Below are 57671 nucleotides of genomic sequence, written 5' to 3'. Positions count from 1 at the left end.
CTCAATACCATAAGCTGCTGCACGTTCATTTCGCCAATTACCGTTCCAAATCGCTGATCCCTGTAGTATAGCATCTGGTAAAATCGTATTTACTCGAATACCAAACTCTCCGCCTTCTGCCGCAATACAACGAGCTAGATGAGCTTCAAGCGCTTTGGCTGCACTATAAGCTGATGCATTTTTTCCAGCGTAAACCGAATTTTTAGATCCGATAAATACCATATTACCGCCGACACCTTGTTGCTTCATCAATTTGAAAGCTTCACGTGCTACAAGGAAATATCCTGTACCAAGTACGTTCATATTCAAGTTCCACTCTTTAAGTGATGTTTCATCGAACGGACTTGATGTTGCCAAGCCTGCATTGTTAACGATAGTGTCCACACCACCGTAAGCAATAGCCGCTTCATTATAAGCTGCTTGCACCAATTCTTCACTCGTAACATCTACTTTAACAGCTATCGCACGGTTTTGTCCGTACTGCTCGTTAATTTCGTTTGCGATATTTTGCGCACCTTCCAAGTTCAAGTCGGCAAGGACAACGTGTGCACCTTCTGCTACAAGACGTCTTGCTGTTGCGCTACCGATACCACCTGCACCACCTGTAATAAAGGCAACTTTACGAGAAAACTCAGCTTCCGCTGGAGCAAGCGATAATTTGTACAATTCTAGTGGCCAGTACTCTACATTAAACGACTCATTTTCGCTCAAAGATACGAAATTACCTAGTGCTGTTGCTCCGCGCATAACCGCTATCGCTCGGTGGAATAATGCTCCACTCACTTGCGACATGAACCAGCTTTTTCCTGTATTGATCATGCCGACACCTGGGATAATGATGACGCGCGGTGCTGCTTCAAACATAACGTCGCCTTCATTTTTGTTGCGCTCAAAATATTGCTTGTATTGCTCTTTATAACTTGCCACACCTGCAACTAGCTTTTCTTTCAATCCTTCTATATCATCAGCATTCGGCACCCAATCGATAAATAGAGGAACAACTTTTGTATGTACCAAATGATCTGGGCAAGCTGCACCAACTTGTGATAGTTGAGCAGAATCACGACCGCTAGCAAATGCTAGTACGTCTGCTTCATCATCGTAGGACAAAATCATTAGCTTCTCATCGCTTACTGCTCCACGAATAACTGGCATAACTTGAGCTGCAACATTACGTCTAACTTCTGGAGCTAATGCGTCATATTTTTTACCGCCAAATATTTTATCAACTTGTACACGAGCTTCAATAAATTGCTCTGCTTCATTAATTATTTTGATCGTTTGAGCATAAGTTTCCTCAGAAGTTTCTCCCCAAGTAACTAAACCATGCTTTTCCATCAGCACACATTCTGCTTGTGGATTTGCAAGTACACCTTCTGCAATCATTTTGGACAGTGTAAAACCAGGACGTACATATGGAACCCAAACAAATCGATCACCAAAAATTTCTTTGGCTAGTTCTTTACCGTTATCTGCACAGCACAGACTAATAATCGCATCAGGATGCGTATGATCAACATGTTTAAATGGTAGAAATGCATGCAACAACGTTTCAATAGAAGCACGAGGATGTTTTGCATCGATCATACAATTAGCCAAATAAGCAACCATATCTTCATCGGACATTTCGGAACGCTCAAACAAAGGACGAATATCATCCATGCGTAGCCCTGTAAAGTTACTTGCTTTCATAGAAGCTAAATCTGATCCACTACCTTTAACGTACATAACTTCCACATCGCGTCCACGGAAATCTTGTTCGATTACTTTGCTTGATGTATTACCTCCGCCGAAATTACAAACACGACGATCTTCTCCAATAATATTAGAACGATAAACGAGTTCATTTAATCCTGCTTGTAAATTATTTGCAACTTCTTTATTCCAAAGTGATTGTACCATTCCCAATTCCTCCACCAATTTGTAATTTCTAAAATAATTGCTCTAGATTATTTAGGTTTACTTCTGTTTCATCCAGTATATCATCTTTGTTTGTGTTTGAATATACATTAAAACAAAAATAATCGGGCATTTTTTTCTTATTTCAAATATTATCAATAGTAAAATAACATTTATTTGCCAACTCTATTTTTCAACGGTTATACTGAATATAGTCATGAAACCAATGATATTGTTTATAGGAGGAACTGCGATGAGACAAGCTTGTACTCAAAGTGTCGCATTAAGCAATGGCGTTAAGATGCCACAACTTGGTTTAGGTGTTTGGAGAGTGACGGAGGAGGGATTGGCAGAGCGGAGCGTTTTAACTGCGCTAGAAGTGGGCTATCGCCATATCGACACAGCAGCGTCTTACAAAAACGAGCATGAAGTGGGTGCCGCCCTTGCAAAAACTAGCGTTCCACGCGATGAAATCTTCGTTACGACAAAAATTTGGAACGATGACCAAGGGTTTGAAACAACGTTGTCAGCATTTGAACGAAGTAGTCAAAAACTCGGAGTAGATGTCATTGATCTTTTACTTATCCACTGGCCTTTGAAAGATAAATTCATTGATACTTGGCGAGCATTAGAACAGTTATATAAAGCTGGTAAAGTTCGCGCGATAGGTGTTAGTAATTTTCAAATCTATCATTTGGAAGACTTGTTCGCTCATGCAGAAATTAAACCGATGGTTAATCAGGTCGAATATCATCCGTTACTTACACAAGTGCCTTTGCTTTCCTTTTGCAACGACCATCAAATTAAAATCACCGCTTGGAGTCCATTAATGCAAGGCAATCTAGAGATCCCGTTACTGCAAGAGATCGCCGCCAAATATAATAAAACGGCTGCTCAAATTATATTGCGTTGGGATCTACAAACAGGGGTAATTACGATACCAAAAACGGTGACACCTGCTCGTATGATTGAAAACGCTACTATTTTCGATTTTGCATTGACAGAAGATGAGATAGCTCGTATATCTAGTCTAAATGAAAATAAACGGTTTGGGATTGATCCAGATACATCTCTGCTTTAGCAGACATAGAGCAAAATAGTCATCATATATCTCATTTTAAAAAAAGCTATCGATTTGCCAAATCCATTTTCTAACGGCTATACTAAAAGATAGAATTAACGATAGAATTATTCCATCCATTTCTACATTTTACTTTTCAAGGAGGATTTATAATGACACAACCTTTGACACAAAGCTTAACACTAAGCAATGGAATTACTATGCCTCAGCTTGGTTTAGGTGTTTGGAAAGTTGCAGAAGAAGGACAAGCAGAACGTACTGTTTTAGCTGCACTAGAAAACGGATATCGTCATATTGATACAGCAGCTATTTATCAAAACGAAGAAGGTGTAGGAGCTGCACTAGCAAATACGCCAGTACCTCGGAACGACATCTTTGTTACAACAAAAATTTGGAACGAAGATCAAGGGTACGAATCAGCGTTAGCTGCCTTCGAACGAAGTCAAAAGAAACTAGGATTAGATGTTATTGATTTGCTGCTTATCCACTGGCCAGTAAAGGGAAAATATAAGGACACTTGGCGAGCATTAGAGCAAATTTATAAAGACGGAAAAGTACGGGCAATTGGTGTAAGTAATTTTCATATTCATCATTTGGAAGACATATTTGCAACATGTGAAATTAAACCAATGGTCAATCAAGTAGAATATCATCCACTACTTACACAGGAGCCACTCCTTGCATTTTGTAATCAACATCAAATCAAACTAACGGCTTGGAGCCCGCTCATGCAAGGTAATTTGGACATCCCACTGCTTCAAGAAATCGCTGCAAAGTATAATAAGTCCGCTGCCCAAATCGTGCTGCGCTGGGATATTCAAACGGGAGTGATTACCATTCCCAAAACAGTTACACCAGCTCGTATGATCGAAAATGGAGACGTTTGGGATTTCGAGTTAACTACAGACGAGATCGCTCAAATTTCTGCGCTTAATCAAAACAAACGATTCGGTGCAGATCCAGATAACTTTAATTTCTAAATAGTAAAAGCAGCATGACAGAAAGCAATTTCCTTTGCTTCCACCATGCTGCCTTTTTTATTCGCTTATTCCTTTGTTTTCGCCTGTTCGTTTTATCCGCAAGACAGTATAACGATTAGGTCTAATTTCATGAGCTGTTCGCAAACTGTTTTCTAGTATTGATTTGTCTATGCCAAGTTGCTCAACAGTAGCTGGTCCACCAACTTGTTGGAGCAATTGTTCTAATTGGTGCTGTGTTGGTAAAGATGCTACTAAAGATGTTAAAACAGCTCTATCCTCTTTAGATAAGGCACTTGTCTGCTCATCAGTAATCAGCTTATGATACAGTTCACTAATTAACGTACAAGCAACCCCCACTTTTGCACCATGTAACAATTGATTTTTAGTCGCTTCCAAATACGCCATTTCCCAGCTATGCGATAGATGATGTTCTGCTCCCGAAGCAGAATGTGAGTGACCGAATTGGAGCATAGCAAAACCTGACAATAATAATGCTTCTAACAATAATTGAATAGCTTTCTTCTCACCCGCTGCAATAGCTGACACTTCCAGCACACATGCCAGCAATGCTACCTTCGTCTTATCCGCCACCTGCTGATCATAAGGTTCTCCATAGCGTAAATGTCCGAATTTCCAATCTAGTAAAGATGTATATTTACCTAACATATCGCCAAACCCCGCTGCAATCATCGCACGTGGCGCAGCTACTAAGACGTTAATATCTGCAAACAAAGCAGTTGGTCCAATCGCAGCTATCGTAATTTTTTGCCCTTGAATAATCAGTGGTGCACCTTTAGAAGTGAATCCATCGACAGAAGGGGCTGTTGGAACAGATATAAACGGTATTTTACTAGCAAACGCAGCATAGCGAACAATATCATGAATCGTTCCTGCTCCAACCGCAATAACAACATCCGCTTGATGCCCTGTAATGGCGAGTAATGCTTCCACTACCGCTGCTTCGTCAGCAATAACATCACCATTTTGTTTGGCAGTAATTAGTTTAACAGCTACAGCTTTTCCTTGTTTTTGCAATTGCGTCTTCACAGCCTCATTAATACCCGTCACTTCATCAATCTTCTGATCACTAATTAAAACGATCCGTCCGTAACCTTTTGCTACAACAAAATGAGCGAGCTGATCTAGCGCATCCTCGCCAATAGCTAACCGCTCTAATCCATTACTTTCTCCATACACCCATTCCTGCCACTGCTTAACATCTACCTTTTCCTTCATCTGGTCTACTCCTCATTTCTGTTTTCAATCTCATAATGAAGTGCTACATTTCCAGCAAATCGATCACCTGTAATAACAATAACAGTTTCACTAAAATCGTATAAGTTCAAAATACTCTCTTTATCCTTTTTTTCTCCACGCTTTTATTTTATTCACTATACCAAATTTTAGAAAATGTTACATCTGTTTTTGTAATTACTCATCATTCTGCTAACCAAAAAAGCAGTCGAATAAGGAATATCCTCATTCAACTGCTCCGTTTCCTTTTATTTGCCATACTCACCTTGATTATCAGCTTGCAGATAAGTCCCTTCACCAATTTCGATAGCTATTGATTTACTAATATCAATATTACTGATTTTAAATATTTTTGTTCCTACTGGGTACTTATTTGAAAATGTTCGTTTATAATTATAAGTCGCTTCTTTTGTAACAAGCTTATCAATCTCACCTAATTGCTGTTCAACATGATCGAGTGTTTGATTAGAAACATTATAAATATTATTTTGATATACAACAAAATTAAATGCCCAATCACTTGCACTATTACTACAACCTATTAACATAAACGTCATCACAAGAAAAATACTCCTATATTTTGCTCGTTTATTCATCTAACCTGCTACTATAACACTATAAAGTTTAACTTCAATTGTTCCAATTTACTTCTTCACATATACTATTTATTAACGAAACGACTCCTACAGAATAGATTAATCTTTTTTCAAACTATTTTGTTCCGATCTTGGAGATGTAATATGAATTTGCAATACCTTTTTGTTCTGTTCCGTCGTGCCAATTTTAACATAAAAATAGCTATTATCGCTCCCTTGCCACATGATGTTTACATCGCTAGCTCCTGAACGAATAGCATGTTCGAGTTTTTCTAAATTATCAGATTTAGGAGAGGGAAAATGCTCCGATAATAGTAAATTCATAGTTTCAAGCAAAGAATTAAACTGGTTATCATCTGTAGTTATGAACCAATATTCCCCGGATATTAGTTGTTCTTCTTCAAAATTATAGATGACTTGCTGTTGCATATTACTATTTGAAAGTAAATCACTTGCTACTATAATCCGATTAGTTTCATTCGATTGAATGGTCTCATTTTTTAGCTGGTCAATGACTGCTTGTTTATTAACTGACCATGGAAAGTTCTCAAAACTGTAAACTTCTATTTCAGCCATCGTTATCAGTTGTTGCTTTAGATCGTTTTGAATAATGAGTTCATTGTTTTCCTTTACTTTAGTACAACCGCTTACAATAAATGTGGAGATCAATAAGAAGACTAAACCATACAACAATATGCTAGCGTTTTTCATCCTATATCATCCTTTTCTTCATTATATAGTATATCCTACTCGATAATGGAGTGCTATGTTTGTACGTTTTTTCTTATAAAGATGGATTCCAATCATCACAATTGTGGTTGTTTATTTGTTTTATCGTATAAAATCCTTACGTTCAATCTAATATCGGGGTCAATTTATATGATTTTTAGTATAAACTTGATCTCCTCCAGTACTTATTTGAATGTTTGTACGTTTTTTCTTACAAAATGCTTCTATATTCTCTATTACTAGATGATGAGATTTTAGATTGCGTTGGATAGTTTTAGTTAAAGATGGAGCTATACTGTATGGGTACACTTAAAAAGCCAGATAGAACATTTTACGTTCTTTCTGGCTTTTCATCATTATAGAAAATTATTTTTAGTTATTATTTCACTACGCCTTTTTTCAATATCAAGTTAGCATAAAGTGCTTTTTCGCCTGTAGCTACGATTGCATAAGCTTTTTTAGCTCGCTCATAAAACGCAAACCGTTCCATCTCTTCGAATTTTCCTTCGCTAGACTCATGCTTGTCAACGATTGCTTTGTATTCATCCCAGATTGGTGTTGCAATAGGATCGCCTGGCGTTACCGCCATTAAGGCAGCTGGTTGATCGACATATTGATCTAATGGGAATACTTGCATAACAGCATCTAGCAAATCAGGAATCGAATGCCCATCTGCACGAATTAACCTTTGCGCATGGCTTGCTGCCGGAAAGTTACCATCTGCGAAAACTATCTCATCGCTATGTCCCATTTCCATTAGTACTTTCAACAGTTCAGGTGAAATGATAGCTGGAATTCCTTTTAACATTGCGTCACCACTTTTCATAAATATACTCTTACTATGCTTCTATTCATTATGGCAGGATTGCTCGATTATTGCATCTTTTGTAGCAGTTGTACGCGATAAGCTTCACTTTCCAGTGATGCTATTTCTTCGTATTCTGCATCTGTTAACACTTTAGGTTCTTTGATCGCTTTGGCAATCAAAAATATTTTTGCACTTTCCTCTACAACTTCTGTTCTATAATAAGCTTCTCGCAAATTACGTCCCGTTGTTACAAGTCCATGATTACCAAGTAATACTGTACTTGCTTCATTTACAACAGCTGCATAAGCATCCGCTAATTTGTCTGTCGTTGGCAGTACGTATGGTAAATATAATGTTTTGCCTACTAGTGCTGCTTGGTCTGGGAACATAATTGGCAGTTCTTCTTCCACTAATGTAAAGGCAATACAATACGGTGGATGAGTATGCACAATAGCACCAATATCCGGATTAGCACGATATGCATACAAATGCATCAACACTTCAGACGAAGGACGGAACCCCGTATCAGTAATCGCTCCTGTTTCTATATTCACTTCTACCCATTGGTCAGGTTCAATTTCATCAAGAGCAAAGCCACTTGGTGATAAGTACATAAATCCTTCAAACTTTGCACTTAGATTACCGCCCGGACCTACGACTAATTTATTTGCTACTACTTTTTTGGCATATTTACAAAGTTCTTCTCTAATCGCTTGACTGCTCATCGTTAACACCTACATCTTTCTACTTATATAAAGGACCAAAGTTAGTACATGCTCTAAAGTCAGCTGCTTCTAGTTGTTCTGTACCAAACAAGCTCCAAGCACGTGGACGGAATATTTTCTCATCCGCAACGTTATGCATACTTACTGGAATACGTAACATGGAAGCAAGCGTGATAAGATCTGCGCCGATATGTCCATAGCTTATCGAACCGTGGTTAGCACCCCAATTGTTCATTACGTCATAGACAGAAGTAAACGCACCTTCGCCCGTAACAATTGGTGCAAACCATGTCGTTGGCCAAGTTGGATCGGTACGATCGTCTAATACATCATGTACTTCTTGCGGTAGCTCTACCGAATATCCTTCGGCAATTTGTAATACAGGTCCTAAGCCTTTTACAATATTCAAACGTGACATTGTCATTGGCATACCGCCTTTGGACAAGTAATCGGAGGAATATCCACCGCCACGAAAGTAACCTACGTTAGCTGGACGCCACGAAGTAGCTTCCAAACATTTGTCTGCTTCTTCTTGCGTAATTTCCCAGTGTGGCTTCATAACAGGCTCGCCATCTCTAGATTGCTCTCCTGTACCGTCTAATGTCGCTGATCCAGAGTTAATTAAGTGCAAAATACCATTGGCTGCAGCACCTGGCAGTTCATAACCAGTCACACGTTTTACGGATTCTGCTCCCCAATATGTACGCACATCCGCAAATATTTGGGCTGTATTCGTCAGCAAGTTTCCGAACAACATTACCGCACCATTCAAGCTATCATTTTCTGTAGCTACCATATATGGCGCTCTAATTCCGTTCCAATCGAACGAGGAATTCAGCATTGCTTCCATAAAGTCACCGTTCGGGAAATGATCCGTCCACTGACGTTGTCCTTGGAATCCAGATACTACCGCATGGTGTCCCATTGCTTCTTCTTCAAAACCAAGCTCAGCAAGACGCGGATTACCAATCATTAAGTCACGAGCAATTTGCGTCATTTTTACAACTGTTTCCCAGTTCTCATCTTTTTTCTCACGAGATTGCTGAATTGCTGGATCGTTAATATCAGATCCTTCAATACAGTTTTCTTTAACCCATGCCATTGCTTTTTCAAACTCTTGATCATCATATATACCTTCATTGATACGACGTACAAATTCTGACATATCGATATACTCATTACGCATACCAAGATACTCTTGGAAGAAACTATCATCTACAATAGAGCCTGCAATTCCCATGGAAACAGATCCCATGGACAAATACGCTTTGCCGCGCATGTAAGAAACCGCTAATCCAGCACGAGCGAATGAAATGATTTTCCCTTTCACATCATCTGGCACGGAAGTATCTGTCGCATCTTGCACTTGTTCTCCATAAATACCGAAGGCAGGTAGACCTTTTTGAGCATAACCAGACAATACAGCAGCTAAATAAACCGCACCTGGTCTTTCCGTTCCATTGAATCCCCATACTGCTTTTGGAATAGATGGATCCATATCCATCGTTTCCGTTCCATAACACCAACAAGGCGTTACTGTTATCGATACCCCTACATTTTCTTTAGCAAATTTATCAGCACATGCAGCAGCTTCTGCTACGCCACCAATAGTAGTATCTGCAATGACACATTCTACAGGCTCTCCATTCGGATAGCGTAAATTTTCTGATATTAAAGCAGCAGTAGCTTTGGCCATATTCATCGTTTGTTCTTCAAGCGACTCACGAACACCTCGACGACGACCATCAATCGTTGGTCGAATACCTATTTTCGGAAATCCACTTGCAAACCTATGTTTTTCAATTGACATTGTAAGCCCTCCCATATGATAATAAATGTTACCGATAACTTTAATCTAACAACTTATTCTCTTGCTGTCAACGATAGATTTTGAGTATGATAATAATTAGGAATGATTAATAAGGAGCTAGACAGATGGTTACAATATATGATGTAGCAGCAAAAGCGAATGTTTCAGCAATGACGGTTTCCAGAGTTATCAATAACACTGGAAAAATAAGCGAAAAAACAAGAGCGAAAGTAAAGCGAGTAATGGAGGAGATGAACTATGTACCTAACCAAACTGCTCGTAATTTAGTATTACAACAAACGAAATTACTTTTTTTATTAATTACAGATATTACCAATCCTTTCTATATGACGGTAGCGCGTGGTGCAGAGGATGCTGCCAAAAAGAATGGATATCGCCTTCTATTTGGAAATAGTGATGAGGATTTAGAAAAAGAAGCTGACTACATTTCGACCATTTTAACGATGCGGGTCGATGGTGTACTTATTGCTCCAACAGGTGACCCTTCCTTAGCCAATCTCGAAGCACTACACAAACACAAAGTACCACTGGTATTACTCGACCGAGAAGTACCTGGTATCAATTGTGATATTGTACTTGGAGACAGTAAAGAAGGAGCACGTGAACTAGTAGAACATTTGATCGAAAATGGTCATCAACGAATCGCACTAGTCAATGGTGACTCGTCCATCTCTAGTGCTAGGCTCCGACTGCAAGGCTATCGTGAAGGATTATTACTAAACCAAATCGAGCTGCACGAAAATTATATTTATGAAGCAAGTTTTGGAGCAAAGCATGATCTTTCTCGTTTGTCTGAATGGCTCAAGCAACTAACGCCACCTCCTACTGCCATTGTTGCTGGTAACAACATATTAGCAGTAGAAATTTTACGTGTATTAGAGGAGCAAAATATTGATGTTCCAGAGCAATTATCGCTCGTTTGTTTTGACGATTTGGGACCATATTCCGAAAGCAAGCCATTTTTGACCGTTGCAGCACAACAAGCCTATCAGTTTGGATATTTGGGTATTCAGATGTTAGTGGATCGTATTCAAGAACGGGAAGCAGAGCTCCCATACCGAAAAATTGTGTTACCAGCTCATTTGCAAAAACGTCGTTCCGTAAAAAAGTTATCCACATCAACTTAATAGCGATGCGACCAAATGATTATTGTTGTTGCTGTTGCAGCCGAAATGCAGTTGGCGTCATTCCACTCCATTTGCGAAACTGTTTACTAAAAAATAACGGATCACTATAGCCGACGGATGCAGCAATTTGCGTAATAGTTAAATCTGTGAGAAGCAGTTCTTCTGCTTTTTTCATTCTTACTTTAAATAAATATTGTTGAGGCGACATTCCGGTCGCTTCTTTAAACAACTTCGTTAAATGTGCCCGATGATAACCAAGTGTATGAGCAATGGTTTCAATGGATAAGTGCCGACCGTATTGCAAAGAAAACATTTGAATCGCTTGATCCACAACTTTAAAAGACTGTGATGCGGATCGAACAGGCTTTTGCAGCTCTTTTCCAATAGCAATATCGTTACGTGCTTTTTGTGCGCCAAGTTCATACAAAATCGTACGTAATAAAGCAGCAGATCGCATATTTCCTAACTCAGGAGTCAGCTCGATTTCCAAACTTTGGCGAACTTCTTTCATCAATAATGTGAATGTTTCGATGGAGCAATTACCAATTACTGCTTGATCCGGTGTAATACCAACACTTTGCAATGCTTCTTCTACTACGTCTCCACTGAATGCTACCCAGCTATATGTCCATGGGTTTTGTGCATCTGCTTCATATTTCATTAGTATATCTGGAAAAGTAACAAAAACATCTCCTGCACTGCAAATCGTGGTTGTCCCAAGTGTTTCAAACACGCCGACACCCGATTTAACAATATGAAGCAAATAATAATCATGCACTGCAGGGCCAATGTAATGTCGTCCAACCGGTTCACCTTCACCGCTAAACAAGACAGACATTTCTTTTTTTAATGGAACTGCATTTAACGATACTGAAAAATAATGATGATCTTGCATTTAATTACCTCCAAAATTTGCGACATTACTCCATATATAGATGCGTTACTTCCATGTTCATAATAGCAGCACTCCACTATACTAAGTGTAAATAGAGCTTATAACAACAAGCATATTTAAATAACAATACGTATTACCCCTAATTCTAAAGGAGGATGTTTAAATTGTCCAAAATTACATTTATCGGAGCTGGAAGTTCTGTCTTTGCCAAAAATATACTTGGTGACGTGATGCAAACACCTGCATTGCAAGGGTTTGAATTAGCACTATTTGATATTGATTTAGAGCGATTAAAAGATTCTGAGCAAATGCTACTCAATTTGAAAAAAACAAGCAATAGTACTTGTACTATTAAATCTTATACAGATCGTAAAGATGCACTTCGCGGCGCTAAATATATTGTTAATGCTATCCAAGTAGGTGGCTATGATCCATGTACGATTACCGACTTTGAAATCCCTAAAAAGTATGGTTTACGACAAACGATCGCTGATACAATTGGAATTGGCGGAATATTCCGAAATTTGCGAACAATTCCTGTAATGCTTGACATTGCTCGTGACATTAATGAAGTATGCCCTGACGCTTTATTTTTAAATTACACTAACCCTATGGCTGTGTTAACAAATGCGATGATTACTTATGGTGGAGTAAATACAGTTGGTTTGTGTCATAGCGTTCAAGTATGTGTGCCAGAATTGTTCAAGTCACTCGACATCGACACAACTGGTGTAAAATGGAATATTGCTGGTATTAACCATATGGCTTGGTTGCTTGATGTTAGTAAAGACGGCGTAGATTTATATCCAGAAATTAAAAGAAGAGCTTTACAAAAACAAGCAGAAAAACATCCTGATATGGTTCGTTTCGAAATGATGTTGAAATTTGGTTATTACATTACGGAATCATCGGAGCACAATGCTGAATATCATCCGTATTTCATTAAACGTAACTATCCGGAATTGATCGAACGATTCAATATTCCGTTGGATGAATATCCACGTCGCTGTGTGGAGCAAATCGAAAAGTGGAAAACAATGCGTGAAGAGCTAGTTAACAATGTTAACTTGGAGCATCACCGTAGCCATGAATATGCATCTTATATTTTTGAAGCAATGGAAACAGATATACCATTCAAAATTGGCGGAAATGTCATGAATACAGGTGGTCTAATCGCTAACTTGCCGCGTGAAGCTTGTGTCGAAGTACCTTGTTTAGTAGACCGCAACGGCGTACAACCTACTTATATTGGTAATTTACCTCCACAACTAGCAGCACTTAATCGCACGAACATTAATACGCAATTATTAACATTAGAAGCAGCAGTAACGCAAAAGAAAGAGCATATTTATCATGCAGCTATGCTTGATCCGCATACATCTGCTGAGCTTTCAATGGATGATATCGTAGCAATGTGCGACGATTTAATTGAAGCACATGGTGACTGGTTACCACAATATAAATAATCAATAAAGAACTAGCTAAGTTATCTATGGCGAAAAGCCTAAAATAACTTAGCTTTTTTATTTTTTTAAAAAAATACAAGATATACGAATAATTCATTCACTAGCGATACATACTAGCTTCAGAAGGAGGTTGATAAACATGGCTAACAACAATTCTCTCGTAGTACCTCAAGCACGAGCAGCTCTAGAACAAATGAAATATGAAGTTGCACAAGAACTAGGTATTTCCCTTCCACAAGATGGCTACTATGGCAATATGACTACACGTGATATGGGTTCTATTGGTGGTTCAATTACCCGTCGTCTTGTACAAATGGCACAACAGCAACTAGCTGGACGTAGTTAACAACTTCTTCCGCTATTTGTTTTGATAGCGATCTCAGATTAAATAATAGTAAACCTTTCCACAACAATCGTAACACCTGGGCAGTTATATAAGTCCCCAAAATCAAAAAGTTGAGCGGGAAAATGTAATTTTTCCGTTCAACTTTTTTTATACTGTTTCGAAGGAAAGCAACGAGGCGGATCTTAATTTTCATACGATAAATCGTACAAAGCTTGTATTCCAAGGGTCTGTTCATGACTATTTATACGATAAGTCGTACAAAGCTTGCAATCCAAGGGTCTGCCCATGACCGTTTATACGATAAATCATACAAAGCTTGCATTCAAGGGTCTACCCATAACCGTTTATACGATTTATCGTACAATCTACCTTTCCATGACTTTCTGTACAGCCCTTTATTATTATCCCTTCCATTTGACAGATAATATCGGTAAAATAAAGGGGATGGATGAACATAACTACATATCCAATTATATTTGCTACGGAAAGGATAAATTTCTCATGATAATAAAACCAAAATCACGTGGATTTATATGTACAACAGCACACCCTGTCGGTTGTGCCAAACAAGTAGAACGTCAAATCAATTATGTAAAAGCTCAGCCAGCTATAAGCGGACCCAAAAATGTACTCGTAATCGGTGCATCGACTGGTTATGGGCTTGCTTCACGTATTGTAGCTGCTTTTGGATCTAATGCTAATACAATTGGTGTATACTTCGACAAAGCCGCGGAGGGCACTCGTACCGCTTCAGCGGGCTGGTATAATTCAGCTGCCTTTGAACAAGCGGCTAGTGAAGCCGGATTAAAGTCTTACAGCATTGTTGGTGATGCATTTTCCGATGAAATTAAAGAAAAGACAATTAATCTTATTCAATCTCAATTAGGAAAAATTGACCTAGTCGTCTATTCCGTTGCTTCTCCAAGAAGAACGCATCCTAAAACAGGAGAAACATTCTCTTCCGTTATTAAACCTTTGGGCGAGACTTACAGTAACAAAACGGTTAACTTCCATTCGGGTGAAGTTTCAATTGCAACAATAGAACCTGCAACAGAAGATGAATTAAGACAAACCATTGCAGTAATGGGTGGCGAAGATTGGCAAATGTGGATAGAACAGCTGCAAGCTGCAAATGTATTAACGGAAGACGCTACAACGGTTGCCTACTCCTACTTAGGACCAGAAATTACTCACGCTGTCTATTTAGATGGGACGATCGGTGCGGCAAAAAAAGATTTAGAGGAAACAGCAAACAGATTACATGAACAATTATCATCAACTGGTGGTCGTGCATATGTGTCCGTTAATAAAGCACTCGTAACACAATCGAGTTCTGCCATTCCAGTTGTGCCATTATATATATCTGCTTTGTATAAAGTAATGAAAGAACAGCAAATACATGAAGGTTGTATTGAACAAATGTATCGTTTGTTCGCAGATCGTTTGTATAACGAAGCTGGTACGGCTGTAGATGAGCGCCGTTTAATCCGTGTTGACGACTGGGAAATGAAAGCTAATATTCAAGCGGAAGTTGCTGAGATTTGGGAACAATTAACTACTGAAAATGTTTATGATTTGTCCGATTTAAAAGGATATCATAGAGAATTTTTCCAACTATTTGGTTTTGAAACAGATGGTGTCGATTATGAAGCAGAAGTTGATCCATTCGTAGACATTATTAATTTGCGATAATAAATGCTTTACTCTACAAATAATTAGAGACTAGATTGGAGAGGATGAACGAAATGCTCAAAATTTTTGCAGGTTCTTCAAACAAACCACTCGCTGAACGTCTATGCGAACATCTTCAACTATCACTAGGTAAAGTGACGATCGAAACGATGGAAAGTGGTGAAATATATGTTTCTTATCAAGAAACTGTACGTGGTTATGATGTATTTATCGTTCAATCACTCTCCCATCCTGTCAACGAACTTTTAGTAGAGCTACTCATTATGATAGATGCAGCCAAACGTGCTTCTGCCAAAACGATCAATATTATTATGCCCTACTATGGCTATGCCCGCCAAGAGCGTAAATCAGCGCCACGTGAGCCAATATCAGCAAAGATGGTAGCAGATATTATAACAACTGCTGGTGCAGATCGAATTATTACAGTAGACTTGCACGCTGCACCGATACAAGGATTTTTCAAAATTCCCGTTGATCATCTTACAGCGCTTGATAGCATTATTGATTATTTGCAGAAAAAAAATATTGCTCATCCTGTCGTTGTCTCCCCAGATGCGGGACGTGCCAAAACAGCTGAAAAACTAGCTGATTTATTAGATTGGCCATTTGCAATTATGATCAAAAATCGCCCTAATCATAATCAAACAGAAATCACCCATATTATTGGAGAGGTAGAAGGTAAAACTCCGATCATTATTGAAGATTTAATTGATACGGGTGGGACGATCGTTAATGTGGTCGAAGCTTTAAAAAAGCGTGGTGCTAACGATGCTTTAATCTGCGCAACACACGGATTGTTTTCTGATCAAGCACTTACTAGACTGCAACATCCCAATATTACAGAAATTGTAGTTACCGATACGATAGCATTAGATCAACCAGCACATGACAAACTTGTTATCTTGTCGCTCGCTTCCTTACTGGCAACTGCGATTGAAATTATTACTAACGGCGGTTCCATTGCTACACTTTTCAAAACGGAATAAACAAAAACCAATATTATATGCGCCTGCTTTGGAGTAATCAAGCAGCGACAAATAATATTGGTTTTTTTATATTAATTATAGTTCAGGAGCACGGTTAGTTAAGTCTAACCAATCCATTTCTGTTTTAGTTAATCTAATTTTTGCTCCTTCATCGCATGATTTTAATTCTTCTACATTTTGTGCACCAATAAGTGCGCAAGTAGGAAACGGTTGATTTAATACGTAAGCTAATGCAATTTGAATTGCCGTTACCCCTTTTTGAGCAGCTAGCTTGGTAGCTCTATTCAAACGCTCCCAGTTATCATCGCTATAGAAGACACGAACTAGATCAGCATTGTCACGATCTTCTGGTGTGAAGCGTCCTGTAAAGAAACCACGAGCTTGTGATGACCAAGAAAACAATGGTAATTGAACTTCTTCATGCCACTTAGCAGTTTCATCATCAGCAGATACACAACCTGTCCAAAATGGTTCATTCGCTTTTGCTAAACTAAGGTTAGGGCTATTAAATGTAAAGCCAACCAACCCATTCGACGCAGCGTACTCATTAGCTTCTTTAATTCGTTGCCATGTCCAGTTCGATACACCGATAGCTCCTACTTTTCCAGCTTTAACATGCTCATTAAGCGCATCTATAATTTCGCTAACTGGTCTATTGGGATCATCACGATGTAGACCATACATATCGATAAAGTCTGTTTGTAATCTACGCAAACTGTCTGTTAAATCTGCTTCAATATCTTTTTTGGTTACTCGTGGTCCATGTTGATCATGGTGAGCCCCTTTCGTCAATATGACTAGTTTATCACGATTACCGTGCTCTTTCATATAACGACCAAGTACTTCCTCACTTTGCCCCCCGCAATATATATGCGCGGAATCAAAACAATTTCCACCTATTTCTAAGTACGCATCAATATTAGTTTTCACTAACTCATAACGATCATGATAAAAATAATCTGTACCTTTCATCAAGTTACTAACTGGTTTATCTACACCATCTACCTTAATATACTCCACCGTAACTTCCTCCTATCCGTTGTAAAAGTCAATTGCTATTGTATAACTACACGAATTCTTTCCTCTGCTGACTTCAAACAAGCATCAATGACTTTCATATTTTTTACTGCATCATCTATCGAGAAGGAAAGTGTGCTTTCACCCTTTACCGCTCTTGCCAAATGGTCTGCTTGCAAAGCATAAGCATTTTTATGTTCTACGACAACTTCTCGTTCTACGCCGTCTGCTTCTACGAAGAAGTTTCCACTACCAGGAGATCCTGTAACGAAAGCAGATGGAACTCTAATTTTCCCTTTTGTTCCGAGTATTTCAAGCGGATTACGGAAAGCTGCCCACATCCCACAGTCAAAGCTCAGTGCAATATGGTTAGGGAATTCTAGCAAACCGGCTGCCATCATATCGACATGATCATGTTCAGGTGACAACAGTGCATGTACTGTTGCTGCTTCTGGCTCAGCATCCAACAATAAACGAGCGACATTAATTGGATAACAACCTACATCATAAATCGATCCGCCACCCCACTCTTTCTTGTAACGAACGTTTTTAGAATCACCAGCATTATTAAAGGTGAAGGAACTATAGATATGACGCACGTCACCAATTTCACCTGATGCCATAATTTGTTTGATCTGCTCATAACGAGGATGATAACGATACATAAATGCTTCTGCTACTAATTTTCCGGTTTTTTCACTTACTACTGCTATTTCTTCCGCTTCAGCAGCAGTCAACGTAATTGGTTTTTCACATAATACGTGTTTACCTGCTTCTAGCGCTTTAATCGTCCACGGTTTATGGAGATGATTAGGAAGCGGTATATATATAATATCTAGCGTTTCATCCTGCAACAACTCTTCATAACTACCATACGCTGTAGCAATATTAAACTTGTCTGCTGTTTGTTGTGCTTGTTCTAAATTTCTACTTGCAATCGCTGCAACTTCGTTCAGTTCGGAAAGTTGTACACCTGGTATTACAGAGCCACGAGCAATTCCTGCGTTACCCATAATTCCCCATCTTAGCTTCTTTGTGCTCATCCAACTATCACCTCAAAAAAATATTAATATTATTTAATTAATAATATATTGTTATTATAAAGCGATAAGTTTAAAATTAAAATGATATTATTTTGATGTTCATTAAAACTATTTTGTCATTGGAGGTTTCGTGCTTGTATAAGCGGCAAACACACTTACTTACCTTGCTCGATAGTCGTTACTTTTGTATGCCAGAATCCATTGGGCACTATATTAATTTTCCCGATCATTACGTCAATCGTTCCAGCGGAGCGCTCAACAATTTTAATATTCATTTCGTCGTTTCTGGAAAAGGGTTTATTGAAATAGATGATCAAGTGCTTACTTTAACTGCTGGAGATGCTTTTCTTTATTTTCCGCTGCAAAAACAACATTACTATAGTAGCGAAGACGATCCTTGGGATATGCGCTGGATTCATTTTTACGGGGACAGTTTACCGGAATATTTTATCGCTCGACAATTGCATCGTCATCCATTATGGCGCTTAAGACAACCAGAACTTTTTATCGATGCTCATGAGCAGTTACTTGAAGAATCCGAAAAAAATAGGATGATTAATTTAGGTAAATTATCCACACTTACTTATGCTTTAATAACAACGTTTATCGAATATGCCGTACCACTCGGTAATCATCACTCTATTAATTCCGAACAGCGGATACTAGCATTGTTGCCAATTATGCAATTAGAAGCAGCTGAACCTTTTTCCTTAGAACGATGGGCAAATGAGCTGCAAGTGAGTACCTTTTATTTTAGTAAACTATTTCGTTCCATTACGGAAATGACACCTATTGAGTTTATGACCCGCTGTCGGCTACAGATGGCAAAACAACGGCTATTAGAACGTCCACTTGCATCTATTGGTCAAATTGCCAAAGATTCCGGTTATCCTAGTGTTAGTTACTTCAACAAACGTTTTATGGAGCATGAGGGCGTTACACCAACAGCGTATAGACAATTGTTTGTTAACAAATACTAGTTATCATAAAACTTATGTTATTCCGCTTATACAAGGAGGTACGTAATGGATAATCTACAGAGCTATTTATTATTACTAACTAAGAGATCTACTGTTTTTTGTCTACTATGCTTAGTCATCATAACTACTACTAGTTGTAGTACTACTAACGACAGAGACTATAACAATAAGACAGAGCAACATACGAATAATCAAACTGTGGAAACCGAAAAAAATGAAGCTACACCACAACCAACTGAAAATACGATGATACCCAACGATAATGCCGCATCCTCATCCGTAGATAAACTGCTAGCATCGTTAACTACAGAACAAAAAATCGGGCAATTATTATTGTTTGGGATCGACAATCAAACAGTAACGAAACAAACCATTTCCATGCTCCAATCTTATCATTTGGGCGGTATTATTTTATACAAAAGAAACATTGATACAGTCAAGCAAACGAATACGTTGTTGAACGAGATGAAAGATTGGCAGCATACGAATAATGCCATTCCTCTGTGGCTTGGTGTCGATCAAGAAGGCGGCAAAGTAAGTCGACTACCAAAACAACTGTCGGCATTGCCAGAACCAGGAACGCTAGTAAACAACGATAAACCAGATTATGCGACCAATTTCGGTCAAGCAATCGGCTTACAATTACAAGCCGTCGGCTTTAATTTAACGTTTGCACCTGTATTAGATATTAATAGCAATCCAAACAATCCCGTCATTGGGATGCGCGCTTTTGGAACAACGCCTGATCAGGTAATAGATCATGGTATAGCTGTAATGCAAGGTATCCAATCACAACAAATCGCCACTTCTATCAAACATTTTCCTGGGCATGGTGATACATCCGTTGATTCTCATTTGGATTTACCGCTAATTGAAAAGTCTTTAGTCGAATTAGAAAATTTTGAACTACAACCTTTTGCAGCAGCACTAGAACATTATGTTGATATGGTTATGATTGGTCATTTATTAATTCCAGCAATTGATGACACTTATCCAGCTTCGATGTCAACCGCCGCTATAACTGGATTACTGCGTGATAAAATGAACTATGATGGTGTAGTAATTAGCGATGATATGACTATGGGTGGAATAACGGACCATTGGAATATAGGCGAAGCTGCCGTTCAATCCCTTATAGCTGGGACAGATATTATTTTAGTTGGACACCAACCTAAGCTGCAACGAAAAGTGGTACAAGCGATTAACGAAGCTGTTACGGAAGGACGTATTTCGAAGGAACGGCTGGATGAAAGTGTAAAGCGTATATTACTGTTAAAAGAAAAATATAAACTAGATAACGAGCAAACACCAATGCCAAATATCGAATCAATTAATAAAACCGTCAACGAATTATTACAATAATTCGTTGACGGTTTTCCTTTAAGTCATCATTGGTTGTTTCGTATGCTCATATTCCTCTTCTGTAACATGATCCGTAAACTGACTATTATGCAGGTCTGCATAAAACCCATGTTGCGCCATTAACTGTTCATGTGTTCCTTGCTCGATAATTTCTCCATGATTCATCACTAATATCAAATCTGCATCCCGTATCGTCGATAAACGATGGGCAATGACAAAACTAGTCCGATCTTTCATCAGTACGTGCATGGCACGTTGGATATTCATTTCTGTACGTGTATCTACACTACTTGTTGCCTCATCCAAAATTAAAATCAAAGGATTAGATAGAAGCGCCCTAGCGATAGTAATCAATTGTCGTTGACCTTGGGATATGTTGGAAGCATCTTCACCAAGCAACGTATTATACCCATCTGGCAACGTTCGAATAAAGTCATCCGCAAACGCACTTTTTGCCGCGTGCACAATTTCTTCCTCTGTTGCCCCTTCTTTACCATAGGCGATATTATCACGAATTGTCCCTTGGAATAACCATGTGTCTTGAATAACCATAGCAAACCTACTTCTTACTTGCTCACGGCTCATCTGGTTATAGTCGATACCATCTAACAAGATCCGACCGCTGCTCGGTTCATAAAACCGCATTAGCAAATTAATCATCGTTGTTTTCCCAGCTCCTGTCGGTCCAACAATAGCGATTGTCTGCCCTTCATCCACTTCCAAATTCAAATTGCGAATGACCGGTTTTTCTGGATCATAGCCAAATGATATATGGTCGAAGTGTAATCGACCTTGCAGCTTCTCAAGCTTGTTGTACGTCGCCTGCTGTTGCAGTTCTTCTTCCTCATCAAGCAAGTCGAAAACACGCTCAGCAGCAGCTATTGCTGTCTGTAACATGGTTGACAAGCCGGCTATTTGCGACATAGGCTGACCTAACTGTTGTGTATACTGGATGAACGCTTGCACATCACCAACACGAATGCTGCCACTAATAACTAAAAAACCACCAACTAAACTAACAAAAACGTAGCTCAAATTATTAACAAACATCATCAGCGGCATCATAATGCCGGACATAAATTGCGCTTTACGACTTGCTTCATACAGCTCATCATTCATTTCATTAAAAGAAGCGATCGATTGTTGTTCATATCCATATGCTTTCACCACTTGATGACCACTATACATTTCTTCGATATGCCCATTGACATCACCAAGTCTTGCTTGTTGCCCAACAAAATACTTTTGGGATCGTTTCACAACCATCTGGATGATGACCACACTTAGCGGCAATGTTAGCAACACAACTAAAGCTAACCACGGGCTAATGTAAAACATCATCGCCACAATACCAACAACGGTAATAATAGAAGATACAATTTGAGTAATAGCTTGTTGCAGCGAGTTATTAATACTATCAACGTCATTCACTGCACGACTTAAAATATCACCGTATGGATGTTTATCAAAATATTTGAGTGGTAATCGAGTCAATTTCTCAAACACTTCACCACGAATTTTTGCTGAAGTTTTTTGAGCGACCGTTGCCATAATAAATTGTTGGAAAAAACCAAATACGGCTGTAGATAAATATAGAGCGCCTAAACCAATTAATATTTTTCCTAAAAAAGCAAAATCGACGGGCAATCCCTTTGTCACACTATCAAATAAAGACGATGTAGCATCACCAAGTAATTTAGGGCTAATAACACTAAATACTGTTCCCAATATTGTAGCTATAACGACTAATGTGATATTAAATCTTTGGGGATGTAAGTAGGATAATAATCTTTTTAATGATTTTTTAAATTGTTTCGGTTTTTCAACTTGGTGGTGACCTTGATGTTTATGTCCTCCACCTCCTCTGCCCCTATTCATACACTCTCCTCCTCCATCTGCTGAGACTGAACAATTTCTTGATAAATGATATTGCTCTTCAACAGTTGTTCATGTGTGCCTGTACCAGCAACTTCTCCATCATGAAGGACGATGATTTGATCCGCATCGATAATGGTATTTACTCGTTGCGCAACGATAATAACGGTTGATTTTTCTGTCACTTGTTTTAACGCTGCACGCAACTTCGCATCTGTTTTATAATCGAGTGCAGAGAAACTGTCATCGAATAAGTAAATAAGTGGTTGACGCGCTAATGCCCGAGCGATGGAAAGACGTTGTTTTTGCCCTCCGGATAAATTTCCGCCACCTTGACTTACTTCATCCAAAATTCCTTTTTCTTTGCTATTTACAAAATTAGTTGCTTGCGCTATTTCCAACGCTTGCTGCTCCAGTTGATCGGTCGTATGCGGATTACCGAATCGCAGGTTATGTCGAATAGTTCCACGAAATAGCGATGCTTTTTGAGGAATATAACCGATCAAAGAACGTAATTCATCCACATCTAACAAGTTAGTAGCTACACCATTTATCGTTATTTTTCCTATTTCAGGATCATAAAAGCGTGGAATTAATTTAAGTAAAGTGGATTTTCCAGAACCAGTACTACCGATAATCGCTGTCGTTTGACCTGGTTTTGCAGTAAAACTAATATCTTTTAGTGCATGTTTTTCTGCACCTGCATATCGGAATGATACTTGTTCGAATGAAATGACTGCACCTTGTTGCTGCACATCTTCACCTAACACAATGTCACTTTTCACTTCCTGCTTCGCTGATTGTAATGCGAATACTTCATTGATTCGTTTGGCAGAAGCTTGTGCGCGTGGAATGGCTACAAAAGCCATGGACAACATAATTAAAGACATTAAAATCATCATCGCATATTGTAAAAAAGCCATCAGATTTCCGACCTGCATCGCACCTTGATCAATTCTGCCAGCTCCAAACCACACGATCATAATACTGGTGGCGTTCATAGCAATCATCATGATGGGGTAAAGAACAGCCAAAATACGGTTTACACGAATACCAGTATCTCTATAATCTTCATTGGCAGTCTGGAATCGATCTTTCTCAAACTGCGTTCGATTGAACGCACGTACAACACGTGTACCGATCAATGATTCACGAAGCAATAAGTTTAAACGATCCGTCTTTTTCTGTAGCACACTAAATAAAGGTATAACTTTTCGAGTAACAAAGAAAATAATAATAGCTAACACCGGGAGAGTTACCAAAAATACTATCGATAATGTCACATCTCGAGATAAAGCAAGTATTATTCCACCAATCAACATAATTGGTGCACGGGTCATCATACTGAGCATCATCGAGATAACATCCTGTACTTGGCGAATATCATTAGTGGTGCGTGTAATTAGCGAGGCAGTTCCTAATCGATCAAATTGTTCCATCGATAACCCTTCAACATGGGTAAACAACATCCTCCTCACATCACGACTAAACCCTTGCGTTATTCGCGACGACAAGTACGTAACAAAAATCGTTAAACCAACAGCCAATATTGTACAGACAAGCATAATTCCACCAGTACGCCATACATAATTGATATCACTTTTTGCTATGCCGTTATCTACCAATCCAGCCATTAATGTAGGTAAATATAATTCCAACATAATTCCTGCAAACATCATTAATAACACGGCTATAACAAATGTGCGATAAGGCTTCAAATGTTTTAATAACGCGAGCAATTACATCCCTCTCTTTCCTAAATCCGTTCAAACTACTTACAATCATGCCTATTCATTATAATTTTTTTGAGGATGCATAGTCAAATCAAACGCCTTTCCTTGCAAACCGATGCATCCATTAGACCATGAAGACCATTAGACCCATTCTCGAAATATGTATTCATACTATAAACAAAATAAGCAAGCTCATACATGTTAGATAATGTATGAGCCAATTGGACTATTGGACTATTGGACTATTGGACTATTGGACTGCTTACATATTACTATCCTTTTTGCATTTGTAACGTTTGCATTGCTTAATACAACCTTCAAAAAACCAATTTTATACGTTTTTTCGTATGAAACCTTACGTCATTACCCATTGCACAGTCCTTTATACGTTTTTTCATACAAACACTACGTTTCTAGCCACTTGACATGTCGGTTTATACGTTTTCTCATACAAAACCTACGTTTCTAGCCACTTCACATGTACTTTTATACGTTTTCTCATACAAACCGTACGCTATCAGCCACTTCGTACAATAACCAAAAAAGCTGCCCGTTCAGTCAGTTTTTACTGACTTTTTTGGACAGCCCCTTGTTACTATAAGTATTATAAGTACTACGATGATTTATTGTTTTCTAGATCTGCTTTCAGCTTAGCTAGTTCATCTTCTACTGCACTGTCTCGCGTTTCTTTTAGCAACTGATCCATTTTTCGATCTAATTCTTGTCCTTCATTTGCTAATGTTTGTGCCGCTTCTGCTTGATCACGCATTTTCAAGATTTTATCTTCCATTTTTGTAAATACAGCGCCAAGATCTTCAGTGCCTACGTTGGACATCACTTGATTGATTTTCTCTTGTGCTTTTGCCGCTTCTGCTTGTGCAATTAAAGTACTACGCTGCGTTTTCATTTCAGCAACGCGCTCTTTCATATCTTGCAATTGCTGTTTTAGTCTGTCGGAGCTTGCTTTGGCTTGATCGTAGCTTGCTTGTATTTTGGATACTTTGTCGTCGAAACGCTTTTTATCCGTCAATGCTTCACGCGCTAACTGCTCGTCGCCTCCTGATAAAGCTTGTATCGCTTGTTGCTCACGTTTTTCTGCCATTTCTTTAGCTGCATTCAGTTCACGTTCAAAACGTTTTTCAACTGCTATTTGAGACGTTGTAGCAGCTGTCACTTTCTCCAAGTCTTTATCGATCTCACGCAATATTTGATCAATCATTTTTACCGGATCTTCCATTTTATCGATCGCATGGTTTACATTTGCTTTCCCAATTCTAAATAAACGATCAAAAACACTCATTGATATTCCTCCTCATAATAAATTACTTCTATATTGTACGGTGAATAAGTACTATAGTTTCATCATAATCTACTTTGCAGTGTAGGAACAATCCTTATTTATAAATAAAAAAGAGCAATTTATCTATACGACCTCATTGCTCTCCTTATTTTTAGCTAATCTATACTTTTTACGTAATGCTATTGACTAATCGAAGCACCGTATCACGAGTCAATTTATTCCCACCAGATTTTATTAGCTTTACTGTAGCATGTGCCAACGTTAGCGGTATTTTACAAAACGTTCTCGGCTGACCTTCTTTGAGTTCCCGTACATATTCATCAGCGACACTAAGATTTCGCAACGTATATTGTACCATTTGCTGCATGTCCCAACCTACTGGAAAAAAATTAACTCCCCGCTCCATATCTTCTTGTCGATTGCGTAATATGTTAACCGCTTGCAGCCCCCTACCGAAAGCTACTGCTTTGTTGCGATCTGTAATTGTGCCATCGTACCAATACCAAATATCCGATAACATTTCGCCAACCATTCCAGCAACACTATACGTATAGCCATCCAAATCAGCTTCTGTTTCAATTTTCCAATCAACTGCAACCCACTCTGCCATTTGCTTGGACATTTTCGCCGTATGCCGAAAAACAGCTGTTCTTGCTGATTCTGGGCATAAACTAGCCCACTCTGCCATACGATAAGTGACTTCAGGCAATAGTTGTTGTTCTTTAGTAAGTAACTGCTCGATGCGCTCAATCGGTTGATCCGATAGAAATGCTTCGTGAACCTGCATTAGCTTTTCTACTTTGTACGATTCAGGCAGCTCCGGATGATCTTCAATTTCGTCAATTGCTCGCATGCACAAGTAAGCAGATGCTACTGCATCTTGCAGTTGTCCTTTTAACTTGTTGATGGGAATAAAAAATGTGCGGCTAGTGTTTTTCAACATTTTCAATGCGTCATTCAAAGTAATAACTCCTTCGTCAACATATTTTGCTTGCCCAGCATTCTCTATTCTAACTGCCAAGTAAAGCGTGTATGTATATGCTAAATTACGAAAAGAAGAGCCCCAGTCGGTTCTCCTCTTTTTATCTGTTACTTATTATTCTACACGTTCCACACGCTGCAAGCAATCATATAGGAAATCAATAATATGTTCAACTATTATTTCATTATTATTCCCATGTTTATTAACACCTAACTGCATTTGTAATTGACAACCAGGATTACTCGTTATTATTCGATTCGCCATCGTTTCATTGACATCACACATCTTATGTTCCAATATTTGATTAGCCATCTCCGGTTGTGTCAAATTATAAGTGCCCGCTGATCCACAGCAACTACTAGCTGCTTTCATTTCTACCAACTGTATACCTGACACTTGCTTTAACAATTGCCGCGGCGCTTCTCCACCTTTCATTACATTCCGCAAATGACACGAATCTTGATACGTCACAATAGGTAAAGTAGTGGTCTCGCCAGATGTATTGTAGTGATAAGTTAACTTTCTTCCATGCTTCATTAACAACGTACTAACATCTAACACTCGTTTGGCAAACCAAGTAGCGTCTGCTTGATACTCCGGCTCATCTTTTAATAAAATATCATATTCCACTAACAAAGCACCACAGCCACCAGCATTTGAGACGATGAAATCTGCTCCACTATTTCGAAATGCTTTTATATTATCTCTCGCTTGTGCTTTTGCAACATCCACTTCACCACTATGTGCCTGCATCGCTCCGCAGCAACGCTGCGTCTCGGGAATAACGATATCGAAACCAGCTTCACTCAGTAAAGCTATCGTTTTTCGATTCGTTTCATAAAACATCGTATCCATCATACAACCTCGGAACATAGCTACAGTAGCTACTTTTTCCGCTATCCCTTTTGCTGGAATAAACGTCCCTAGCTGCTCGACAACTCCTTTGCCACTTCCATCTGGAATAACCATTTCCATATCTTTCATATGAGCTGACAAGACAGCTGCCGCTCCTGTTTTCTGAACAAATTTTTGTAATCCTGACTTTTTGTATAATTGCAAACCACGCCCAACAAGCTGCATCCGCTTTTGATTAGGTACTACCTTTTTTAGCATCATATAGCGTAATCCCTTTACCCACGTACGATGTTGCGTCGTATGCTTTTCGATGGCATCTTTCGCTTGCTCGATTAATTGACCATATTTGACATCAGCAGGGCAGGCAGGCTCACAAGCACGACATCCTAAACAGTGATTCATTTGATCTTCAAAAGCAATACCTGGCTCCATCAAACCATCAACCGCTGCTTTCATCAAAGAAATTCGTCCGCGCGGTGATTCTGCTTCCATACCAGTAATTTTAAACGTTGGGCAGGCAGGCAAACAAAACCCGCAACGCATACAATTCGTTAATTGATCATAATCCAACTGTACTTTTAACGTTTGGCGGAGCGCCTCTGTCTTACTCTTCTTATCGTTAGATGGTTTTTCTACAACATCTACTCGACTAGTCACGATGTAACACCACTCTTTTTTTCGCTGATTTGGCAAACATTTTTCCTGGGTTAAGTAAATGATCTGGATCAAATACCGCTTTAATTCCTTGCATCAAAGCAACACCACTGCTCCCAACCTTCCACTCCAAATAAGGAGCTTTCACTATACCGACACCATGTTCCCCTGTAATCGTACCGCCCAATGAGATAGCTGCTTCAAATATTTCTGCAAATGCTTGTTCTACTCGTGCTACTTCTTCCTCATCTCGAGCATCAGTCATTGCTGTCGGATGCAAATTGCCATCCCCTGCATGTCCGAACGTACATATTTGCACCTGATACTTCTCTGCAATGCGATTAATTGCTAATACCATATCGGCTATTTTGGAACGTGGGACGGTTGCATCTTCTAATATCGTCGTCGGTTTAAGTCTAGCTAATGCAGTAAAGGCACTACGCCTTGCTGTCAGTAACTTTTCAGCTTCTTCACTAGTTTCCGCAATTTGTATTTTATCAGCATGATACTGCTCACATATTTCAGCAATCGCTGCAATATCACGTTCTACAGTAGATGGATCGCCATCTTGTTCAATAATTAACATAGCCTCTACATGATGCGGCAAACCTAACTTCGCAAAATCATCCACCACTCGAATCGTCGCATTATCCAAAAATTCTAATGTAGCAGGTATTATTCGTTGTTCAATAATAGCAGATACCGTTTTGGCAGCATCGTACAAATCATGAAACATCGCTAACATCGTTTTTTTGTACGGTGGTTTTGGCACTAACTTCAACGTTGCTTCTGTAATAATTGCCAGCGTACCTTCCGATCCGATTAACAGCTTCGTCAAATCATATCCGGCGACATCCTTCATTAATTTACCACCAGTTCGAATAATTTCCCCTGATGCAAGTACTGCTTCTAGACCTAGCACGTAGTCTTTAGTCGTCCCATACTTTAACCCGCGTAAACCTCCAGAACATTCCGCTATATTACCGCCTATTGTTGATATACTCATACTGCTTGGGTCCGGAGGATAAAATAATCCCGCTTGCTCCACCTGTTCAATAAACTGAGCCGTAATTAGTCCCGGTTGTACCGTTGCTGTTAAATTTTGCGTATCTAGCTCCAATATGCGATTCATCCGATGCATCACCATAACAACTCCCCCTTGAATAGGGACAGTACCTCCACATAAGTTCGTACCAGATCCTCTTCCAACGATAGGAATTTTATGTTGAGAAAGCACTTTCATAATTCCAGAAACTTCCTGTGTACTCGCAGGGTATATGACACCGTCAGGCAAGCTTTGTAACATAGGTGTTCCATCAAAGGAATGTGTAATTAACGCTTCCATATCATCTTTATAATATTTACTGCCTACTACTTCACATAATTGCTGTTTGACCGCTTCTGTTAACATGCAGCTCCCTACCTTCCATTCTTGTCTAGAGTGATAAACTCATCATGTCATCAGATGACTTTTGTTTTATTATAGCTTATGATTGAATAGATGTATAGACTTCAGTTGAAGGGATACGATGACCAACATGTTTAATAAACCGCCCAAAGGCTCAGAATATGTGATGGAACATTTAAAACAAGAAATTTTATCAGGAAAATATAAGCCAGGCGAAAAATTACCAACTGTCGTACAATTTGCAGCGCGTTATCAAGTAGGTCGTTCCACAATCAGAGAAGCACTTAGTGCCCTAAAAGCAATCGGAATGCTTCATATTCAACATGGTGGCGGTACTTATGTTGCAGATAGTTTGTCACAAAGTAAAACGCAACAGAATGTAATACAATTGTTTAGCCAGACGATAGAATTACGCGAAATTTTGGAAGTAAGGCAGTATATTGAAGCTGGTTGCGCTCATTATGCAGCTATTAGACGGACCGATGAAGATTTGGAACGACTATGGCGTATATTAACTACAATGCAGCAGCATCTATCTGATGAAATAGAAAGCGAACAAGCAGATATTGATTTTCATCTCACTTTAGCACATGCCTCTCACAACTCTCTATTTATCGCCATGATGGAATCGATTGCTACAAGGTTAAAAGAAAGTATGCGTGATACCCGAAAACTATGGTTTTTTGCTGATCAAAATACAGCGGAAGCATTATACGAAGAACATTTGCAAATTTATAATGCTATTGCACAACAAAATACAACGCAAACAGCATTATTAATAACCGATCATCTTCAAAAAGTAAATCAAGTTATTTTACGTTTAACTCCGTAATTTAATAATAATACAAGGGGAAAAGACTTCCCCTATTCCTTTCACTTCGATATACTATATAAATATGCGAAACAAGCTGTATTACATTTGACTATCGGCAAAGAAGGGATTATATGGAACTTATAGAAGTCACCACTACGCCAGCACAAGATCAAACTCCGATAACGCTCGTCATTGGGAAGTTTGATGGCGTGCACCGAGGCCATGTTCAATTACTTCAAAATGCATTGCAACATAAACAAGGAAAACTAGCAGTTATGAGTTTTTCCGACCATCCTCGCTGGATTTTACGTGGAGAAGATGAATATAGACAACATTTAACACCACTGCAGCATAAACTGGTTTTATTGGAAAGCATGGGTGTTGAAAAATTTTATCATATTAATTTTACGAAGGAATTTTCCGCTATTACAGCAGAACAGTTTGTTCAGCAACATTTGGCAGCGTTGAATGTGCAACGATTAGTTATCGGAGCAGATTTCCGACTTGGTAAAGACGGTAGCGCAAATGCGGAGACATTAAGTAAATTATGCGGTGATATTGGTATTATTGTTGATGTTATTCCTTTACTGCAAGCGACAACCGAAAAAATCAGTAGCACATCTATCCGACATTTTTTGAAAAACGGTCAAATAGAAGCAGCTAATGAGCAATTAGGGCGAAAATATGCCGTGTGGGGAGAAGTTATCCATGGCAATGCACTCGGACGTACACTTGGATTTCCGACAATAAATTTAGGTGGAATGGCGCATGATTATGTACCACCAAAACCTGGTGTCTATATAGGTAGAGTAGAGGTTACCACGGAAAACAATAAAAAAGAACAACTTCCAGCTTTAATTAGTGCAGGGTTCCGACCTACCGTTGATGGCAAACATTATTTGATCGAAGGTTATATTTTAAACTTCTCAGGTAATCTCTACGGGCAACAAGTCGCTATCTATTTTGAGCAATTAGTACGTAATGAGTTGAAATTTGAAAACTTAGATGATCTTATCGCCCAAATGGAATTAGATAGACAGCACGCAGAACATTATTTTCACCGAGTACTACAATAACTAACCATGGCATAAACAATGATACTTTTTCGTCACAAAAAAAAGCGGCACCTTCCAATAACGCATTACTTGGAAGATGCCCTTTATTAATTACATATAAGTTCTACATATATTCCGTAAAAAATTATGATTAATTACATTCACTAAACTCCGTCAATACGGTCATCGTGGTCTTCCCAGCGCTTCGAATAAGCTTTATTTGTAATCCAAAAAGTCATCCATGCTACTCCAATAACGACAATAACTGTGGCAACCCATATACTTGTAGGTACTCCCAGCATAGCGTTCCCCTCCTTACTCTTGCGCCATCTTATTTGTATTATACTATTTAAAACGGAATTGTGAATAAACTTTGAAACTTTGTCGGTGCTTCGTCACATATTAGATTAACTTTTCCAAGATTCATACCACGATGCAATTTCAACAGGCACGTCAATATCAAGCTCTTGTCGCAGCAGCCTGCTCAATTGTCTATAATAAAGTTCTATTGCTTCAGTTTGCCCTAATTTCGCATATAACTTCATTATTTTAAAATATACCAATTCACTTAATGGCTGAATATCAATCATCCGCTGATATATCGATACTGCTTCGGGCAACAAATTATGCGTCACATAAAACTCCGCTAAACTTAATGCGTGATTACGCCATATCCAGCCAAGCCGTTGTCGTTCACTTTCAGCCCAGACATAGTAGTGATCTGCATAATAATCACCGACATAATAATCAAGCCATTGCTGATGCTGATCTACGTTACTTAACGATATTGGAGCTAACTTGCTTAAAGCCTCTTCCCATATATCTACATCAATCGTATAATTTTCAAGCTCTAACGCATAGCCACTATGACCTCCCATATTCGAAATCGTAATAGGTATATTTGCTTCACTTAATGTTTTTCTAATCAAATATATCGTTGTATATAAAGATGTCATTGCTTTTTTCGAATCAACATCTGGCCACAAAATATCGCTTATCATTTCTTTATTCACAAAACCTTTACGATGATGCAGCAAATAAGCAAATAATTCTTCTGCTTTGGAAGTTCTCCAGCGCAGAGCATGAATTTTTCCATTCGCTTGCTCAAATTGTAATCGATTTAGACAGCGAATAACTTCATCAGTCACACTTTTTATTTGTACTGGCATCATATTGTTATGACGGCGTAACAGCTTTTCTACTGTTTTTGTCAATCGTTTGCTTTGAATTGGTTTTAAAATATAATCTAAAGCACTAACCTCAAAAGCTTCTAATGCATACTGATTATAGGCTGTAACAAACACAATATCACAATCTTGCAACATTTGATTCAAATGATCGGCTACTTGTAAACCATGCATCCCCGGCATGTCAATATCTAAAAAGACTAATTCTGGTTTTAATTCAGCAGCTTTACGAATCGCTTCAGCAGGATCTGTAAATGTTTCTAGAACAACAATTTCAGGAAAAACTTTTAAAAGTTGTTGTAAATATAAAACGGCCAATGGCTCGTCATCAATTAAAATCGTTCGTATCATTTATTAACACCGCCCAATTTTCAAAAAAACTGTCTATATAGTTATATCATATGTATCATATTTCACATTCGACATCAAAAGCTAAATTCCTTGTTATTTTCAAAAAAATAACATTGTCTGATTACTCATCTTTAAACTCTTATAATTATACGTCTAATTGAAGGACTACTCCATAGACCTTACATAATTAGTTATTAAAAGTATGTAAAATTTTGATCCAAGTTTAGATAAAGCAATATTATTTTATTTACAATAGTGTGCGCTACACAGTATAATAAATTTAGGAGTTGATAATATGGAACAAGTCAGTGAGCTCGTTAATAGCTTTATGCTAGAGCTGCGTCGCGGAACGATAATACTAGCAGTGCTTGGTCAGCTACGTAAACCAGAATATGGTTATTCGTTAGTCACTATTCTAGAGACCGATGGGTTTACCGTTGAACCAGGTACGCTCTATCCTCTTCTACGTAGATTAGAAAAACAAGGTGTTCTAGTAAGTGAATGGGATACATCTGAAACTAGACCACGAAAATATTATTTGTTAAGCGAGCTAGGAATACAAGTATATGAACAGCTTTGTGTGGAATGGACGAATATGATTCATCATATTGAAACTATTATAAACAAGAAAGGATAATTAGCCATGGATTATACAGAGCGTTACATTCATGCCGTCATCTCACACCTTCCGTTGAGTCAACGAGCAGACATTAAAGCAGAACTTGAAAGTCTTATTGCTGACATGCTGGAGGAAAGATTAGTTGCTGGCGAAAATCGTGAACAGGCAATCGATAAAATTTTACGTTCGCTCGGTGCGCCCGATACATTTGCTGAACAATATGATGCAAAACCTCGTTATTTAATTGGACCTAACCTGTTTGATTTATACAAAACCATTTTGAAAATCGTTATAGTAGCGTCTGTCATAGGAATGACTATATCGTTCGGAATACAACTTGGGCTTGCAATAGATGAAAGATCATTTCCATTCGGTAATTATATTGCTTCCATCTTTTCTGTTGCATTGGAATCTTTTGCTTGGGTAACTATTATTTTTGCACTTATCCAGAAATCGAATATTATTACATCGGAATGGAATCATTCAAATAAACAGTGGGAGCCGTCTATGTTACCCCCGCTTGTTCATGAGCGATTAAAAATTAAACCGTCTAGTGCTATTATTGCTATCATTGTTCAAGTATTTGCTTTTGCATTGTTTACCTTTTCACCAGCATATATCGGTGCTTTCTTAAAAGTGGAAGGGCAATTAAACTGGGAGTTAGTTCCTTTTCTGAATATAGATGTATTTAAAACTTATTTACCTTTCATTTGGATCACCATTTTTTATGCCATTGTTCTAGAAATAATTAAGATGATCCGCGGACAATGGACTACTGGTATTTTTGTAGCTCATGCTATTTGGTCGTTAATCAGTTTAGCCGTTGGTATTGCTTTATTCTCTCATCCTTCCATTTGGAACGGACAATTTATAGCTCAACTCGCTCAAACACCATTATTCGAACATACCGAAGCCAATATCATCTTCGCCACTACCATCTGGGACAACACACGTATTTGGGTTATCCCTACTATAATATTAATTACTGTGATTGATTTGGGATCGTTGGTTTACAAATTTGTAACATTCAGAAAACAAAAGAGTAGCTAGTATTTAGAAGTGCATCGTATTTCATACGAAAAAACGGATAAACGGACTTGTGAAGGGGCTAGTAACGTAGGGTTTGTATGATAAAACGTATAAACGGACTTGCGAAGGGGCTAGTAACTTAGGGTTTGTATGATAAAACGTATAAACGGACTTGCGAAGGGGCTAGTAACTTAGGGTTTGTATGATAAAACGTATAAACGGACTTGTGAAGTGGATAGTAACGTAATGTTTTATACGAAAAAACGGATAAATTGGGTTTTTTGAGGGTTGTATCAAGCAATAAAAGAAACAAAAAGAAACTGGATGGAAAAACGGATTGTTTTTCTATCCAGCTTCTTTTCGTTTTTTATTAGATTGTCCCTCAGATCTATAAGCTGCCTAATAGCGCTTCAGGTCGCATAGCTTTGAACTGTTTTTCATACAGCGAACGGTATACTCCTTGTTCCGCAAGTAACTGTTCATGCTTTCCACTTTGAACTATCGTTCCTTCATCGACTACTATAATTTGATCTGCACGTATGACAGTAGCTAACCGATGGGCAATAATAAAAGTCGTTCTATTTTTCATTAATCTCTCTAGTGCTTCTGTCACTAAATGTTCGGAATCGGCATCAAGTGCAGATGTTGCTTCATCCAATATTAAAATGCGAGGGTCTTTTAGCAAAGCACGCGCTATCGCAATTCGTTGTTTCTGTCCTCCCGATAATCGTACCCCTCGTTCACCAATAACCGTTTCATATTTCAAATCCCATTTTTCGATAAATTCATGCGCATTTGCCGCCGCCGCTGCTGCATAAACTGCTGCTTCCGTTGCATTGGGATGTCCGTAAGCAATATTTTCAAATACTGTACCAGAGAACAAAATATTATCTTGCAGTACCATCGCAATATGGCTACGCAAATCTCCTAAGTCGTACTCTCTAATATCGATGCCATCCATCGTAATACTTCCTTCATCAGGATCGTAAAAACGAGCGATCAAATGAATGATCGTTGATTTACCAGCACCACTAGGACCGACAAGAGCAACGACTTGCCCACTTTTCACTGTCAAATTAATGTTAGTAAGCGCCTTTCGCTTCTCTACCGTAACAGGTGGTAAATCTGGCTTCGTTCTAGGTGGAACCCAATAAAATCGTTTTGGTGGTTTCACTTTGGGCACAATATCTTGACTATAATTTACATTTTCCTTTGCAGGTTTTTCGGGACGCTCCATGATATAAGTAAAATGCACTTGTTTAAAAGCTATGTCTCCTTTGCACACTGGAAACGGAATAGCTTCTTTTTTATTTTTAATTTGAGGATCGATATCTAACACTTCAAATATTCGCTCAACGTTAGTCAGTGAATTTTGAATGGTCATATTAACTTCTGAAAATCGTTGAATCGGTCCATATAGTTGTGCCAAGTAAGATTGAAACGCAATCAGTTCACCAATCGATAGTTTCCCTCGCAATACCATCGTCCCGCCAGCAAACCAAATAATTAATCCACCAGCATCTTGAAACGTCTGACTAAATCTACTTAAAAAGTTTGACAACATATTGGCTGACATCGCATAAGCATAATGTGCATTCACTTGCTGTTTGAATCGCTCCATCTCTGCTCGTTCTCTATTAAACGCTTGCACTATTTTCATACCAGACAATCGTTCTACCAAAATGCCAGATATTCGCTCCATCTGTCGATGTACGGAACGCCATGCAAAGCGCATCCGTACATTTAAGTTAGTAAAGGTCAAGTAGTAGAACGGTAGCAGCCACAGTGCTAATAATGCTAATCCCCAATCCATCCGAAATAACATAAATCCAGCAAAAATAACAAGAAATAAATCAACTGTTAAATTAATAACTCCACCATTAATGAGTTGTTGTGCGCCATTAACATCATTCAGTACGCGAGATATAATTCCTCCTACTTGCCTGCTATCGTAAAACTGTTGCGACATTTTTTGTAGATGACTATATAACTGTACACGAACGTCACGTACCATCGCATTACCCATTTTAGCCGTCATCCACTGTCTGAAAAAACTAACTATAATGCCAAACAAATAGACTGCACCTAAAATAAGAAGTACTTTTCCCAAAGTCCAGCTGCTACCTTCTACTTGTGGTAACACTTCATCAATCATTATTTTGGTCATCCAAGGTACGGTAAGTGGCACTGTAAATTGTAATATCCCTAACAGAATAATTAGTAATAGTGCGCTACGATATGGTTTTAAAAACGAAATATAACGTCGAAATAAAAACGACTTTTGTGGGGCTGACATAATTAGTGTAATCCTTCTTTCTATTTAATTAAAGCACATATCTATCGACTAGATACAGATATCACTTTTTCTTACTGCTGACTAGATTGTTCTTGAATCAATTGATTCGCTTTTTCTTCGGCACTTCGCAGTGCAGTAACTTCATCCATTTTGCCTTGACTTACTTCCATAATATATTTTTCAAAGGCATTTATGACATGCTCATCGTATTGATGATAGTTGCGGCTAGGAGCAATACCATTATAAAATAACGCTTGCAAATTTTTATCTTCTTTGAACGGCGTATCCGCATAAATTTCTGCTCTCACTTGTTCTGATTTTAATGGTGTAATCATTCCTTTGCGTGAAAGAATCATTTGAAACTCTTCTGATGTTAAATAATCGATGACAAGCATAGCAGCATCTTTATGTTTGCTTGTAGCTGTAATTCCAGCACTTCTTGTATAAGCTTGCATGCCGACTTTTGGTTTGTCTTTAAAGGTAGGAACAGAAACAATATCCCAATTCATCGCTAGTGAATCTTCCGCAGTTGCCATCCAAATATCTTGATAAATATACATAGCCACATTAAACTCTTTGTTAAAATCTCCGTGATTGAGCCAATTTTCATTAGCTCTTCTTTGAATTCCGGGATCACTCGTCCATGGAAAAATAACTTCATCAAAAAATTGTTTCCATTCGCTCATATTTACTTTTGCTTTGGATGTTGCTGCATCTACAAAATCTAAAGATAGCGGATTGACACGAATAAAGTGCTTAGGTGATGTCCACAATCCAATATATTGTTTGCCTCCTTCCGATCTTGTTATTTGTTTGGACAATCCAAACACTTCTTCCCATGTCATCCCATCTGTAGGATACGCAACGCCAAACTTATCAAAAATATCTTTGTTATAATACAAAACAAACTTATTATCTAGTAATGGTAACATAAAAAGCGATTCGTCAAACGTACCATCGGCAACATATCCCGCTTCAAACCGATTTAAATCAATGTTATGCTTTTCTACTAAAGGTGTCATATCATAGGCAAGCCCTCTTGGAATATAATCTCGAGTCAAATCACCTACACGATCAATATAAATATCAATTTTAGTACCGGAAGCTATAATATGATCAATTTTTTGGTCTGACGTTTCTCCGATATACGTAATTTTGTAATTGGGAAACTTCTGTTTTATGTGCTGTCCAAATAGTTCTTCAAACATCTCTGGGCTTTCAATTGAAAAAATAGTTAGCTCCGCTTTACTGTTAGCGTAGTCAACATCTTCTCTTTGGTTCACATTACTGTTCTCGTGATCTGTAGCTTTTTCTCTATCGCCAGCATCATTAGAACAGGATGTTAAAACAAGTAATACTACTAACCAATAAAATGGTAGCGCTTTACTTTTCTTGTTCATCCCAATAACCTCCTCAACTCATTTTAATGCACTTCTTTAAGGTAGCCGATATCGCTACCCATTAATTAGGGCTATTACAGCAAAACGATAGGTCTTTTCAACTTATTATTACAAAAAAAAGCAGGTACAACTTTGATTAGTTGTACCTGCTTTAGCAAAACCTATTACTTTTTCAGTTAATTATTAATCATCATAACGATCATCGTCGTCATCATCGTTATCGTTATCGTCATAGTCCACTTTTAATATTTTACCACTATATGCATCTACATCGACATCTACTTCGCCACGTTTTGTTTTTAGTTCTACTTCATATATATAACGACCATCGTCTTTATCCAAATCAATATCCTCTACTTTACCTTGTACATGTTTAGCTGCAATACTCGCCGCTTCTTTAGAAGTCAGTCTTTTTTTCGATTTCTTTTTAGTGCTTGTATGTTTTTTGTTATTTTCTTTCTTTTTTTGTATATCTATTGTCTTCGTGCGTGTATATACTTTTTCTAATTCAACTTTTAGCGTCTTACCGCTGTAGGCATCAATATGGATATCATATAACTTATTATTTATAAGTACTTCATAGTCGTAGTAGACACGACCGTCATCTTTTTCTAGTTCTACACTTTTAATTTTTCCTGGTTTAACAGCTAGTGCTAACTTATTTGCTTCTTCTACAGAAATTCGTTCACTTTTCTTTGTTTCCTTATGTGCCTCTACTGTGCCCATTGTTCCAAAACCGATTGAGCTAACTAATAACATAGCCGCTGTAGTTAATGCAATAATTTTCGCTCTTTTTTTCATTTCTCTCTCTCCTCTGTTTGTTTGTCTAACCTATCTCCTTGACACTTATTAGTATATTGTACCAAGATGAGAAGTCCGCTAAAGTTACATTAGAATTTGATGAGAATTTCATTAATGATTGTTATCATCCCAATCATCGTCATCATCGTTGTCGTCGTTGTTATGATCCCAGTCATCATCGTCATCTTTGTGCTTGTCGTCTTTGTGCTTGTCGTCATTGTGCTTATCACCATCATCATCATCGTTATCCCAAACAACTGACATAATAGCTCCTGAAACTGCATTGACTTGTACAATCGCATCTTTATCTCTATTAATATCTAATTCGACCAAATAATATGCTTGCCCATTATGCGGCTTGTAAAAATCGATATCTTCTATTTTACCTTTCATATGTGCTTTCGCTAACTTACCAGCCTTTTCTTTCGATAACCAAGTAGTTTTATTAACCGTTTCTTTCGTCGATTCTTTATTTTTCACTTTTTCCGTTGCGGCACTCACTGGTTTGTTAGCTTGTTTGTTTGGTTGTTTACTATGTTCTGGTCGTCGTGTAGCTACTGGCTTAGAAGTAGCCGTTGGCTCTTTATTTACTGCCGTTGGACGATTAGTTTCTACACTTGATGTGCGATTTCCATCATCATGATCATCATCTTTATTAGAAATAGATGGCTCTCGTGGTGGTGCGTTTGTTGAAGTTATGTTTGCGATTGGATCATCGTTGTTTTGCAATTTTCCAACTTCTGCTTGGGCAATTTCAATCGCTGTAGCTTCATCAATTCCTTCCACAACTGCTGATTCCAGCAATTGTAACGCAACGACATCTCCATTAACCGCATCCACTTCTACTTCATACATTCCTTGTTTCGTTTGTAACTTCATAATATAGGCATTTCCTGATTTCAAGACATCCTTTACTTCACCAGCATATTGATTAAGTAATGCGTCGGTAGCAGCTTGAGCTGATATTTGCTCTGCATTCCCTTTCCATGGTTTTATAAAGATGACCATTACTACTGCAACTACGATTACTACTGATGTAATAGTCAGCTTGTTCCATTTCATTCGCATCATTAATTGCACACCTCTTCCTATTGCATTTCTTCCTCTGTCTAAATCAAACTATAACAAACGATTATGAGAAATCAGTGAGAATTTCATTAATTTTGTTCTTCATTATCGCTGCTGTTCCACTTCAGAAGAAGACCATAGTAGGGTGACGGTAGTACCAACTCCTTCTAAACTGTCCATCACCAATTGAATATGAAGTGCGTCTGCAATTTCTTTTGCTAAAGATAAACCTAGTCCCAACCCACCTTGTTGTCGGCTCCGTACTTTATCTACTCGATAAAAACGATCAAACACTTTTTCTAGCTCATCTCTCGCCATACCCATCCCACGATCACTGATTCTTAGCCAATTTCCTTGCTCATCATGAGCGACTGTAATCGTAATTGTTTCTTCGCTATATTTATAAGCATTTTCCAAAAATATAAATAACAATTGTTTTAATAATTTAGCATCCGTCATTACGAGACACTCCGCTTCGCTATCCACTACTACTGCACGTTCATAACCGGATTGAAAATCAGCAGCACTTTTTTGAGCAAACATCACTAATGCTACTTCTGTTTTTTCTAGATTCCAATGCTGTTTATCTTTGGCAAGCATAAGCAATTGCTCCGCCATCTCTCGCATTCTAATTGCTTCAGAATGGATCGCTTCAATTGATTCATTGAATAACTCTGGTCGCTCCAGCCCTTTTCTTTTTAATAAACTAGCGTAGCTTTCAATAACTGTTAACGGGGTACGAAGTTCGTGAGATGCATTAGAGACAAAGCTTTCTTGCCTAGCAAAGTTATTTTCTAGCAAATCAATCATTCGGTTAAACGTTTCGCCCATTTCGACTAGTTCATCTTTGGACTTTTCTTCCAACGGTATTCGTTTAAACTTCCCGCTTTTTTGAATATCACGCATCGTACCCGTCATCGCTCGAATCGGCTGCACAATTAAATTACCGAGTAATCGACCAGAGAAAAAGGCAGGTATTAAAGCTAGTAATGTTACAATAATTAAAACATACTTCAACGATCGCAAATTATTCATCGTACTCTGCAAACTTTCCATGAGCTGCAAATTTACCACTTGCCCATCGTTCCAAATGACTGGAATAGAAGCAAATAAGTAACTGCTCCCCGCAAACTCTACTACTTCTAGCTGCTTTTTCGGGTGAAATTGTGTTGACCAATCAATGAGCTTCACTTGTGAAGGTGACGTAACAGGTGTAAATCCACCTTTTTTCTCTCCTACTACTTGCAGCATGCCATCAATCGGTACATAAGCACGTAATAAGTCAGCTACTGGTAACAATTCCGCTTGTTCTTGGATTCCACGAGCAATAGCTGTAAGTTCACGATCAACTCGTTTTTGTTCACTATCTAGTAGCAAATATTGAAATAAAAAATAGATTAATATATTCATTAGTAACAATAAAACAGCAAATAAAACTGATGAATAAATATGCATCTTACTTTTCAGATTTAAGTTTATGTTTAGTTTCATCCTAATTCGCTTCTTTCAAGACATAGCCGATTCCCCGTACAGTATGAATGAGTTCCATCTCTTGTCCTTGTTCAATTTTTTTGCGCAAATAACGTATATACACATCAACAATATTCGTTTCCCCATAGTAATCGAAACCCCAAACGGCTTCCAATATTTGTTCTCTATGTAACACTTGGCGTTTGTTCTTTAACAAATAAACGAGTAAATCAAATTCTCTTGGCGTTAATTCAATGATTTGATTTGCCCTGCGAACGTCTCTCGTCTTTTCATTTACAGTCAAATCTGCTACTTGTAATAAAACCTCGTCAGCTTCCACTACTGATACAGTCCCTTGCTTTTTCGCCAAACTTTGTCTTAACACTGCTCGAATACGAGCAAATAGCTCTTCAATTTGAAATGGTTTGGTAATATAATCGTTAGCTCCATCATCAAGCCCCGTTACTTTATCTTCTACTGTATCTTTGGCTGTTAATAAAATAACTGGGGTGACTTGATCATTCGTCCGAATCCGACGTAACACTTCTATTCCATTCATGTTAGGTAACATAATATCCAATAATACTAAATCAAACGATTGCTCACGAAATGTTGTTAATCCCGCAAACCCATCGTTGCAACAAACAACTTTATATCCTTCTATTTCTAGCTCTATTTGTAATAAGCGTGCAATTTTTTCTTCATCTTCCACAATTAATATCGTCTGTTCCACTGTAATCCCCCTACTCTATCCTGCCACTCCAAGTACTACAATTGCTATGAATGGCAATAATAAACCGATCACTATTATACCTAATAGTAACATGACTTTTGTTATCTCTGTATAAAAACTGAAACTTTTTTCCGCTAATTACTTATTGACACTACACTGTACTACATGCATAATACAGTTATATTACAACTGTACTATAGCTCTAATACAGTAATGAGGTGAGTCGTTTGATTGAGTTAAAACATTTTTATATATTACTTAATTATTATTTTTCAAAATTGACTTATACGCTACTCATTAGTAGCTTGTTTCTACTTGTAACATCTCTCCTACTTATCAATTCCGCTCTATCAACAACAGATGTTTTTTTACAAACTAGGTACGATCAATTATATAGTCATTCTGGAGCGCCTTATCTTTTTCTGCTCAGTTTATTAAGTCTATTTATCGTGTTCGTTTGGAGCATATACTCTCAGCAAGCTGAACATAAAAGCATTTACACTTTATTAACATTGCCCGTGCGGCGTGTGCTTCACTATTTCAGCTCACTATGCGCATTACTTATCGCATTACTCTGTTTATTCGCTGTACAACTGCTGACGTTTTACATGGGCTATTCCATTTTTGAGCAGCAACAAAGTAACATATGGGGACAAGTACCACCTTTACGATCAGCGGACTATTCTTATTTTTTAGCCTTTATTCGTTCCCATTTTATGCGGGTGCTTTTTCCAATGAATGTAGCCAGCTATCACTTTTTAATCAGTGGTTTACTGTATATCGCTACGCTGTTTTACTACAGCATTTTACATATAAAAAATCATTCCAAAGTGCACCACCTTTTGAGTTCTGTAACTGCTGTTATCTTTATACAACTGTTTTTAATTCCCCTACTTCTCCAGCTCGATGTAACAGACAGTATCCATAGTAATCAATTATGGCTACCGATAACAATTGTATATTTATTTTCCTTATATTTTATAAGCTCTAGTCTATATTGGTACAAAAAAGGAGGGATGTCATAATGGATGCGAAAGAATATTGGCAGCACTATAGTCGTCGTATTCATAGACATCTTGCCCTTCCTTGTCTCCTTATCGCTTGTCTTGTACTTGCGTTTCTATTACATAAAACGTTCGCAGCAAGCAAAGATTTTCCTATCTCTATTAACCACTTGAGTGGTGACGCTAGTACGTTAGAACAAGTAGAAATTAATGGTACAACGAGCGATAGTTATCATCGGAATCAGTTTATATGGGACGGCGAGAAAATTGACGTAACAACGACTGTTTTTGATCAAATCCAACCACGTACGTTGTTTGCAGAACGCATTGGTAATGAATATGTAACCCGAACTATCAGCAACGATGCTCCATATACGATATTAGGAACGGCTCTAGGAAATGAATTTACTATAGAGTGGATGGAAGCCTATGACAAAAACAGTGCTGTCCCTGTGCAAGCTACCATTCGTATCCCTACCCTTCCAACGACTAGCTCCGCGTCATTTGCTAATCCAGTAGATTATGGCGTTACCAAACTGGGCAATTCCGTTTATTTCACACTACCAACCTCTACACAATATATAGGGACAAATGGTATTTATAAACTAGTAGCAAACGAAGTACCAGTATCTTTCAATAAACAAAGGGACACTTTTGATCAACCGATTGTAGCGCTCGATTTACAAGTTAACGAAGATAAGGAACATACAGCTTTCACTATATTAGGATTAGAAACGATTGGTGATCATTTACTACTGCTAGCCCATCGTTCAGATCAACTCATACTACAGCGATATTCCATTGCTGGACAATTGGTACAGGAAGCTATCATTGCAGATGTTCCATTAGCAAATCCAACTACTGATTCTTCCGACGGTTTTGCAGCTACTTACGAAATATATAATAATAATCAACTTAATCAAGTAATTTTGCAGTTCTATAACGAAAGTACGGATGAAAAATTGTTTGTCACGATCCAACACCAGGAGCAGCTTACAATAGAAAACATTACCCGCATCTCCTTACAGCAAGAAGATGTCTATGAAGCTCCTATACAGGTGGCAGAGGAAGACAACGTACACCTTATGCCTGATACACGACATGCGCTTTATTATAACGATCGGCTATATTATGTAACTTTAGTTTATAGTGATGCAACAAATGTTATTACTTCCCCCACTTTTGCACCTGTTCACATACAGTTGTTCGTGTATGAAGTAAATGAGTTAACTTATACCGGAAAAGTAGTATCTGATCTCAATAGTGATTTGCAAGGATTAGCAACAACTATTGGCAAGCAACAAAAAACAAGATTAAATGATCGCTTTTTACGTCGCTATAGTGATATTCGCATTCAAATAAAGTAGGTGACCTTCATGATGGTACAATTTCAGTCCTTACAATTAAATAACAAAGACCCGGTCTATCTACAGCTAGCTTTGTATGTCAAACAACAAATTTTGCTAGGTCATGCTATTACTGGTTCCAAACTTCCTTCGCGACGCGAAATTGCTGCACAACTCAATATTAACCCGAACACTGTACAAAAAGCGTTTCGCTATATGGAGGAAGCTGGATATGTAAAAACGACATCGACGCACGGCAGTACGATTTACTGTGATACGACTATATTTACACAAATCGAAACAGAGCTAACAGAAGAGTTAGTAGCTAACTTTGTCCAATCTGCACAAGATGTCCATCTATCCGTAGATAAAGTAGTAGAACTAATCCGTAAGATGTGGGATACAACAACGACAACCAAAAACGAAGAACCTTAAGGAGGTATTATGAAACGTTTTTATCGATTACTTCACTACGAAGTATATCACTTACTTAAATATGTAGCAGTTATCAGTATAGCATTGATAGCATCAAGCTTGTGGCTGATTGGGTTGGAGCTGAAAAACTACTCCTTCTCCAACACCTTTGAACGTTATGAACATTTATATACGAACAGTGGAAGTGTCTGGCTCTTTACACTTGCTTTTATTGCGCTACTTCTCGTAATTGCTTATTCTTTTCAAGTTCCGTTCTCAAAACGAGGTAGAAGCATCTACACTTTGCTAACCTTACCATTACATCGTTCTTTTATTTATTTTGCTAAATTACTTGCCGCTTTTATAGCGATACTCCTTCTATACTGTGCCCAACTTATTACGTTTATTGCTGGTTATTATATGATGGAAATGGCGTTGGGTAACTATAATAATGGAATATTATCAATGGATAATGGGCTGTATCTTGCTTTTTTACGATTACCGCTCTTCCACCTACTATGGCCAAAAACGCCGCTAGTTCTCTTCGTCGTTGTAAGTAGTTGCCTTGTACTCATAACAGCCATTATGCGGACGATATTACATTTCATTAGCGATCGCCATTTAACAACGCATTTATTTTTATTGCCTGTTATTATTAGCTTCACTCATCTATTTTTAGATTTAAGGGTCTTTCCAATTTATTATGACGAACGATCGATGATCATTAATGCTATTGTGTTGACGTTAGCTTCCCTCTTTTTTATATGGGATAGTTTACAATTGATTCGGAAAGGAGCAGTCGTCTAATGTCACGAATGCCACGCTGGATAAAAAAACATTTTATTGTTATTATACTTCTCTGTTGTGGGGGATTACTTGGCTCTTTTTACATCTTTCAAGCCAATGCCTCACAGCATTTTCCCGTAGTACTCGTTAGCCAAGTGGGAGAGGAAGATACGGTGAAAGAACTACAGCTAGACGGAACAATGACCGATAACTTTCATCAAACAACATTTACTTGGCAACAAGATGAAGTGATGGCAAAATTGACACCTTTCAAAAAATACGAGCCAACACCCTACTCGATACGACCATCGTTCCATGCCGAACATTACCAGATGGATATTTGGCGTGAAGGTGATATAACAAAGCTGTTCACAACGCTTATTGATCAACAAAATAACCAAAGACATAATTTCCCAGCAGTTAAAGTACCGATTGCATTTGTAGAAACAAATGAAGATTATTTATATAGAAATGTAGAGCATTATGGGGCTACTATCGTGAACGGCATTGGTTATTTTACGGCATTAACATCTGGTGCAGATAGCGGAACAAATATTATTTATCGATTAACTTTTCCTGAATCAGAAGCCTTTTATAATGACAATAAGCCCCATTATCCCGAGCGTATAGCAAAGTTTCCACTTGCAGTAGCTGGTGCAGTTAGTGACGAAGCAAATTTAGCTGTGCTTGGACTGGAGTCGTTGGGCGAACACCTATATATTATCGGGCTACAACATCACAACGAATTAATTGTGCAGCAATATACATTGGATGGACAACTGGTGCAAACAGAGGCGTTAGATGTAACACCTTATATCGATCAAAAATTCTTCCGACAATCGTTCAATAGTAAATACACTACTTTCGTCCATAAAGAAAACAAACAATTGACCATTGCCTTCACCCACCACAACGAAGAGCAGCAATTTTTTGTAACGATTGATCAGCAACAGTCCGGTGATGGCAAGCTAATTGCTAACGTTGCTGAACTAACTTATTTTGATACATCTTACGGTGTTGACAGTTTTCGAGATGGCTACGTGCAAGATGCTTTACTAGTCAATGACCGCTTGTACTATGTAGCAGCTATGTATGAGAAGAGCGAGGCTAATCGGATCGTCGATATCGCGCCTATCCGCATCATGTTACATGTAATCGAAAACAACGAACTCATCTATGCTGGCTATTTCCAAACCCCACTAAATGACGACAAATTACGCTGGCACAACCAGTCATTAGAACAACGGATGGAAGATACTATCTTGCAAGGCAACTTGGATTTTCGCAAAGTAAAACAGCTTCGACTGAGCTATCTAGATGGAAAGGAGAATGAGTAACATGATCGAGTTAAAATTTGTCGCCAAACTATACCCCAATAACGGTTTAAAATTAAATATTAATGAACTAATTATTCCCAAAGGTGAAATTGTAGCTATAGTAGGAGCGAACGGTGCTGGAAAAACAACATTACTTAAAGCGATGATGGGACTTGGTAATCCGAGTTATAACTACGGGCACATTCTTGTCGATGGTAAACCAGTCGAAAAACAATACGAAAAGCTAGCCTTTATAACGGAAGAAGGTAGCTACTTTCCCTCGTTTACACCCAAACAATATGCACAGTTTTTAGCTGATTTTTTTCCAAAATTCGATTATCGGCATTTTACTAAGTTGTTAGCTTACTTTAAATTAGATGAGAATCAAAAAATTAAAACGATGTCTACCGGTGAAAAGTCCAAATTAGAAATCAGTGCTGGCTTCGCTAAACGTGCGGAATATACAATAATGGATGAACCGTTTAACGGAAAAGATATGTTTACCCGCCGAGATTTTTTAAAGCTAATGGTTTCGCAAATGCGGGAAGATGATTCGATCATTATGACTACCCATATTATTGATGAAATTGAAAATGTCATCGATCGAGCTATAATACTACATAAAGGACTAATTAAAGCAGATGTCACGATGGATGAACTCCGAGAGGAAGGTAGGTCATTAGTCGAGCTGATGGCAACTGTGAGTAAATATAAACCAGCAGATGTCCAACAATTTCTCACAGACTAATCAAATAACCTCTACTAACTAGCACGCTAGATGCAAGCACAGCTGCTTTACCATTCTAGGGTTGATAGAAGTAGAGGTTATTTCAGTTTCCCATTTAATTATCAGAAATTTTAACACTTTGATGTAGAAAATCAACGTATGCTGTTGCTAAACGAGAGAGAGCGACCGTTTTGTGAGCAATCCATCCCACATCAATCCGATCCTCAATTTCTAGTGGTACAGGTATAATTTTATTACTATTCAAATCTCTACTAAGTACACCTGTCGAAATCGTATAGCCATTTAATCCAATCAACAAATTGAACAATGTGGCTCGATCGGTCACCTTAATACTTTTTCGCCTCGTTAATGTACTTAAAATCTCTTCCGAAAAATAAAAAGAATTATATTCTCCTTGTTCAAATGATAAGTACGGATACGGTTCTAGTTGATCAATAACAACACTGCTTTCTTTCGCCAGCGGATTATGAACACTAATAAATATATGCGGCTCAGCAATAAACAAACTAGTAAAGGTAAGGTTCGCATCTTTCAACAGCTTCATTAATACGTTTCGATTAAAGTCATTCAAAAATAAAATGCCGATTTCGCTTCGCATCGTTTTTACATCTTCAATAATTTCGTACGTTTTTGTTTCGCGAATGGCCAGCTCATATTCTTCATGTCCATATTCTTTCACCAATTTCACAAAAGCATTAACAGCAAACGCATAATGCTGCGTCGATACCGAAAAGTGCTGGCTCGATGGTACAGCATTCAAATAACGATTTTCTAATAACTCTGCTTGCTCCACCACTTGCCTTGCATAGCTTAAAAACTCTACACCTTTTTTAGTCAACGTAATACCTTTGTTCGTTCGTTCAAATATCGTTAACTTCAATTCATTTTCTAGCTCTTTGACTGCATTCGATAAGCTTGGTTGCGAAATAAACAGATGTTTGGCTGCTTCATTGATTGAACCACGCTTATTAATTTCAAGTACATATTTTAATTGCTGCAACGTCACTGATATCAACGCCCTTTTTTAAATCAATTTATGTTTGTACCATTTGTCCCCACGTAAGCGCCATAAGAAAAACGCCCCTCTTGCTGCCCATTCTGTCACCATTGCAATCCATATTCCCATTAAACCATAACCCAACGTTATTCCAAGTACATAGCCTAAACCAATTCGCAATATCCACATCGTCATCAACGAAACAACAGATGTATATTTGGAATCCCCGGCAGAACGTAATGCAGATGGTAATACGAAACTAACACACCATAGAAATGGCTGAGCAATCGTAATAAGTAATACTAATTGGAATATTTCGGGTATTATTTGTGGTGGTGGAGAATAGAAGCTGACAATGACCGGATAGAGCGGTAAAATAATCGCCGTAGCAATTAGAAATAAAATACCACCTAAACCAAGAAAAGAATAGATAAACTTTTTGGCATCTGCTACATTCCGACTCCCAATACATTGACCGACTACTGTTACAATTCCAACGCTAAGTGCCATCCCACCGATCTGATACAACAACGAGATTGAATTACCAATCGCATTAGCGGTTATCGCAAATGTACCAAGCTGTACTATAAACGTTTGCGTTAATAGCTTCCCACCGTTAAAAAATAATTGTTCTGCGGCAAATGGTACACCGATATACATTATTTTTTTGAGTAGCTCCACATTTACCCGCAGCGCATGCTTCATTCGAAAACGTAACGTTTGGTTGAATTTAATTAAGTAGAGTAAAGATACTGCTACACCGATCACTCTTGATGCAATAATCGAAATAACAAGCCCCATGATCCCCATCTTAAAGCCAACAATAAAAATAACATTCAATAAAACAGCAGTTAAATTCATAATAACCGATAGCATTAAGCTAGCTCGTGTTTCTGCTACTCCGCGCAATGCACCTACAATCGCTTGATAAACCGCAAAAAACGGAAAAGAAATAGCTATACCTACCAAATAAATTTCTGCATTTCGAAACACTTCTGCTTCTGCTTTACCAAATAATATTTGAAGTAACGGTTGGTGAAATATGATAACTAGAATACTAACAACTATAGAAATTACAGAAACTGCTAAAATAGATTGTGCTGCTGCTTCCGATACTTTCTGTGGATTACCGCTCCCCTTGTACTGGGCAACAATAACCGTTCCTCCAGTAGCAACGGCAATAAATAAACTAATAATAAACATATTCAATGAATCTACCATACTTACTGCACTAATAGCTGCAACTCCAGAAGAACTAATCATCGCTGTATTAATAATCGACATAATGACAATAAACGCTTGATCCACGAAAATAGGAATTAAAATAGCGAAAACTTGCTTATAATCCATTGCATTTCCAGACAGATACTTATGAAGTAATTTTTCCTTCCGCTTCACTAAACCGCTGCCTAGTTCCGACATGACACCATCACTTCTTTACTTATTTTGTGTATTTACCTCGTCCTTGTTATCATTATTATAGCATTGATTGCTAGCTACTGCTTTATCAACTAAAAAAACAGGGTATTCCGCAGAGGATCTCCTGTTTTTTATCGTATTATTTTATGCTATGATCAACTCCACATCAGTAACATCAAACGACTGCAAAGTTAATTGTAACGCTTGTTTCATTAATGCATGTGTTTGCTCTGATATTTCAAGTGATTTATAGTCAGCAATGCCCAACGTAACCGTACCAACCCTCTCAATAAACTGTACACTAATTAGTTTTGTTTCGAGCGGAAATGGATTGTAAAGCCCATCTGCTGTTGCAGACAACAATGACAATATAGCATGAATTCGCGGAGCAGCAATTGCTGTTTGATTATAATAAGTATGGCTAGCAGCAACCAATTTCGTCCCATCCGACAAATAAACAGTATACGTTTCCTGCACAGATTCATTCGGAGGTAGCTTCTCGTCGAGCATAAATATGCCTTCATTTAATTGTTCGATATAATCAACAATAACTTCTGTTTCTACAAATCCTTCCATCCGAAACAGCTCTTCATTATGATCGTTAATAAATAATGTTGTCGGATTTGTTTTAATTCGATATTCATTCGCTAGCTCAGCTTCTATTTCCACATAAATGATGTCGATATGTAACGATGTATATCTTGCTTGTACTTCATCCATTACCATCCCCATGGATCTGCCCATTGGGCAAGCACTCAGTGTGAACAATTTTAACGCTGTTACATTGTTAGCCATAGCTATTTATTATCCTCCTCATCAAACGATTGATTATATCGTAAATAACGAATACTTCGCTAGCCAAGCAGTTATTTTTGTTAATTGACCAGTAAATACTAACAAACCCATCCCGATTAATATCCAACCATTGATTTTTGACAGTAACGGTAACCAACGATTGATCTTTCTAAGTATCGATAAAGAATACGTTAATGCTAAAGATATTAACAGAAACGGTATGCCCAGTCCAATCGAATAAACAAAAAGTAGCCACATTCCACTATATAACGTTTCACTTGATCCAGCGAGAAGTAATATAGAAGATAGCGCCAGCCCAACACAAGGGGTCCAACCAGAACCAAAGGCAAGCCCTAACAACATTGAACTAAAGTTCCCGGCTTTTTTGTTATCTGTATTAATAAACTTTTTGTCCATCATTAAAAATCGTAGCGACAGCATCCCTGCCATCTGTAATCCAAAAATGATAATTAATAATCCACTAATTTTTTCAATCCAATCACGATTTCCAACTAAAAATTGACCTATAAAACTAGCAGATGCGCCCATCGCTACGAAGATAATACTAAATCCCAGTATAAAAAAGATCGAACGAACCATCAATACGCGTTTATTAGCAGCTATTTTATTATTTTCAACTACAGTGCCTGTCAAATGGGATACATAAGCTGGCAACAACGGAAAAACACATGGCGATAAAAATGATAGTACTCCTGCAAGCAGCGCAACAAATACCGTTGCATTTTCCATAACTTTATTCTCCTTTTCACCCTTGTAATTAATTATTTATCTCTAAAACGGACGCTATGACGAGGTAGATTTATGCTGTCGTAATGGAATTTGTATAAGGAATGTATGTTGCAGATCTTTCGTTTGCATTACTATCTGTCCACCATGTAACGAAACAATTTCTTTGGCAATTGCTAAACCTAATCCCGAACCACCAATATCACGATGTCTTGACTCATCTACTCGAACCATTCGTTCAAAAATAAGCGCAGCTTTCTCTATTGGAATAGGTTCGCCTTTATTAGTAATCGCTAGTTCATAATAGTTAGTTTGTTTGCTTCCTTTTATCGTAATCCAATCGCTAGTATTGTAAGCAATCGCATTAGACAGTAAATTACTAACGACTTGCTTCATTCCTGTTTCATCCACTTCAATCAGCATCGGCTCTACATCTATGTGACAACTCACTTGTTTGTTTTTCAATTCTAGTTCAAAACTATTGTGTACTTGCTGCAATAGCTTTCTAGTGTCCACTTCACTCCATGCCTGTGGCTGTAGCTTCTTTTGTTCCCAAACGGTTAGTTGTTGCATTTGATCCACTAGTTTCGTAATATGTTGCACTTCTTCATGAAGCGAAGTATACAGCTCTTGATTGCCATGGATAACGCCACTACTCAACGCTTCCAAATAACCATTCAAATTACTTAGTGGAGTACGCAACTCATGAGATAGATCACTAAACAACTGTTTACGACTCGTTTCTGCTTGTTTGAGCGACTCTACCATTTGATTAAAATGATTGCCCAATTGCCCAATTTCATCATTAGCCCGTGCAACAACCGGCTCGGGATAAGTGCCAGTCATCATTTGCTTCGTAGAGTTAGTTAAATTTTTTAGCGGAAGCAATACTTTTCGCATCAGAAAGTAATACAACAGCACGGCTACAACGACAGCAATAGCACTTGCCCGTACAAGATAATAATGCATCGTACTATTAAAAAAAGTTTGTTTTTCGGCTCCGATATAATCATATTGATCAACGAGTAAACATGCGAAATCTTTAACCGAAACGCCAACTAGCCAAATAACTACTCCAATGACTAAACCATTAATTATCATAAATTTCCAAATCAAACTTTTGTTCCAAAACAACAACGACCGCTTCTCTATGTTTAGCAAAGAAACTCCTCATTTCTACTTATACTACTATCACTTCCCTTGTTTCGATTGTATTATAACAAGGCAATGTTAAGAATGTTTTAAGTAAAAAAACACCTAATCAGGTGTTTTTAAAAGGCATTAAAGCGATATCCCATTCCTCGTATCGTCTCAATCAACTCTTGTTCGGTAGATGACAATTTTATTTTCTCTCGTAATTTACTAACATGAACATCAACCGTCCGCTCCGTTACTATCTTTTCTTCGTTCGGGTATAGTTCATTTAAAATTTGTTCACGAGTTACAATTTGATTCGGATGCTGCATTAAATAATGTAACAACTTTAACTCATGTTGCGTGACAGGAAGTAATTCCCCTTTATATTTCGCTTCACCGCGCAATGGCTTCACCGTTAACTGACGATAAGTAATTTTACTGCAACGATGTGCTGTTCTCCGAAGAACCGTTTCTACTCTGACGACTAACTCTTGCGGGCTAAATGGCTTAGTCATATAATCATCTGCACCAATTTGCAGCCCATTAATTTTAGCTTGTTCGTCCACTTTGGCAGTCAGCATAATAATCGGTACATCGCTTTTTTGCTTTTGCCTAATCCAGCTACATAGCTGCTCTCCTGATTGCCCTGGCAGCATTAAATCCATAATGACAAAACAAGGGTCATAAGCTTCAAACTTTTGTTGCGCATCTATACCATCTGCTGATTCCCATACTTCAAATCCAGCTTGCTCCAAATAAATTTTAATTAGCTGGCGTATTTTATGTTCATCCTCGATAATTAAAATTGATTTTCCTTTTATCACGATGCCATCAACTCTCCTATAGGCTAAAGAAGAAACGGTTGACTACTATTATAGTTCCAACAATTCACTCATCATCTCAAATGACATTGGTCCTACTACTTTTTGTTGAATTTTTCCTTCCGCATCCAATATATAACTGGTTGGAATACTCGTCACTTGATAGCGACCAGCCACTTGATCTTTAGGATCTAGTAAAATAGGAAACGTTAAGCCGTACTCTTCAACAAATTCCGTTATATCTTCTATTTTTTGTTCCGAAGAAGTTAAGTTTACAGCAACAATTGCTATATCAGAATCACCGTGCTGTTCATGCATTTTTTGCATATCCGGCATTTCTTCACGACATGGCGGGCACCACGTTGCCCACATATTTAATATAACTTTTTTTCCACGATAATCCGATAGCTTTCGTTCTTCTCCATCTAATGATTCTAACACAAAATCTGGCGCAATATTACCTTTCTTTAATCCAACGACAAGCTCATCTTCCTCATTACTACCTTCTTCTATTTGCACGTTTTGCTCTAAACCATTATTATCCATGATAGCTTGTTGTTGTGCTAACAGTTTTTGCTTCTCTTCATCTAATTGTTGCTGCAATATCAGTTCTTTTTCTTTTGACTTTTTAGCTTGATTATCATAGACACCCCAGCCGACCAAAGCCATTAATGCTACAACAACTATAACTGTTCTTACACGATTCACTTGAAAGCCTCCTTCAATATTTGCAACAATTATATCAGACTATTGTTAAGATTCGTTAAAGTTGCCCTTCTGTTAAAGTTATCCACAAAAAATATTTTTCATACATTAGTTCGTAAATATAACAACAACATCAGGAAAAAGCCGCTTCTATTTTAGAAGCAGCCTTGTCCATCGTAATATTTTTATACATATAATCATGTAACTACTAACGTCTATCGTCATTTATACGGAATAAGTCCAAAACCGTTCATAACCGAAACGCTCGATTATTTTATTAGTAATTTTCGGCTTATCGCCCACTAGTTCAGGCATTTGGAATTGGGAACGGTGTGCCATTAAAGATGCCACTTTTTGTTCAATATAAGGACGTACGTCAACAACAACATCTGGTTTACCAATCTCTTGCTCCGAATTATTAGCAAATGCTAAAGCATAAATTCTTGGGCGATTAGCTTCTGGCAGTTTTTTGATCGCACGCATAACGGCAGCACCAGTCGCATTGTGATCCGCATGAACGGCATAGCCAGGGTAAAATGTTACCACTAATGATGGCTCTAGTTCTTCTAACAAAGCATCCATATATTTGTCTAGTACAGCCGGTTCTTCGAACTCTATCGTTTTATCATGAAAACCTAACATTCGTAAATCTGTAATGCCAATCGCCTCACACGAACGCTCTAATTCTTGCTTGCGTATTTGTGGCAATGTAACTCGATTAGCAAACGGAGGAACACCCATATTGCGTCCCATCTCTCCAAGTGTCAAACAAGCATACGTTACCGGTGTCCCATGATCAATATGCATAGCTAAAGTACCAGCTAAACCAAACGCTTCATCGTCTGGATGCGGCAAAACAACCAATATATGTTTTTCTTTCACGTGTGTTTCCCTCCCATCATTAGAATGGTTGTCGGCTTAATTGTAGTGCGACTACCAGCTTTCCTTCACTATCATGTCCTGCCAATATTAAACGTTCTTCGTCTGTTTCTTCATAATGCGTCAAGCCTTCCGAATATATCCAACCATGGTCCATTTTCAAACCAACACGGTAAGGAGCTTCTTCTGATATCGTCCCATGAATAAACTTCACCTGAGCATTCGTTATAAATGTAGCTGCTGGATGTTTACTACTATCAAAATGAGCCGAATAAGCACCCGTCGTCATTTCCAAATGTATATATAGCTCTTCGTTTTTCAACGCATCGATTCGTTGTTGTATCACTTCTCTTGCTATGGGCTGCATTGTCTGTACCTCCTCATCTCTATCTCGTTAACCATACCATACCTATTATAATATGAAATAGAGAGAATGAAAAACAAAACAAGCTTTCCATCTCCTCGTAATGAAGAAAGAAAGCTTGATTCATTGTTATTCCGTTCGTTTAATTTTGACAAATAAAGAAATAATGTACGAGATACTTACTAAAATAAATGGTACTACACTAATTAAATAACGAAATGTAGATTCTGGATCAGGACCTGGATTATCTCCACTTTCGTAACCAAAAATAGCCCCTACGATAAAAAAAGCAAATGCCGAAATTAAGCCGCTCGAACGAGTAATAAAACCGGCAACCGCCGTATAAATTCCTTCTCGTCTACTACCTGTCCGCCGTGTATCTTCATCGATAATCATACCCGTCACTACTGGTGGAGTTACGAAGAAGCCCGCTAGACCAAAACCAACTAAAATACCAGCGGCGACCCCCGTCCATAAACTGTTACCAAACCAAAGCGGGATGACAGATAAGGCATAAGCAATTAAAGAATAGCGCCACCCTTTGAGCGGATCGATTTTGCGAATTAACCAGTACCATACAAATACTAGTGGAATAACAGACACGAATATAGCAGCCATTAATATCGTTACTTGGTTCTCTGGTATTTTAAGCACATATTTGGCATAGAAAGGTATAGTCGAACTAAGTAGTCCATTGACCGTTTGAGCGAACGAATTGGCAATGTTGAATACCCAGAAAGGAACGTTGCTCAACGTTTCACGAAACGCTTCTTTGAATTTTAACTGTGGAGCCTCCATTGCCTCTTTGTCTTCTTGTATATACCGCAAACACAGTAGCATAAATAACGCAAATAGTATAGCGTACACAACAGCCATTACACCAAATCCGTAATCTTTAAAAATCATCGGCGATACGGCAGTAGCGATTAATAAGGCAACAATCTGAAATCCTTGCTGAACAGCCGACGCTTTCGTGCGTACAGCATCACCACGAAATAATTCTGGAAACAATGCCCCATAGTTGACCCAAATGATTGTAGCAACCGCTTCATATAAAATAAGAGCAACTAAAAACCAGACAAATAAACTAATTTCACCTAGATTAGCTGGTGGGCTAAATACCATAATAAACGTTAACATAAACAATGGTACTGCAATATATAACCACGGCTTCCTTCTACCAAACGTCGTTTTCGTTCGATCAGAAAAATATCCAAATAGCGGCTGATTAACAGCATCCCATATTAAAAAGACAGTACGCGCAATCAATATGTAACCACTTGCCATTCCTAATATATCCGAATAATAATACAAATAATACGTACTAAACGCTTGGCTAGGAATCATCATCGCCAGCATTCCGAAAGCATACATCATCGGCGTATTCATCCACTTATTTCGCATGACTTCCCTCCCTAAATGATGAGTTAATGAACTGCATGAATGCGAACTACAATTGTATTAATCGGTATATCGAAAGTAATTCGACATCCATTCAGGTAGTCCTGCCTCATTAGAGAGAAAGTCTGTGGTAGATGATAATAATCGCAGTAACAACCTTCAAAATCCTAAATTTGTACGATTATTCTTATAAAACTTTCGCTACAACAAGCTGCACAGGTCAAGTCCTTTTTTATGTGTAAATTCCCTTTAGATATGATCTGCCGGACTTATGACTTGGGTTCGGCTTTCTTCTTCTCTTTTTTCCACGTCCAATATAGGTCCATATCGATGTATTTCCTCTGT

The 57671-nt window shown here is 38.1% G+C and carries 52 protein-coding genes (1 of these 52 running past the window's edge); 18 read left to right on the top strand and 34 right to left on the bottom strand.

From position 1 onward, the window contains the following. Window positions 1-1902: the 5' portion of a bifunctional aldolase/short-chain dehydrogenase gene (locus tag ACFSTH_RS10170; protein WP_377774394.1), read on the bottom strand. The gene continues 168 nt to the left of window position 1, outside the view; the window shows 1902 of its 2070 coding nt (coding positions 1-1902); it begins with the start codon at window positions 1900-1902; its stop codon lies off the left edge, out of view. Window positions 1903-2152: 250 nt separating this feature from the next. Here ACFSTH_RS10170 and ACFSTH_RS10165 point away from each other — a divergent pair, with 250 nt between their 5' ends. Further along, window positions 2153-2980 carry an aldo/keto reductase gene (locus ACFSTH_RS10165; protein ID WP_377774396.1) on the top strand — a complete coding sequence of 276 codons (828 nt, stop codon included), beginning with the start codon at window positions 2153-2155 and terminating at the stop codon, window positions 2978-2980. Between the two features lie 152 nt (window positions 2981-3132). After that, window positions 3133-3960, top strand: coding sequence for an aldo/keto reductase (locus tag ACFSTH_RS10160; RefSeq protein WP_377774398.1), 828 nt, complete (start codon window positions 3133-3135; stop codon window positions 3958-3960). A gap of 57 nt (window positions 3961-4017) precedes the next feature. Here the strand turns inward: ACFSTH_RS10160 and ACFSTH_RS10155 are convergent, their stop codons facing one another. The 6 genes from ACFSTH_RS10155 to ACFSTH_RS10130 all read right to left on the bottom strand — a co-directional run bounded on the left by ACFSTH_RS10155 (window position 4018) and on the right by ACFSTH_RS10130 (window position 9882). Further along, window positions 4018-5196, bottom strand: a complete 1179-nt coding sequence (locus ACFSTH_RS10155) for a sn-glycerol-1-phosphate dehydrogenase (RefSeq protein WP_377774400.1) — start codon at window positions 5194-5196, stop codon at window positions 4018-4020. Window positions 5197-5462: 266 nt separating this feature from the next. Then, a complete protein-coding gene (locus ACFSTH_RS10150) occupies window positions 5463-5774 on the bottom strand; it encodes a hypothetical protein (protein ID WP_377774402.1) in 312 nt (103 codons plus the stop codon). 135 nt (window positions 5775-5909) lie between these two features. Further along, window positions 5910-6521, bottom strand: a complete 612-nt coding sequence (locus ACFSTH_RS10145) for a hypothetical protein (protein ID WP_377774404.1) — start codon at window positions 6519-6521, stop codon at window positions 5910-5912. Window positions 6522-6918: 397 nt separating this feature from the next. Then, a complete protein-coding gene (fucU, locus tag ACFSTH_RS10140; RefSeq protein ID WP_377774504.1) occupies window positions 6919-7347 on the bottom strand; it encodes an L-fucose mutarotase in 429 nt (142 codons plus the stop codon). Window positions 7348-7412: 65 nt separating this feature from the next. After that, window positions 7413-8072 carry a class II aldolase/adducin family protein gene (locus ACFSTH_RS10135; RefSeq protein ID WP_377774406.1) on the bottom strand — a complete coding sequence of 220 codons (660 nt, stop codon included), beginning with the start codon at window positions 8070-8072 and terminating at the stop codon, window positions 7413-7415. 19 nt (window positions 8073-8091) lie between these two features. Then, entirely contained in the window at window positions 8092-9882 is a 1791-nt protein-coding gene (locus tag ACFSTH_RS10130) for an L-fucose isomerase (protein ID WP_377774408.1), read from the bottom strand. A gap of 125 nt (window positions 9883-10007) precedes the next feature. Between ACFSTH_RS10130 and ACFSTH_RS10125 the strand changes: the two genes are divergently transcribed. Continuing rightward, window positions 10008-11030, top strand: a complete 1023-nt coding sequence (locus ACFSTH_RS10125) for a LacI family DNA-binding transcriptional regulator (RefSeq protein ID WP_377774410.1) — start codon at window positions 10008-10010, stop codon at window positions 11028-11030. Between the two features lie 19 nt (window positions 11031-11049). Here ACFSTH_RS10125 and ACFSTH_RS10120 read toward each other — a convergent pair whose 3' ends face one another. After that, window positions 11050-11925 carry an AraC family transcriptional regulator gene (locus tag ACFSTH_RS10120; protein ID WP_377774412.1) on the bottom strand — a complete coding sequence of 292 codons (876 nt, stop codon included), beginning with the start codon at window positions 11923-11925 and terminating at the stop codon, window positions 11050-11052. 164 nt (window positions 11926-12089) lie between these two features. Here ACFSTH_RS10120 and melA point away from each other — a divergent pair, with 164 nt between their 5' ends. From melA to ACFSTH_RS10100, 4 genes are all read left to right on the top strand, one after another. Then, window positions 12090-13391, top strand: coding sequence for an alpha-glucosidase/alpha-galactosidase (gene melA, locus ACFSTH_RS10115; protein WP_377774414.1), 1302 nt, complete (start codon window positions 12090-12092; stop codon window positions 13389-13391). A gap of 139 nt (window positions 13392-13530) precedes the next feature. Continuing rightward, the gene (locus tag ACFSTH_RS10110) at window positions 13531-13737 is read left to right on the top strand and encodes a small, acid-soluble spore protein, alpha/beta type (RefSeq protein WP_377774416.1); all 207 of its coding nucleotides are present in this window, start codon (window positions 13531-13533) and stop codon (window positions 13735-13737) included. Between the two features lie 501 nt (window positions 13738-14238). Next, window positions 14239-15429, top strand: a complete 1191-nt coding sequence (fabV, locus tag ACFSTH_RS10105) for an enoyl-ACP reductase FabV (protein ID WP_377774418.1) — start codon at window positions 14239-14241, stop codon at window positions 15427-15429. A gap of 44 nt (window positions 15430-15473) precedes the next feature. Then, entirely contained in the window at window positions 15474-16415 is a 942-nt protein-coding gene (locus tag ACFSTH_RS10100) for a ribose-phosphate diphosphokinase (protein ID WP_377774420.1), read from the top strand. 75 nt (window positions 16416-16490) lie between these two features. Here the strand turns inward: ACFSTH_RS10100 and ACFSTH_RS10095 are convergent, their stop codons facing one another. Together ACFSTH_RS10095 and ACFSTH_RS10090 are read right to left on the bottom strand one after the other, a co-directional pair. Further along, entirely contained in the window at window positions 16491-17387 is an 897-nt protein-coding gene (locus ACFSTH_RS10095; RefSeq protein WP_377774506.1) for an aldo/keto reductase, read from the bottom strand. A gap of 83 nt (window positions 17388-17470) precedes the next feature. Beyond that, window positions 17471-18475: a Gfo/Idh/MocA family protein gene (locus ACFSTH_RS10090; RefSeq protein WP_377774422.1), complete on the bottom strand. Its 1005-nt coding sequence runs from the start codon at window positions 18473-18475 to the stop codon at window positions 17471-17473. 188 nt (window positions 18476-18663) lie between these two features. Between ACFSTH_RS10090 and ACFSTH_RS10085 the strand changes: the two genes are divergently transcribed. Both ACFSTH_RS10085 and nagZ read left to right on the top strand, forming a co-directional pair. Then, window positions 18664-19455, top strand: coding sequence for a helix-turn-helix transcriptional regulator (locus ACFSTH_RS10085; RefSeq protein ID WP_377774508.1), 792 nt, complete (start codon window positions 18664-18666; stop codon window positions 19453-19455). 45 nt (window positions 19456-19500) lie between these two features. Next, window positions 19501-20817: a beta-N-acetylhexosaminidase gene (gene nagZ, locus ACFSTH_RS10080; protein WP_377774424.1), complete on the top strand. Its 1317-nt coding sequence runs from the start codon at window positions 19501-19503 to the stop codon at window positions 20815-20817. Window positions 20818-20835: 18 nt separating this feature from the next. Here nagZ and ACFSTH_RS10075 read toward each other — a convergent pair whose 3' ends face one another. The 6 genes from ACFSTH_RS10075 to ACFSTH_RS10050 form a co-directional block, all read right to left on the bottom strand. Beyond that, complete coding sequence (locus ACFSTH_RS10075; RefSeq protein ID WP_377774426.1) at window positions 20836-22695, bottom strand: ABC transporter ATP-binding protein; 1860 nt, start codon at window positions 22693-22695, stop codon at window positions 20836-20838. Then, entirely contained in the window at window positions 22692-24431 is a 1740-nt protein-coding gene (locus ACFSTH_RS10070; protein ID WP_377774428.1) for an ABC transporter ATP-binding protein, read from the bottom strand. The genes ACFSTH_RS10075 and ACFSTH_RS10070 overlap by 4 nt, the downstream gene beginning before the upstream one ends. A 607-nt stretch (window positions 24432-25038) precedes the next feature. Next, window positions 25039-25725, bottom strand: a complete 687-nt coding sequence (locus tag ACFSTH_RS10065) for a PspA/IM30 family protein (RefSeq protein WP_377774430.1) — start codon at window positions 25723-25725, stop codon at window positions 25039-25041. 169 nt (window positions 25726-25894) lie between these two features. Then, complete coding sequence (locus ACFSTH_RS10060) at window positions 25895-26668, bottom strand: squalene/phytoene synthase family protein (protein WP_377774510.1); 774 nt, start codon at window positions 26666-26668, stop codon at window positions 25895-25897. 153 nt (window positions 26669-26821) lie between these two features. Beyond that, entirely contained in the window at window positions 26822-28219 is a 1398-nt protein-coding gene (locus tag ACFSTH_RS10055; protein WP_377774432.1) for a (Fe-S)-binding protein, read from the bottom strand. Further along, on the bottom strand, window positions 28212-29627 hold the full coding sequence (locus ACFSTH_RS10050) for an FAD-binding oxidoreductase (protein ID WP_377774434.1): 1416 nt from the start codon (window positions 29625-29627) through the stop codon (window positions 28212-28214). Before ACFSTH_RS10050 ends, ACFSTH_RS10055 begins: the two co-directional genes overlap by 8 nt. Before the next feature lie 118 nt (window positions 29628-29745). Here ACFSTH_RS10050 and ACFSTH_RS10045 point away from each other — a divergent pair, with 118 nt between their 5' ends. Together ACFSTH_RS10045 and ACFSTH_RS10040 are read left to right on the top strand one after the other, a co-directional pair. Then, window positions 29746-30456: a FadR/GntR family transcriptional regulator gene (locus tag ACFSTH_RS10045; RefSeq protein ID WP_377774436.1), complete on the top strand. Its 711-nt coding sequence runs from the start codon at window positions 29746-29748 to the stop codon at window positions 30454-30456. A 113-nt stretch (window positions 30457-30569) separates the two neighbouring features. Beyond that, on the top strand, window positions 30570-31514 hold the full coding sequence (locus ACFSTH_RS10040; RefSeq protein WP_377774438.1) for a bifunctional riboflavin kinase/FAD synthetase: 945 nt from the start codon (window positions 30570-30572) through the stop codon (window positions 31512-31514). 143 nt (window positions 31515-31657) lie between these two features. Here ACFSTH_RS10040 and ACFSTH_RS10035 read toward each other — a convergent pair whose 3' ends face one another. Both ACFSTH_RS10035 and ACFSTH_RS10030 read right to left on the bottom strand, forming a co-directional pair. After that, on the bottom strand, window positions 31658-31795 hold the full coding sequence (locus ACFSTH_RS10035; RefSeq protein WP_377774440.1) for a hypothetical protein: 138 nt from the start codon (window positions 31793-31795) through the stop codon (window positions 31658-31660). A 105-nt stretch (window positions 31796-31900) separates the two neighbouring features. After that, window positions 31901-33031, bottom strand: a complete 1131-nt coding sequence (locus ACFSTH_RS10030; RefSeq protein ID WP_377774442.1) for a response regulator — start codon at window positions 33029-33031, stop codon at window positions 31901-31903. 295 nt (window positions 33032-33326) lie between these two features. On the opposite strand from ACFSTH_RS10030, the gene ACFSTH_RS10025 reads away from it, so the two are divergent. Both ACFSTH_RS10025 and ACFSTH_RS10020 read left to right on the top strand, forming a co-directional pair. Beyond that, window positions 33327-33668, top strand: a complete 342-nt coding sequence (locus ACFSTH_RS10025; protein WP_377774444.1) for a PadR family transcriptional regulator — start codon at window positions 33327-33329, stop codon at window positions 33666-33668. 6 nt (window positions 33669-33674) lie between these two features. Beyond that, the gene (locus tag ACFSTH_RS10020) at window positions 33675-34700 is read left to right on the top strand and encodes a permease prefix domain 1-containing protein (protein ID WP_377774446.1); all 1026 of its coding nucleotides are present in this window, start codon (window positions 33675-33677) and stop codon (window positions 34698-34700) included. Window positions 34701-35067: 367 nt separating this feature from the next. Here the strand turns inward: ACFSTH_RS10020 and ACFSTH_RS10015 are convergent, their stop codons facing one another. The 6 genes from ACFSTH_RS10015 to ACFSTH_RS09990 all read right to left on the bottom strand — a co-directional run bounded on the left by ACFSTH_RS10015 (window position 35068) and on the right by ACFSTH_RS09990 (window position 42447). After that, a complete protein-coding gene (locus ACFSTH_RS10015; RefSeq protein WP_377774448.1) occupies window positions 35068-36975 on the bottom strand; it encodes an ABC transporter ATP-binding protein in 1908 nt (635 codons plus the stop codon). 71 nt (window positions 36976-37046) lie between these two features. Beyond that, complete coding sequence (locus tag ACFSTH_RS10010) at window positions 37047-38375, bottom strand: extracellular solute-binding protein (protein WP_377774450.1); 1329 nt, start codon at window positions 38373-38375, stop codon at window positions 37047-37049. 183 nt (window positions 38376-38558) lie between these two features. Further along, the gene (locus tag ACFSTH_RS10005) at window positions 38559-39176 is read right to left on the bottom strand and encodes a PepSY domain-containing protein (RefSeq protein WP_377774452.1); all 618 of its coding nucleotides are present in this window, start codon (window positions 39174-39176) and stop codon (window positions 38559-38561) included. A gap of 111 nt (window positions 39177-39287) precedes the next feature. Continuing rightward, window positions 39288-40247 (bottom strand): PepSY domain-containing protein, encoded by a 960-nt coding sequence (locus tag ACFSTH_RS10000; RefSeq protein ID WP_377774454.1) that lies wholly within the window; start codon window positions 40245-40247, stop codon window positions 39288-39290. Between the two features lie 102 nt (window positions 40248-40349). Continuing rightward, entirely contained in the window at window positions 40350-41735 is a 1386-nt protein-coding gene (locus tag ACFSTH_RS09995; RefSeq protein WP_377774456.1) for a sensor histidine kinase, read from the bottom strand. Window position 41736: 1 nt separating this feature from the next. Next, a complete protein-coding gene (locus ACFSTH_RS09990; RefSeq protein WP_377774458.1) occupies window positions 41737-42447 on the bottom strand; it encodes a response regulator transcription factor in 711 nt (236 codons plus the stop codon). Between the two features lie 1024 nt (window positions 42448-43471). On the opposite strand from ACFSTH_RS09990, the gene ACFSTH_RS09985 reads away from it, so the two are divergent. The 5 genes from ACFSTH_RS09985 to ACFSTH_RS09965 are packed head-to-tail and all read left to right on the top strand — an operon-like array spanning window position 43472 to window position 48061. Then, window positions 43472-44818 carry a hypothetical protein gene (locus ACFSTH_RS09985; protein WP_377774460.1) on the top strand — a complete coding sequence of 449 codons (1347 nt, stop codon included), beginning with the start codon at window positions 43472-43474 and terminating at the stop codon, window positions 44816-44818. Between the two features lie 9 nt (window positions 44819-44827). Continuing rightward, on the top strand, window positions 44828-45232 hold the full coding sequence (locus tag ACFSTH_RS09980; protein ID WP_377774462.1) for a GntR family transcriptional regulator: 405 nt from the start codon (window positions 44828-44830) through the stop codon (window positions 45230-45232). Between the two features lie 9 nt (window positions 45233-45241). Further along, window positions 45242-46018, top strand: a complete 777-nt coding sequence (locus tag ACFSTH_RS09975; protein ID WP_377774464.1) for a hypothetical protein — start codon at window positions 45242-45244, stop codon at window positions 46016-46018. Then, window positions 46018-47334, top strand: a complete 1317-nt coding sequence (locus ACFSTH_RS09970) for a hypothetical protein (protein ID WP_377774466.1) — start codon at window positions 46018-46020, stop codon at window positions 47332-47334. Before ACFSTH_RS09975 ends, ACFSTH_RS09970 begins: the two co-directional genes overlap by 1 nt. A gap of 1 nt (window position 47335) precedes the next feature. After that, window positions 47336-48061, top strand: a complete 726-nt coding sequence (locus tag ACFSTH_RS09965; RefSeq protein WP_377774468.1) for an ATP-binding cassette domain-containing protein — start codon at window positions 47336-47338, stop codon at window positions 48059-48061. 94 nt (window positions 48062-48155) lie between these two features. Here ACFSTH_RS09965 and ACFSTH_RS09960 read toward each other — a convergent pair whose 3' ends face one another. The 10 genes from ACFSTH_RS09960 to ACFSTH_RS09915 form a co-directional block, all read right to left on the bottom strand. Continuing rightward, window positions 48156-49067, bottom strand: coding sequence for a LysR family transcriptional regulator (locus ACFSTH_RS09960; protein ID WP_377774512.1), 912 nt, complete (start codon window positions 49065-49067; stop codon window positions 48156-48158). An 18-nt stretch (window positions 49068-49085) separates the two neighbouring features. Continuing rightward, the gene (locus tag ACFSTH_RS09955; RefSeq protein ID WP_377774470.1) at window positions 49086-50480 is read right to left on the bottom strand and encodes an MATE family efflux transporter; all 1395 of its coding nucleotides are present in this window, start codon (window positions 50478-50480) and stop codon (window positions 49086-49088) included. A gap of 141 nt (window positions 50481-50621) precedes the next feature. Continuing rightward, window positions 50622-51272, bottom strand: coding sequence for a hypothetical protein (locus ACFSTH_RS09950; RefSeq protein ID WP_377774472.1), 651 nt, complete (start codon window positions 51270-51272; stop codon window positions 50622-50624). A gap of 33 nt (window positions 51273-51305) precedes the next feature. Then, a complete protein-coding gene (locus ACFSTH_RS09945; protein WP_377774474.1) occupies window positions 51306-52022 on the bottom strand; it encodes a cytochrome c biogenesis CcdA family protein in 717 nt (238 codons plus the stop codon). A 54-nt stretch (window positions 52023-52076) separates the two neighbouring features. Next, on the bottom strand, window positions 52077-53180 hold the full coding sequence (locus ACFSTH_RS09940; RefSeq protein ID WP_377774476.1) for a sensor histidine kinase: 1104 nt from the start codon (window positions 53178-53180) through the stop codon (window positions 52077-52079). Window positions 53181-53290: 110 nt separating this feature from the next. Continuing rightward, window positions 53291-53980 (bottom strand): response regulator transcription factor, encoded by a 690-nt coding sequence (locus ACFSTH_RS09935; RefSeq protein ID WP_377774478.1) that lies wholly within the window; start codon window positions 53978-53980, stop codon window positions 53291-53293. 48 nt (window positions 53981-54028) lie between these two features. Next, window positions 54029-54685 (bottom strand): TlpA disulfide reductase family protein, encoded by a 657-nt coding sequence (locus ACFSTH_RS09930; protein ID WP_377774480.1) that lies wholly within the window; start codon window positions 54683-54685, stop codon window positions 54029-54031. A gap of 222 nt (window positions 54686-54907) precedes the next feature. Further along, complete coding sequence (bshB2, locus tag ACFSTH_RS09925) at window positions 54908-55564, bottom strand: bacillithiol biosynthesis deacetylase BshB2 (protein WP_377774482.1); 657 nt, start codon at window positions 55562-55564, stop codon at window positions 54908-54910. 19 nt (window positions 55565-55583) lie between these two features. Next, window positions 55584-55928 carry a YojF family protein gene (locus ACFSTH_RS09920; RefSeq protein ID WP_377774484.1) on the bottom strand — a complete coding sequence of 115 codons (345 nt, stop codon included), beginning with the start codon at window positions 55926-55928 and terminating at the stop codon, window positions 55584-55586. Between the two features lie 126 nt (window positions 55929-56054). Next, window positions 56055-57329, bottom strand: coding sequence for an MFS transporter (locus tag ACFSTH_RS09915; RefSeq protein WP_377774486.1), 1275 nt, complete (start codon window positions 57327-57329; stop codon window positions 56055-56057). Window positions 57330-57671 lie beyond the last annotated feature (342 nt).

The organism is Paenibacillus yanchengensis (genome assembly GCF_042684845.1).
GTDB classification, from domain to species: domain Bacteria; phylum Bacillota; class Bacilli; order Paenibacillales; family Paenibacillaceae; genus Pristimantibacillus; species Pristimantibacillus yanchengensis.
Note: the sequence above shows the minus strand (reverse complement) of the source record. Positions and strands in the feature narration are given on the sequence as shown.

What these genes read in the sequence shown, in the direction of transcription:
- ACFSTH_RS10085 (WP_377774508.1), top strand. Translation starts at nt 18,664, where the DNA reads ATGCCAGAATCCATTGGGCACTATATTAATTTTCCCGATCATTACGTC.
- ACFSTH_RS10120 (WP_377774412.1), bottom strand. Translation starts at nt 11,925, where the DNA reads ATGCAAGATCATCATTATTTTTCAGTATCGTTAAATGCAGTTCCATTA.
- ACFSTH_RS09985 (WP_377774460.1), top strand. Translation starts at nt 43,472, where the DNA reads ATGGATGCGAAAGAATATTGGCAGCACTATAGTCGTCGTATTCATAGA.
- ACFSTH_RS10050 (WP_377774434.1), bottom strand. Translation starts at nt 29,627, where the DNA reads ATGTTAACAGAAGCGGTCAAACAGCAATTATGTGAAGTAGTAGGCAGT.
- ACFSTH_RS10165 (WP_377774396.1), top strand. Translation starts at nt 2,153, where the DNA reads ATGAGACAAGCTTGTACTCAAAGTGTCGCATTAAGCAATGGCGTTAAG.
- ACFSTH_RS10065 (WP_377774430.1), bottom strand. Translation starts at nt 25,725, where the DNA reads ATGAGTGTTTTTGATCGTTTATTTAGAATTGGGAAAGCAAATGTAAAC.
- ACFSTH_RS09965 (WP_377774468.1), top strand. Translation starts at nt 47,336, where the DNA reads ATGATCGAGTTAAAATTTGTCGCCAAACTATACCCCAATAACGGTTTA.
- ACFSTH_RS10135 (WP_377774406.1), bottom strand. Translation starts at nt 8,072, where the DNA reads ATGAGCAGTCAAGCGATTAGAGAAGAACTTTGTAAATATGCCAAAAAA.
- ACFSTH_RS10015 (WP_377774448.1), bottom strand. Translation starts at nt 36,975, where the DNA reads ATGTCAGCCCCACAAAAGTCGTTTTTATTTCGACGTTATATTTCGTTT.
- ACFSTH_RS10020 (WP_377774446.1), top strand. Translation starts at nt 33,675, where the DNA reads ATGGATTATACAGAGCGTTACATTCATGCCGTCATCTCACACCTTCCG.
- ACFSTH_RS10045 (WP_377774436.1), top strand. Translation starts at nt 29,746, where the DNA reads ATGACCAACATGTTTAATAAACCGCCCAAAGGCTCAGAATATGTGATG.
- ACFSTH_RS10145 (WP_377774404.1), bottom strand. Translation starts at nt 6,521, where the DNA reads ATGAAAAACGCTAGCATATTGTTGTATGGTTTAGTCTTCTTATTGATC.
- ACFSTH_RS09920 (WP_377774484.1), bottom strand. Translation starts at nt 55,928, where the DNA reads ATGCAGCCCATAGCAAGAGAAGTGATACAACAACGAATCGATGCGTTG.
- ACFSTH_RS10155 (WP_377774400.1), bottom strand. Translation starts at nt 5,196, where the DNA reads ATGAAGGAAAAGGTAGATGTTAAGCAGTGGCAGGAATGGGTGTATGGA.
- ACFSTH_RS10010 (WP_377774450.1), bottom strand. Translation starts at nt 38,375, where the DNA reads ATGAACAAGAAAAGTAAAGCGCTACCATTTTATTGGTTAGTAGTATTA.
- ACFSTH_RS10060 (WP_377774510.1), bottom strand. Translation starts at nt 26,668, where the DNA reads ATGTTGAAAAACACTAGCCGCACATTTTTTATTCCCATCAACAAGTTA.
- ACFSTH_RS09980 (WP_377774462.1), top strand. Translation starts at nt 44,828, where the DNA reads ATGATGGTACAATTTCAGTCCTTACAATTAAATAACAAAGACCCGGTC.
- ACFSTH_RS10030 (WP_377774442.1), bottom strand. Translation starts at nt 33,031, where the DNA reads ATGATACGAACGATTTTAATTGATGACGAGCCATTGGCCGTTTTATAT.
- nagZ (WP_377774424.1), top strand. Translation starts at nt 19,501, where the DNA reads ATGGATAATCTACAGAGCTATTTATTATTACTAACTAAGAGATCTACT.
- ACFSTH_RS09970 (WP_377774466.1), top strand. Translation starts at nt 46,018, where the DNA reads ATGTCACGAATGCCACGCTGGATAAAAAAACATTTTATTGTTATTATA.
- fabV (WP_377774418.1), top strand. Translation starts at nt 14,239, where the DNA reads ATGATAATAAAACCAAAATCACGTGGATTTATATGTACAACAGCACAC.
- ACFSTH_RS10025 (WP_377774444.1), top strand. Translation starts at nt 33,327, where the DNA reads ATGGAACAAGTCAGTGAGCTCGTTAATAGCTTTATGCTAGAGCTGCGT.
- ACFSTH_RS09945 (WP_377774474.1), bottom strand. Translation starts at nt 52,022, where the DNA reads ATGGAAAATGCAACGGTATTTGTTGCGCTGCTTGCAGGAGTACTATCA.
- ACFSTH_RS10110 (WP_377774416.1), top strand. Translation starts at nt 13,531, where the DNA reads ATGGCTAACAACAATTCTCTCGTAGTACCTCAAGCACGAGCAGCTCTA.
- fucU (WP_377774504.1), bottom strand. Translation starts at nt 7,347, where the DNA reads ATGTTAAAAGGAATTCCAGCTATCATTTCACCTGAACTGTTGAAAGTA.
- ACFSTH_RS10000 (WP_377774454.1), bottom strand. Translation starts at nt 40,247, where the DNA reads ATGATGCGAATGAAATGGAACAAGCTGACTATTACATCAGTAGTAATC.
- ACFSTH_RS09915 (WP_377774486.1), bottom strand. Translation starts at nt 57,329, where the DNA reads ATGCGAAATAAGTGGATGAATACGCCGATGATGTATGCTTTCGGAATG.
- ACFSTH_RS10035 (WP_377774440.1), bottom strand. Translation starts at nt 31,795, where the DNA reads ATGCTGGGAGTACCTACAAGTATATGGGTTGCCACAGTTATTGTCGTT.
- ACFSTH_RS09955 (WP_377774470.1), bottom strand. Translation starts at nt 50,480, where the DNA reads ATGTCGGAACTAGGCAGCGGTTTAGTGAAGCGGAAGGAAAAATTACTT.
- ACFSTH_RS10075 (WP_377774426.1), bottom strand. Translation starts at nt 22,695, where the DNA reads ATGAATAGGGGCAGAGGAGGTGGAGGACATAAACATCAAGGTCACCAC.
- ACFSTH_RS10090 (WP_377774422.1), bottom strand. Translation starts at nt 18,475, where the DNA reads ATGAGCACAAAGAAGCTAAGATGGGGAATTATGGGTAACGCAGGAATT.
- ACFSTH_RS10160 (WP_377774398.1), top strand. Translation starts at nt 3,133, where the DNA reads ATGACACAACCTTTGACACAAAGCTTAACACTAAGCAATGGAATTACT.
- ACFSTH_RS10005 (WP_377774452.1), bottom strand. Translation starts at nt 39,176, where the DNA reads ATGAAAAAAAGAGCGAAAATTATTGCATTAACTACAGCGGCTATGTTA.
- ACFSTH_RS10040 (WP_377774438.1), top strand. Translation starts at nt 30,570, where the DNA reads ATGGAACTTATAGAAGTCACCACTACGCCAGCACAAGATCAAACTCCG.
- ACFSTH_RS09975 (WP_377774464.1), top strand. Translation starts at nt 45,242, where the DNA reads ATGAAACGTTTTTATCGATTACTTCACTACGAAGTATATCACTTACTT.
- ACFSTH_RS10095 (WP_377774506.1), bottom strand. Translation starts at nt 17,387, where the DNA reads ATGAAAGGTACAGATTATTTTTATCATGATCGTTATGAGTTAGTGAAA.
- ACFSTH_RS09950 (WP_377774472.1), bottom strand. Translation starts at nt 51,272, where the DNA reads ATGGCTAACAATGTAACAGCGTTAAAATTGTTCACACTGAGTGCTTGC.
- ACFSTH_RS10130 (WP_377774408.1), bottom strand. Translation starts at nt 9,882, where the DNA reads ATGTCAATTGAAAAACATAGGTTTGCAAGTGGATTTCCGAAAATAGGT.
- ACFSTH_RS10100 (WP_377774420.1), top strand. Translation starts at nt 15,474, where the DNA reads ATGAACGAAATGCTCAAAATTTTTGCAGGTTCTTCAAACAAACCACTC.
- ACFSTH_RS09995 (WP_377774456.1), bottom strand. Translation starts at nt 41,735, where the DNA reads ATGAAACTAAACATAAACTTAAATCTGAAAAGTAAGATGCATATTTAT.
- ACFSTH_RS10125 (WP_377774410.1), top strand. Translation starts at nt 10,008, where the DNA reads ATGGTTACAATATATGATGTAGCAGCAAAAGCGAATGTTTCAGCAATG.